This window comes from Curtobacterium sp. MCLR17_051 (assembly GCF_003234395.1).
GTDB classification, from domain to species: domain Bacteria; phylum Actinomycetota; class Actinomycetes; order Actinomycetales; family Microbacteriaceae; genus Curtobacterium; species Curtobacterium flaccumfaciens.
The window spans coordinates 1-56,027 of record NZ_QKTA01000006.1 but is presented as its reverse complement, the minus strand read 5'-3'; the positions used below and the strand labels follow the sequence as shown (position 1 = coordinate 56,027).

The window sequence follows — 56,027 nt, the reverse complement described above, 5'->3', positions numbered from 1 at the left end:
GGGTCCAGACGAGCTCCGGCGTCCGCGCGCGGAACCGCTCCTCGAGCCGGACGCTGCGGACGTGCCGGCGCGATTCGACGCCCCAGCGCTCCCCGAACCAGTCGGCGGCCTGCTTGAACGCCCGGTACTGCAGCAGTCGGGCGAACAGCAGGTCCCGGGCCTCGAGCAGGGCGACGTCCTCGGCGTCCACGAGCTCACCCTGGGGCAGCAGCCCGACGATCTTCAGGTCGAGCAGGGTCGCCGCGACGACGAGGAACTCGCTGGCCTCGTCGAGCTCGTCGGCGGACTCGGCCTGCCGGACGTACTGGATGAACTCCCCCGTCACGGCACCGAGCGACACCTCGGTGATGTCGAGCTCGTGCTTCGTGATGAGCGACAGCAGGAGGTCGAACGGTCCGTCGAAGTTGGCGAGCCGGACCCGGAACCCCGCGTCAGGCGACGGCGCCACGCTGGACGAGCTCTCGTGCGAGCTGCCGGTAGGCGTGGGCGGCAGGGTGGTCCGGCGCGGTCTGCGTGATCGGACGTGCGGACACCGTGGCGTCCGGGAACTTCACGGTGCGGCCGATGACGGTGTCGAGCACGCGGTCGTCGAAGGTGTCGACGACCCGCTCCATGACCTCGCGCGAGTGCAGCGTGCGCGAGTCGTACATGGTCGCCAGGATGCCGTCGAGCTTGAGCGCCGGGTTGAGGCGGTCGCGCACCTTGTCGATCGTCTCGATGAGCAGCGCGACACCGCGGAGCGCGAAGAACTCGCACTCGAGCGGGATGAGGACGCCGTGCGCCGCCGTCAGGGCGTTCACGGTGAGCAGGCCGAGCGACGGCTGGCAGTCGACCAGGATCACGTCGTAGTCGTTCGCGACCTTGCGCAGCACGCTCGCCAGGATCTGCTCGCGGGCGACCTCGTTGACCAGGTGCACCTCGGCCGCGGACAGGTCGATGTTCGCCGGGATGACGTCGAGGCCGGGGGTGTTCGTCGGCTGGATGACCTGGTTCGGGTCCTTCACGGCACCCATGAGCAGGTCGTAGACGGTGTGGATGTCGTGCGTCCGGACGCCGAGGCCCGCGGACAGCGCACCCTGCGGGTCGAAGTCGACGGCCAGGACCTTGCGGCCGTACTCGGCGAGCGCAGCGCCCAGGTTGATGGCGGTCGTGGTCTTGCCGACGCCGCCCTTCTGGTTGCAGAGCGCGATGATGCGGGCGGGTCCGGTGCTGTCGAGTTCCTCGGGCACGGGGAAGTCCCGGACGGGACGCCCCGTCGGACCGTGGGTGGTCGCGCCGGTGGGGTTGGTCGTCGGGTTCGGGCTCACCCCGTCATCGTACCGGCGACCTCGGGCTGGGCCGGGTCGCACCGCCGCGGGACCGCCGCGCTGCTGCTCGTCAGGCAGCGCGCAGGGCGACGCGCATGCTGTCGACCCGCTCCGCGATCACGGGGTCGGTCGACCACCGCTGCTGCAGCCGACCGACGAGCTCGCCGACCTGCTCGCGGTCGAGCCCCGGGTGCAGCGCCAGTCCCACCGTCAGCTCCGGCCCGGCGAACCGGCCGACCGGGTCGCCCGGCGCGAGTTCGACACGGGCGACGCTGACCTCCCCCTCGACCGAGGCCGCGAAGGCCCGGGCCACCTCGGGGTCTTCGAAGCACGGGGTCCACGGCAGGTCCTGCCCGAGCGCCCACACCGCCGGACGACGCAGCACGAACTCGGTCGGCGACTTCGGGTCGAGCACGACGAGCTGGGTGTCCTCGCTCGCCGCGGCCATCGCCACGCGGCGGGACTCCACCGGCACCGGGCGCGCGTCCGGGTCCCACGCGTGCATGGCGTCCACCGAGGTGAACGCCGGCATCACGCTGCGACCGTCCGGACCGGCGACCGTCACGATCGAGAGTTCCTGGGTCTTGTCGACGAGCTTGCCCTGATCGGTCTCCCCCACGTCACCGGCCTCGGCGATGAGCGGGATGAGCAGCCGGGCGGTCCGGAGCGACTCGACGATCGCCGCCTGGGAGGCACCGTCGGCGATCGCACCGATGGCCGCGACCACCGCGGGATCGGCGAGTCCGTCGTCGTCGGCGAACGCGGTGTCGTGGTGGTCGAACGTGCGGCCTTCCCACGAGAAGCCCGCCGAGTCCGCCGCCCCGCCGGGAGTGTGCGCGTCGTCGGCGTCCGGCCCGGTGCCGCGGCCGTTCGAGATGCCCGCCACGGGGTTACTCGGAGGCGATGTCGAGTGCGGCCGGCAGCGTGAACGCCCCGGAGTACAGCGCCTTGCCGATGATCGCGCCCTCGAGCCCGTACGGCACGAGTTCGCGGAGCGCTCGGAGGTCGTCGAGCGTCGAGATCCCGCCGGAGGCCACCACGGGCTGGTCGGTCCGGTCGCACACCTGGCGGAGCAGTTCGACGTTCGGCCCCTGCAGCGTGCCGTCCTTCGTGACGTCGGTCACCACGTAGCGGGCGCACCCGGCGGCTTCCAGCCGGTCGAGCACCTCCCACAGGTCACCGGCGTCCTCGGTCCAGCCGCGGCTCGACAGCGTGGTGCCGCGGACGTCCAGCCCGACGGCGATCTGCTCGCCGTACTCACCGATCACCCGCGCGGCCCAGTCGGGGTTCTCGAGCGCCGCGGTGCCGAGGTTCACGCGCGCCGCACCGGTCGCCAGTGCCGCTTCGAGCGAGGCGTCGTCGCGGATCCCGCCGGACAGCTCGACGGAGACGCCCTCGACCTCGCGGACGGCGTGCGCGATCACCCGGCGGTTGTCGCCACGACCGAAGGCTGCGTCGAGGTCGACGAGGTGGATCCACTCGGCACCCTGGTCACGCCAGGTCCGGGCAGCGGCGACGGGGTCGCCGTAGCCGGTCTCGCTCCCCGCCTCGCCCTGGGTGAGTCGCACGGCCTGTCCGTCGACGACGTCGACAGCCGGCAGCAGGACGAGGGGCGGGGTGTCGGTGAGGTCGGTCATGGTCCTGTCGGTTTCGTTGCGGTGGAGAAGGGGCTGCGGACAGCCGGGAGGCCCGGTGCGCGTCCGGCACGGCCGTCGCGCCCGGCACCGACCGGGTTCAGAGCGAACGCACCCAGTTGGAGAGCAGGCGGATGCCCGGCTCGCCGGACTTCTCGGGGTGGAACTGCGTGGCGGTGAGCGGCCCGTTCTCGACCGCGGCGATGAACGGCTGCCCGTGCTCGGCCCAGGTCAGACGCGGCGCGCGGAACGGCCCGTACGCCTCGAGCGGGAAGTCGGTCACCCCGTAGGAGTGCACGAAGTAGAAGCGCTCGTCGTGCAGCCCGTCGAACAGCACGGAGTCCTCGGGCGCCTGCACGGTGTTCCAGCCCATGTGCGGCAGCACCTCGGCCTGGATCTCCTGCACGGTGCCGGGCCACTGGCCGAGCCCTTCGACGTCGGCACCACGCTCGATGCCCCGCGAGAACAGGACCTGCATGCCGACGCAGATGCCGAGCACGGGTCGCCCGCCGGCCAGACGGTGGTCGACGATCTCGCCGCCCTGCACGCCCTCGAGCTGATCGATCACGGCGGCGAACGCCCCGACGCCGGGGACGAGCAGGCCGTCGGCCTTGAGCGCCGCCTGCTTGTCCGAGGTGAGGGTGACCTCGGCGCCGGCGCGCTCGAGTGCCTTGGCGGCGGAGTGGACGTTCCCCGACCCGTAGTCGAGGACGACGACGTTCGGCTTGGCGGTTGTCACAGGGCGCCCTTCGTGGAGGGGATGCCGTCGACGCGCGGGTCCAGCTCGACCGCCTTGCGCATGGCTCGGGCGAACGCCTTGAACTCGGCTTCGGCGATGTGGTGGGGGTCGCGGCCCTCGAGCACGCGGACGTGGACGGTGATGCCGGCGTTGAACGTGATCGCCTCGAACACGTGGCGGACCATCGAACCGGTGAAGTGGCCACCGATGCGGTGGAACTCGAAGCCCGCGGGCTCGCCGGAGTGCACCAGGAACGGACGCCCGGAGACGTCGACGACGGCCTGGGCCAGCGCTTCGTCCAGCGGGACCAGGGCGTCGCCGTACCGGCCGATGCCGGAGCGGTCGCCGAGGGCCTGCTTGATCGCCTGACCGAGCACGATGCCGGTGTCCTCGACGGTGTGGTGCACGTCGATGTCGGTGTCACCCGTCGAGCGCACCCGCAGGTCGATCAGGGAGTGCTTGCTGAACGCGGTCAGCATGTGGTCGAAGAACGGCACGGAGGTCGAGATCGACGAGGTCCCGGTGCCGTCCAGGTCGAGCTCGAGTTCGACACTCGATTCGCTCGTCGAACGGCTGATCGAGGCGGTGCGGGCGGTCATGCCTCAACCCTAACCGGCGGCTGCTCGGCGGCGACCTGCCGCATGGCGTCGAGGAACGCGGTCGTCTCGGCTTCGGTCCCCGCACTCACCCGCAGGTGGTTCGGGATCCCGAGGTCGCGCACGATCACGTCGCGCTCGAGCAGCGCCTCGAACGCGGCGTTCGGGTCGGCGACACCACCGAACAGGACGAAGTTCGACCAGGTCTCGTAGGTGCGGTACCCCATGGCCCGCAGCTCGGTGACCATGCGGTCGCGCTGCCCCTTGATGTCGTCGACCATCGCCAGCATCTCGGGGGCGTGCCGGAGTGCCGCGATCGCCGCCGCCTGGGTGAGCGCGGACAGGTGGTACGGCAACCGGACCAACCGGACGGCGTCGACGACGGCGGGGTGCGCGGCCATGTACCCGACCCGGGCACCGGCGAACGCGAACGCCTTGCTCATCGTGCGGGAGACCACCAGGCGCTCACGACCGGGCAGCAGCGTGAGGGCGCTCGGGGCGTCGGACGGCATGAACTCGGCGTACGCCTCGTCCACCATCACGATGCCGTCGGTCGCGTCGTAGGCGGCCGCGATCGTCTCGATGTCGAGCGGGGTGCCGGTCGGGTTGTTCGGCCCGCAGAGGAACACGATGTCCGGCTGGTGCTCTCGGATCGCCGCCACGACGGTCTCGGGCGAGATGCGGAACCCGTCGTCGCGCTGGGCAGGGATCCACCTGGTGCCGGTGCCCGACGCGAGGATCGAGTGCATCGAGTAGGTGGGCGGGAACCCGAGCACCGAGCGACCGGGTCCGCCGAACGCCTGGAGGAGCTGCTGCAACACCTCGTTCGACCCGTTCGCCGCCCAGAGTTGCTCGGCGGTCAGGTCGTGTCCGAGGTAGTCGGCGAGCGACTGCCGGAGCTCGGTGAACTCGCGGTCCGGGTAGCGGTTGACCGTCAGCAGGGCCTGCCGGATCGACTCGACGATGTCGGCAGCGACGTCGTCCGGAACGGGATGCGTGTTCTCGTTGACGTTGAGCTGCACGCGGACGTGCTTCTGCGGGGCGCCGTACGGGCTCTGCCCGCGCAGGTCGTCTCGGATCGGGAGGTCTTCGAGCGTGAATGCCACCGATCCATCGTAGGCCGCTGTCACCGTGCGACGACCAGCCGTCTGGACGGCGCTGCCCGAGTGGCTACTCGCCGTCGGTGTACTTGGTGGGGATGGCGATCTCTTCGCCGGCCTGCAGCGCGGAGCCGTCGAGCGCGTTGAGGCTCACGACGTCCTGCACGAAGTCACGCGGGTCCGAGTTCGGCGCGGTCTGCTCGGCGAGCTGCCAGAGCGTCTCGCCCGGCTGGATCGTCACGGTCTCGAACTGGGTGCGGGCGCCGCCGGCGGTGGCGTCTCCGGCGGAGGCCTGCCCGCCGTTCAGCACGCCGAGGGCGACGACGATGAGGAGCGGGAGCGCGGCGAGCGTCGTGAAGACGATGCGGCCGCGACGCGTCAGACGCAGGCGGGTACGCACGGCGGGCGCCGCGGTGCGCTGGATGTCAGCGATGGCGATGGTGCTCATGTCGTTCTTGCCTTCCCGTTCGGTGGAACCGAAGTCGTGTACCGAACATAGTTTCGAATCTGACGACGCACAAGTCCTGGGAGTGGATTTCTGCGGGGTTTTCTTGCGACACGCTCGAACAGGTGTTTGTCCGGCCCTGGCTGGTCGGATACTGTTTCGATCGACTGGGACAAGCCTGACGGGGACCACCGACATTCCCGCCGCGGCCGGACCGGCACCGACGAAAGCGAGACGACGTGGTGGACGAACTGCGGGGCCAGAAGCCGCTGACGCCGAAGCAGCAGGCGATCTTCGACGCGATCCGTGCGTCGATCGCCTCACGGGGCTACCCGCCGAGCATGCGCGAGATCGGCGACGCCGCCGGGCTCTCCTCGCTCTCCAGCGTCTCCCACCAGCTCGGCCAGCTCGAGCTCGGTGGCTGGATCCGACGCGACCCGAACCGCCCCCGCGCGCTCGAGGTCCTGGTCGACGAACCGTCGTCCGACGTCGGCGGACCGGACATCGACGCCACCACGCTCGTGCCGCTCGTCGGCCGGATCGCCGCCGGTGTCCCGATCACCGCCGAGCAGCACGTCGACGAGATCATCCCGCTCCCCCGACAGCTCGTCGGCACCGGCGAGCTCTTCATGCTCAAGGTCGTCGGTGAGTCGATGATCGACGCCGCGATCTGCGACGGCGACTGGGTCGTCGTCCGGTCGCAGCAGACCGCCGAGAACGGTGACATCGTCGCGGCCATGCTCGACGAAGAGGCGACGGTCAAGGTCTTCCGACAGCGCGACGGTCACACGTGGCTGCTGCCGCGCAACTCCGCCTTCGAGCCGATCCTCGGCGACGCCGCTTCGGTGCTCGGCAAGGTCGTCGCGGTCCTCCGCTCCCTCTGACCGCGGCTCGCGCTGCACCAGCGCGAGACGCCGTACGACGCCCCTACACGACGAAACGCCGCCGGATCCGGCGGCGTTCCGTGTGTTCCGGGGCGTCTCGGTGACGCGACGGCGTCCGGCGGATCCGTGACGGGCCTCCAGGCCGAGCGGCAGCGCTTCCCAGCGCCAGCGCCCGCCGGAGCCGGTCGTCAGACGGTCGGAACCGGCGTGACCACGTAGGGCTCGAGCTCGGAGACCTGCCGCTGGAAGACGCGCACCCGCAGGCGCGTGCCGTCCTCGACGTAGTCGACGGACTCGACCGAGCCGGTGTCGTGCAGCGACGACACCAGGTCGCCGCGGTCGTACGGCACGACGATCGTCAGGTCGACGTCGGGCTCGGGAAGGCGGTCCTCGATGACGCCGAGGAGCTCCGGGATGCCCTCGCCCGTGCGCGCCGACACGAACACCGCGTCCGGCACGAGTCCGATGAGCACGAGGCGCTGCGCGTCGTCGATCAGATCGGCCTTGTTGAAGACGACGATCTCCGGGATGTCACCCGCACCGACGTCGCCGATGACCTCGCGCACGGTGGACAGCTGCGCACCGGGGTCGGGGTGCGAGCCGTCGACCACGTGCACGATGACGTCGGCGTCGCCGACCTCTTCGAGGGTGGAGCGGAAGGCCTCGACCAGCTGGTGCGGCAGGTTTCGCACGAAGCCGACCGTGTCGACGAACGTGAACTCCCGGCCCTTGGCGCTCTCGGTCCGACGGACGGTGGCGTCCAGCGTCGCGAACAGCTGGTTCTGCACCAGCACGCCCGCGCTCGTCAGCCGGTTGAGGAGCGACGACTTGCCGGCGTTGGTGTAGCCCGCGATCGCGACGCTCGGCACCTCGTTGCGGTTGCGCTCGGCACGCTTGGCCTCACGGGCCGGGGTGAACCCGGCGATCTGCCGGCGGAGCTTCGCCATCCGCGTGTGGATCTTGCGGCGGTCGAGCTCCATCTTCGTCTCACCGGGGCCACGAGAGCCCATGCCAGCGCCTCCGGAGACCTGGCCACCGGCCTGCCGGGACATCGAGTCACCCCAACCGCGCAGTCGAGGCAGCAGGTACTGCAGCTGGGCGAGTTCGACCTGCGCCTTCCCCTCGCGGGTCTTCGCGTGCTGGCTGAAGATGTCGAGGATCACGGCCGTGCGGTCGATGACCTTCACCTTCACGACGTCCTCGAGCGCACGACGCTGCGAGGGTGCCAGTTCGGTGTCGGCGATGACCGTGTCGGCGCCGGTGGCCTTGACGACCATCGCGAGCTCCTGGGCTTTGCCCTTGCCCAGGTAGGTGGCCGGGTCCGGGTTCGGCCGACGCTGGAGGAGCCCGTCGAGCACCACGGCGCCCGCGGTCTCGGCGAGTGCCGCGAGCTCGCGGAGGGAGTTCTCGGCATCCGAGGCGTCGCCCTGGGGGTAGACGCCGATGAGGACGACCTGCTCGAGCCGCAGCTGGCGGTACTCGACCTCGGTGACGTCCTCGAGTTCGGTGGAGAGGCCGGCGACACGGCGCAGCGCCGCACGGTCCTCACGGTCGTACTGGTCGCCGTCGCCGGTCCAGCTGCGGTCGTCGACCGACTGCGTCTGGATGGCCTGGGCGGGTGCGAAGATGGACGATGCTGCGCGGTGGTCTGCGTTGCGCAACACCCTCTCGACGACACCGTCTGCGCTGTCGTCGTTGGTCTGGTGGTTCTGCTGATGGGTATCCGTCATCCTGTGCACAGGCTACCTCCGCAGGCCCTCCGACACACTCGGTTGCCGGTACGGTTCATCCATGGCGAACGACCACTACTTCTCGGCCAGCCCCGAGAGCGAACTCCGGCCGCGCCAGGTGCACGTCACGCTCGCCGGTCAGCCCCTCACCCTGTCGACCGCGGCGGGGGTCTTCAGCCCCGACGGCGTCGACCGCGGCACGAAGGTCCTGCTCGGTTCGGTGCCCGCACCCGCTGCCGACGGAGCGCTGCTCGACATCGGCTGCGGCTGGGGCCCGATCGCGATCACGATGGCCCTGCAGTCCCCCGACGCCCACGTGTGGGGCGTCGACGTCAACGAGCGGGTGCTCGGGCTCGCGCGCGCCAACGCTGCTGCTGCGGGTGCGTCGAACGTCACGATCGCGCTGCCCGACGACGTGCCGGCCGACCTGCGCTTCCGCACGATCTGGTCGAACCCGCCGATCCGTGTCGGCAAGGACGAGCTGCACCAGATCCTGCTGACGTGGCTGCCCCGGCTCGAGGTCGGGGGCGACGCCTGGCTCGTCGTGTCGAAGGACCTCGGGGGTGACTCGTTGCAGAAGTGGCTCGTCGGGGCGCTCGGCGCGGGTTTTGCCGTCACGCGGGAGTCGACGGCGAAGGGGTTCCGCGTGATCCGGGTGCAGCGCAGCGCGTAGGGCGCGTGCGCGAGCGCGGGCGCTCACATCGTGAGCACAAATGGTCGGGTCGCCGCTGGGCACCCGACCATTTCTGCTCACGAAACGGCAACGAGGCTCCGCGTCAGACCGTCAGACCGTCAGACCGTCAGGTCGCCGGAGAACACGAGCTCGGCGGGACCGGACAGCGACACGTGCTCGCCGTCCTCGGTCGCCGTCATCCGCACCGTCAGCAGCCCGCCCGGCACCCGCACGCGCCAGGTGTCCGGCGCCCCTGCACCGACCCAGTAGCGCGTGGCGAGGGCCGCAGCGACGGCCCCGGTGCCGCACGAGAGCGTCTCACCGCTCCCCCGCTCGTGCACCCGCATCGTGATCTCGCCGACGCCGTCCTTGATGAGGGGGTCGCCGGGCAGCACGAACTCGACGTTCGCACCGTGCTCCGGCGCCGGATCGAGCACCGGCAGGAACGTCAGGTCGAGGTCGGCCAGTTCGTCCTCGGTCTCGACGGCGACGACCACGTGCGGGTTGCCCACGTCGATGCCGATGCCGGGCCGCGCCCCGTCGAGGTTCTTCGCCCGGACGAGCACGTCGTCGGAACCACCGCCCTCGATGCCCAGGCCCCAGCGGCCGAGGTCGGCGGCGAAACCGTTCGTGGTGCGCTGGATGTCGACCAGCCCCTTGCGACTGCCGACGGTGAGCGTCTCGCCGGGAGCGAGCTCGACCAGGCCGGACTCGGTCAGGTACCGGGCGAACACGCGGATGCCGTTGCCGCACATCTCCGCGACCGTGCCGTCGGCGTTGTGGTAGTCCATGAACCAGGTCGCCTCGGGCTCGACGGCCACGAGCGCACGACCCTCCGGGATGGCCTCGGACCGCACGGCGCGGATCACGCCGTCGCCGCCCACGCCGAAGCGCCGGTCCGCGATGGCGCGGATCCGCTCGGGGGTCAGGTCGACGGTGGCGTCGGGGTCGGCGAACAGGACGAAGTCGTTGCCGGTCCCCTGGCCCTTGGTGAAGTGCAGCTCGGTCACGGCACGATCCTACGGGCCAGTTCCGACAGGTCGCCGCGGTCCGCCCCCGTGACGTCGAGCGTCTCGGCCGCGGCGTACCGGCGGAACCACGACACCTGCCGCCGGGCGTACTTCCGGGTCGCGATGCCGGTCGCCTCGACCGCCTGTTCGCGGGTCGCCGTACCGGCGAGCACCTCGAGCGCCTGCGAGTACCCGATGGCGCCCCGCGCGGTCTTGCCCTGCTCGAGTCCCTGCTCGCGGAGGGCCGCGACCTCGTCGACGAGTCCGGCCTCGAACATCCGCGCGGCCCGCTCGTGCAGCGCCGACACCAGCTGCTCGCGGTCACGCCGCAGGTGCAGGATCCGGGACGGTCGCCAGGCGCGGGGCGCGGCCGGGAGGCTCGGGGTCACGACCTCGGATCGGCTCGCGATCTCGAGTGCACGGATCAACCGCCGTGGGTTGCGCGCGTCGATCGTCGCGGCGGCCGCCGGGTCGAGGGCGCGGAGTCGCTCGAGCAGGATGCCCGGGCCGAGCTCCTCGTGCTCGCGCTCGAGCTGCGCGCGGAGCGCGGGATCGGTGCCCGGGAACGCCAGGTCGAACAGCACCGCGGAGACGTACAGGCCGCTGCCGCCGACGAGGACGGCCACGCCACCGTCGGCCTGGATCCGGTCGACGTCGGCGCGGGCGGCGACCTGGTACGCGGCGACGCTCGCCTCGTCGGTGACGTCGAGCACGTCGAGCTGGTGGTGCGGGATGCCGTGCCGCTCGGCCGGCGGGAGCTTCGCGGTGCCGATGTCCATGCCCCGGTACAGCTGCATGGCGTCCGCGTTGATGATCTCGGCGTTCCGGCCCGCAGCACGCAACCGTTCCGCGATCGCGATGCCGAGGTCGGACTTCCCGGTGCCCGTCGCCCCGACGACTGCGATCAGGCCCGCGGCGTCACCGGGTGCGGGCGACGCGTCGCTCGTCGGCGCAGCCCCGGGGAGCTCAGCGCCCGACACGGAGCGTGGGCAGCCCGAGCGAGACCGGACGGGGTCCGTCGCCCGTGGCGGCAGCGGGAGTGGGCACGCCGCAGCTCTCGGCCTGCGCGCGGTCCCAGGCGTCACCGGCCCGGGTGCGTCGGATGCGCAGCGGCGCGTCGTCGTCGGCGAGCAGGAAGTGCGGTGCGGCACGGGTGATGTCGACGGTGACCACGTCGCCCGGACGCGGAACCTCGGACCCGGCGGGCACGGTGAAGTGCACGAGCCGGGAGTCCTCCGCGCGACCGGAGAGCCGGTGGGTGGCGTCGTCCTTGCGGCCTTCGCCCGACGCGACGAGCACCTCGACGCTCCGGCCGACCTGCAGCGCGTTCTCTTCCGCGGTGATGCGTTCCTGCAGGGCGACGAGTCGCTCGTAGCGCTCCTGCACGATGTGCTTCGGCAGCTGGTCGTCCATCGTCGCGGCCGGGGTCCCCGGGCGGATCGAGTACTGGAACGTGAACGCCGAGGCGAACCGTGCCTGCTCGACGACGCGCAGGGTGTCCTCGAAGTCGGCGTCCGTCTCGCCGGGGAACCCGACGATGATGTCGGTGGAGATCGCCGCGTGCGGGATCTTCGCGCGGACGCGGTCGAGGATGCCGAGGAACCGCTCGCTGCGGTAGCTCCGGCGCATGGCCTTGAGCACCCGGTCGGAACCCGACTGCAACGGCATGTGCAGCTGGGGCATCACGTTCGGGGTCTCGGCCATCGCGTCGATGACGTCGTCGGTGAACGCCGCCGGGTGCGGGCTCGTGAAGCGGACGCGCTCGAGGCCCTCGATGGCACCGGTGGCCCGCAGCAGCTTGCCGAACGCCTGTCGGTCGCCGAACTCGACCCCGTAGGAGTTCACGTTCTGCCCGAGCAGCGTGACCTCGATCGCGCCGTCGTCGACGAGCGCTTGGATCTCGGCCAGGACGTCACCGGGACGGCGGTCCTTCTCCTTGCCACGGAGCGAGGGGACGATGCAGAACGTGCAGGTGTTGTTGCAGCCGACGGAGATGGAGACCCAGCCGCTGTGCGTCGAGTCGCGCTTGGTGGGCAGCGTCGACGGGAAGACGTCGAGCGCCTCGAGGATCTCGATCTGCGCCTCGTCGTTGTGCCGCGCCCGCTCGAGCAGGGTCGGCAGCGACCCCATGTTGTGCGTGCCGAAGACGACGTCGACCCACGGCGCCTTCTCGAGGATGACGTTCTTGTCCTTCTGCGCCAGGCACCCGCCGACGGCGATCTGCATGCCGGGGTGCTCGCGCTTGATCCCCGCGAGCTGCCCGAGGTTGCCGTACAGGCGGTTGTCCGCGTTCTCGCGCACCGCGCAGGTGTTGATGACGACGACGTCGGCCTGCGCACCGTCCGCCGCGGTGTAGCCCGCGGCCTGCAGTGACCCGCTCAACCGCTCGGAGTCGTGGACGTTCATCTGGCACCCGTAGGTGCGGACTTCGTAGGTGCGGGGGCGCGCTTCGACGGTGGCCATGGTCGTCCCAGTGTAGGTCGGAGCGGCTACTCGAACCGGACGGTCCCGCGGCCGGAAGGCGGCCGCTTCCCGCCACCGTCGAGGGCACGTGCCACAGCGATCCGGACGACGCCGGAGCTGTAGCCCTTGCGCATCAGGAAGCCGGACAGCCGGCGTTCCGCGGTGGCCCGGTCGAGTCCGCGCATCTGCGGCGCCCGCTTGTCGGCGAGTTCCTGCGCGCGGAGGAACTCGTCGTCCTCGTCGTCGGCGGCTTCGTCGAGTGCGGTGTCGATCGCCACCTGGTCGATCCCCCGGCGACGGAGCTCCGTCACGACACCCTGTCGACCGAGGCCCTTGCGGGCGTGCAGCCGATCCACCAGGTCGGTGGCGAGGGCGACGTCGTCCAGGAGCCCGACACGGGTCAACCGTTCGATCTCGTGCTCGACCACGTCGGGGTCGAGGTCCTGCTGCAGCAGCAGGGTCCGCATCTCGGACTCGCTCACGCCCTTGCGCCCGAGGGCACGCAGGCTGAGCCGTTCGGCGTCCGCGCGCTGTTCGTCGAGCGGACGGGGTGCGTCGGCCGGGTCGATCTCCTCGCCGCCGGCGATGGAGAACACCGACGCCGTGGTGGCGTCAGCCGTCTCGGAGTCGTAGCCGTCCTGCTCCGCACGGCTCGAGCGCCCGCTGCCGTCTCCGATGACGGGCGACACCCACGCCGCCGGCCCGCGGGCACCGTGCAGGGGCACCGGCGAATCAGCGTCGAACGATGCGGGGAACTCGTCCGCACGATCTTCGTCCGACTCGGGCAGTGCCCAGCCGTCGGTGTCGCGCGGTTCGTCCGGTGACACCGGAGGCTCGGGGATCGCCGGCGCCACCGGGGTGACGGGGGCACGGCGACGCGACCTCGCACCGAACAGGTCGGTGACCGGTGCGAGGCCGTCGTCGTCGTGATCGGTGCTCACGCGCCCTTGCGCTCCGCGAGCTTCGGCGCGATCGACTCGACCGGGGCGTCCTCGGCCTTGGCGCCGCCGACGCCGAGCTTGGCGAGGATCTTGCCTTCGATGTCGGCAGCGATCTCGGGGTTCTGGATCAGGAAGGAACGCGAGTTCTCCTTGCCCTGCCCGAGCTGGTCGCCGTCGTAGGTGTACCAGGCACCCGACTTCTTGACGATGCCGTGGTCGACACCGAAGTCGAGCAGCGAGCCTTCGCGCGAGATGCCGACGCCGTACAGGATGTCGAACTCGGCCTGCTTGAAGGGCGGCGCCATCTTGTTCTTGACGACCTTGACGCGCGTGCGGTTGCCCACTGCGTCGGTGCCGCTCTTGAGCGTCTCGATGCGGCGGATGTCGAGGCGCACGGACGCGTAGAACTTCAGCGCCTTACCGCCCGAGGTGGTCTCGGGCGAACCGAAGAACACGCCGATCTTCTCGCGCAGCTGGTTGATGAAGATCATCGTGGTCTGCGTCTGGTTCAGGCCACCGGCGAGCTTTCGCAGCGCCTGGGACATGAGGCGGGCCTGCAGACCGACGTGCGAGTCACCCATCTCGCCCTCGATCTCGGCACGGGGCACGAGGGCCGCGACGGAGTCGATGACGATCAGGTCGATGGAGCCGGAGCGGACCAGCATGTCCGCGATCTCGAGCGCCTGCTCGGCGGTGTCGGGCTGCGACACGAGCAGGGCATCGATGTCGACACCGAGCTTCTTGGCGTACTCGGGGTCGAGCGCGTGCTCGGCGTCGATGAAGGCCGCGATGCCACCGGCGCGCTGGGCGTTGGCGATGGCGTGGATGGTGAGGGTCGTCTTACCCGACGACTCCGGGCCGTAGATCTCGACGATGCGGCCGCGGGGCAGGCCACCGATGCCGAGCGCGACGTCCAGCGCCACCGACCCGGTCTGGATGACGTTGACGGGGGCGCGTTCGTCCGAACCGAGGCGCATGATCGCACCCTTGCCGAACTGCCTGTCGATCTGTGCGAGTGCGGTCTCGAGGGCCTTTTCGCGGTCTGCCGGTGATGGCATGGGGTGCTCCTTCGTGCTCGTGTTCGGCCGCCTGTAGGCTGTCGCGTCCACGCCGGCCGATGGTGCAAGGCCGATGGTTCTGCGACAAGGCTTCGGGCTGTTCCCGATGTCCATCAACCTATGGCGAGCCACCGACATCACTGCCGACGGTCACGCGATCTGTGGATGGAACATCCGGGCAACGCCGCTGTGGAGGAAGCTACCACCGATCGAACACGCGTTCGAGCAACACGCCGAACACAGTTTCGGGTGCGCGGCCCCGCGGGACCCGCTCAGTCCTGGGGTTCGGCGAGGCCCTTGCCGTGCCGCCGGTCCATCGGGACGTCCTGTGAGTCGCACAGTGCGTCCCACACCCGGCGGGCCTCGATGCCAGCCGCGAGGGCGTCCACGGCGGAGCGACCGCCCAGCCCCTCGAGCACGACGTCACGGGTGACCACGGACCCGTAGGCCTCACCGAACACCTGGTCGACGGCTCGCCAGAACTCACTCACGCGCATCCGACCAGCCTAGGCGCGTGGTCGTGGGCCGGAACGCAGAACGCCCCCGCCGGGAAGGACCGGCGAGGGCGTTCGGTGCGGTGCGCTCAGCGAACCGCGAGGTCGTTGTCGAACTCGGCGACGAGGTCGTCCGGGAGCGTGTCGGGGACGGGGGTCAGCCCCTCGACGATCGCGAGGCGGTCACCCACTTCGCGCATGATGGTCGAGATGGGCGTGTCCAGAGCATCCGCGACGGACGCGAGGATCTCCGAGCTGGCTTCCTTCTGCCCGCGCTCGACCTCACTGAGGTACCCGAGCGCGACACTGGCCTTGGACGCGACCTGACGGAGGGTCCGGCCCTTCTGCAAGCGGAAGTCCCGGAGCACATCGCCGATTTCCTGACGAACGAGAACCATGAGAACTCCTCCTCTCTGTCGTCTCCGCGCCCGCTCGGTCCGGTGGATCGAGTTCGGGTTCAGCAACAATAGCGTTGCCGGTTGCAGCATGTTAGCCAGGCTGGCTGCCGTACTGCTGGAGATTTCGTGAGATGTAACCCAGTGGAAACGGGACCTATTCCCGGCCCCGGACCTCGGACGACATCCGTGCAAGGAGTTCGGAGACGGTGGCGTGCCGGATTGCTCCCCGGTCACCGTCGAGGTGCAGCTCGAAGGCCTCAGCCCCCGCGGCGGAGGCGATCCCCACGTAGACGGTGCCGACGGGCTTGCCGTCCTGCGGGTCCGGGCCCGCGACGCCCGTCGTGCTGATCCCCCAGGTCGCGGGTTCTCCGTCGACGGACAGCGCGATCCGGACACCGGCGGCCATCTGCCGAGCGACCTCCGGGTGCACGGCGCCCTCGGCCTCGAGCAGCTCCGCCGAGACCCCGAGCACGGAGTGCTTCACGGGCGTCGCGTAGGCCACGACGCCGCCGCGGACGACGGCACTCGCGCCCGGCACGTCGACGAGGGTCGCGACCACGAGGCCACCGGTCAGCGACTCCGCCACGGCGAGGGTCTCGCCCCGTGCCGTCAGCTCGGCGATGAGTCCCGGTGCGACCGGGACGGGAGGCGCGGCCTGCGTCGAGCGGTCGGGCCCGGTCATGCGGTGGTGCGGTTGTGCTTCCATGCCTGCCAGAGGTAGTCGATCCCGCTCAGGATCGTTGCCAGGAACGCGGCCGTCATCAGGATGCCGTTGACCCAGTGCGCCCAGTCGCCGACCAGGTTCCACCACGGGAACAGCGCGGCCGTCAGCGCGACGGCCTGCAGCACGGTCTTGATCTTGCCGCCGCGACTGGCCGGGATCACCCGGTCGGAGAGCACCGCGAACCGGAAGACCGTGATGCCGATCTCGCGCACCATGATCAGCACGGTGACGTACCAGGGCAGCTCCTGCAGGATCGACAGGGCGACGAGCGCACCACCGATGAGCACCTTGTCGGCGATCGGGTCCACGAGCTTGCCGAAGTCCGTGACCAGGTTCTGCCGACGGGCGATGATGCCGTCGGCGCTGTCCGTGACGATGGCCACGACGAAGACGACCGCCGCCCAGATGCGCAGCGGCCCATCGTTGCCGGCGTCGGTGAGCAGCAGGACGAAGAACAGCGGCGCCATGAGGATGCGCACCACCGTGATGATGTTCGCGACGTTCGCGGTCGACGCGGGGCCGGGGCCCTTGCGCAGCAGCCGCCCGCGCCACGGGAACCGTGCGCCGTGCGTGGTGTTCGTGCTGTCCGAGGCGGTCATCGCCGTCACTCCCTGCCCGTCAATCCCCACGCGTCCTCATCGGGCTCGTCGTGGACTTCATCGTACCCGCGGGTCATGTCCCCGACGGGGTCTGCTCCGTAGCGGTCACCGTCGCCGGACGGCGTCGGGGCCGGCGCTGCCGGAGCGGCCGCGGCGGGCGGCTCCTCGCCACGGAGCTTCGCGAGCACCGCGGGCAGCTGGTCGGCGGTCACCAGGACGTCGCGGGCCTTCGAGCCCTCGGACGGCCCGACGATGTCGCGCGACTCCATCAGGTCCATCAGGCGACCGGCCTTGGCGAAGCCGACGCGGAGCTTGCGCTGCAGCATCGACGTCGAGCCGAACTGGGTCGACACGACCTGCTCGACGGCCGCGAGCAGGAGTTCGAGGTCGTCACCGATGTCGGCGTCGATCTCCTTGCGCTCGACCACGGCCTGGACGTCCTGGCGGTACTCGGGCTGCGCCTGCCGCGTGACGTGCTGGACGACCTCGGCGACTTCGCCCTCCTGCACCCAGGCGCCCTGCACGCGGAGCGACTTGGACGAGCCCATCGGCAGGAAGAGGGCGTCGCCCTGACCGATGAGCTTGTCGGCGCCGGGCTGGTCGAGGATGACGCGGGAGTCCGTGACGCTCGTCACCGCGAAGGCGATGCGCGACGGCACGTTCGCCTTGATCAGGCCGGTGATGACGTCGACCGAGGGGCGCTGCGTCGCGAGCACCAGGTGGATGCCGGCGGCACGGGCGAGCTGGGTGATGCGGACGATCGACTCCTCGACGTCACGCGGCGCCACGAGCATGAGGTCGGCGAGCTCGTCGACGACGACGAGCAGGTACGGGTACGGCTTGAGCTTCCGCTCGCTGCCCGCCGGCAGGACGATCTCGTTGTTCTCGATCGCCTTGTTGAAGTCGTCGACGTGGCGGAACCCGAACGACGCCAGGTCGTCGTACCGCATGTCCATCTCCTTCACGACCCACTGCAGCGCTTCGGCCGCCTTCTTCGGGTTCGTGATGATGGGCGTGATCAGGTGCGGGACACCGGCGTAGATCGAGAGCTCGACGCGCTTCGGGTCGACCAGGACCATGCGGACCTCGGATGGCTTCGCACGCATCAGCAGCGACGTGATCATCGAGTTGATGAACACCGACTTGCCGGAACCGGTGGAGCCGGCGACGAGCAGGTGCGGCATCTTCGCCAGGTTCGCGACGACGAAGCCGCCCTCGACGTCCTTGCCGACGCCGATCGTCATCGGGTGCTTCGACTTGCGGGCGGCGTTCGAGCGCAGCACGTCACCGAGCGAGACGATCTCGCGGTCGGTGTTCGGGATCTCGACGCCGATGGCGCTCTTGCCCGGGATCGGCGACAGGATGCGGACCTCGTTCGAGGCCACCGCGTACGACAGGTTCTTCGACAGGGCCGTGACCCGCTCGACCTTGACGCCCGGGCCGAGCTCGATCTCGTACCGGGTCACCGTCGGCCCGCGGGAGAACCCGGTGACCTTCGCGTCGACCTTGAACTCGGTGAGCACCCCGGTGATGGCGGCGACGATGTCGTCGTTCGCCTGGCTGCGCGCGACCGAGGGCGTTCCGGAACTCAGCGTCGTGGCGGCGGGCAGTCGGTAGGGCTTCGACGGATCGTCGTCGGAACCGGCGGCGGCGGCGCTCAGCTCGGCGGCGGCGTCGATGTCCTCTGGCTCGTCGACGATCTCGGGCTCGGACAGCACCTCGGGCACCGCGGGACGGATGTCGGCGGTCGGCTCCGGCCGCGCGGGGACGTCGGTGCCGAACGCGCGGAGCGCCTGCTCGGCGTCCTGCAGGTCCTGCTCGACGGAGTCGTTGAGGTTGACCGACGCGGGCTCGGCCGGCGTGAGGTCGACGAGCCCGGCGGCGGCACCGGCGTTCGGGCTCACCGCGGGCGCAGCGGGCACGACGGGGGCAGCTGGTGCGACGGCAGCGGCAGCCGGGGCGACCCCGGTGGCCGGGGGCAGGACGGGGCTGTCGTACGCCGGGTCCTCTTCGCGCCCGGACTTGTTCCGGCGCCACCACGGCACGTTGTCGCCACCGGCTTCGGCGTCGGCAGCGGCCTGCTCGTCACCGAACCCGAGGTCGTCGAACAGCTGGAAGTCGGTGTCGCCCTTCTTGCCGCGCTTCGACGTGCGGGCGCGGGCAGCGGGCTCCGCCACGGCGGCGGCGTCGGCCTCGGGTTCTGCTGCGGGGGCCGGGGCGCCGAACAGGTAGGCGTAGAGCTCGTGCAGGCGCCGCCCGAGCTTGTTCGGCGGTGTCTTGGTGATGATGAAGAGCGAGAGCACCAGCAGCACGATCGCCACGGGGACGGCCACCCAGGCCGTCGCGATCGTGACGAGCCAGCCGATGACCACCCAGCCGAGCACCCCACCGGCGGCAGCGAGCGCGGGCATGCCGTCGGCCGCGCTCGGACGGCCGCCGAAGACGTGGCAGAGCGAGGCGATCGACACGATCAGGATGCCCAGGCCGATGCCGATCCGGGTGTTGTCGTGCACCGAGGCCGGGTGCCGGAACAACCACCCGGCGAACACGATCATGATGACGGGCAGGGCGAACGCGAGGCGGCCGAACAGCCCACCGAACGTGTACGCGTCGAGTGCGACGGAGACACTGTTGGTCGGGTTGAGCCACTCGACGACCCCGCCGGCGATGGCCAGCAGGAACAGCAGGAACGGGAACCCGTCGCGCCGCTGGTCCTTCTCGAGGGTCTCCTTGCCGAGCAGCCGGAACATCGCGCCGACGCCGTGCGCCATCGCGAGCCAGAATGTCACGAGCGGGTTCTGCTCGCGGAACACCGGCGTGGGTGCGGCCTGCGGCAGCTTCTTCGTCGTGGCCTGGGTGCGCGACGAACCGCGCGTCCCGTTGCCACGGGACGACGTGGACGCGCGCGAGCGCGTGGTCGACTTGGTGCCTCCGGCCATGGGCAGAACCCTAACGCCCGCTCAGGACAAACGCAGGAAGGCCCGCCGCAGCGTCCGTGACGGACGCTGGACGGGCCTCCCGGGCCGGACGGACGCGAACGCGAACGCGCGCCCACCCGCGAACGGGCCCTACGCCTCGATGACCACCGGGACGATCATCGGACGACGGCGGTGCTTGGTGTTCACCCAGCGACCGACCGTGCGACGGACGACCTGCGCGAAGGCGTGCGAGTCGCGCGTGCCGTTGGCCGCGGCCTCGGAGATCGCCTTGGCGATCTGCGGGCGGACGTCGTCGAACACGGAGTCGTCCTCGGCGAAGCCACGCGACTGGATCTCCGGGCCGATCACGCACTGCCCGGTGGTGAAGTCCACCGCGCAGAAGATCGAGATGAAGCCCTCTTCCGCCAGGACGCGGCGGTCCTTCAGGTCGGCGTCGGTGATCTCGCCGACGGTGGAGCCGTCGACGTAGACGTAGCCGATGTCGAGCTGGCCGGCGACCGTCGCGACGCCGTCCTTCAGGTCGACGACGATGCCGTCCTGCCCGAGGATCACGTTGCGCGGCGGGACACCCGTCTGGATCGCCAGGTCGGCGTTCGCGTACAGGTGGCGGTGCTCGCCGTGGACGGGGAGAACGTTGCGCGGCCGCAGGATGTTGTAGCAGTAGAGCAGCTCGCCGGCGGAGGCGTGTCCGGAGACGTGCACCTTCGCGTTGCCCTTGTGCACGACCTTCGCACCGAGCTTCGTCAGCCCGTCGATGACGCGGTACACGGCGTTCTCGTTGCCCGGGATGAGCGACGACGCGAGGATGACGGTGTCGCCCTCGCCGATCTCGATCTGGTGCTCGAGGTTCGCCATGCGGGCCAGGACGGCCATCGGCTCACCCTGCGACCCGGTCGACATGTAGACGATCTGGTCGTCGGGGACGTTCTTCGCCTTCTTCGTGTCGATGAGCACGTTCTCCGGCACCCGCAGGTACCCGAGGTCGGCGGCGATCGTCATGTTGCGGATCATCGAGCGCCCCATGAACGCGACCTTGCGGTTCGCGGCCGCGGCGGCGTCGAGGACCTGCTGCACGCGGTGCACGTGCGACGAGAAGCTCGCCACGACGACCTTCTTGCGGGCGCGCATGATGATGTTCTCGAGCACCGGGCCGATGTCGCGCTCCGGAGCGGTGAAGCCCGGCACGTCGGCGTTCGTGGAGTCCGGCAGGAACAGGTCCACGCCGGCCTCGCCCAGACGGGCGAACGCACGGAGGTCGGTGATGCGGTCGTCCAGCGGGAGCTGGTCCATCTTGAAGTCACCCGTGTGCAGCACACGACCGGCGGGGGTCGTGATCGCGACGGCGAGGGCGTCCGGGATGGAGTGGTTCACGGCGACGAACTCGAGGTGGAACGGGCCGATCTGCTCGGTCTGGTCCTCGGCCACGACGAGCGTGTACGGCTTGATCCGGTGTTCCTTGAGCTTCGCCTCGACCAGCGCGAGGGTCAGCGTGGAGCCGATCAGCGGGATGTCGTCGCGGAGCTTGAGCAGGTACGGGACGGCGCCGATGTGGTCTTCGTGGCCGTGCGTGAGCACGACACCGAGGACGTCGTCGAGGCGGTCACGGATCGGCGAGAAGTCCGGCAGGATCAGGTCGACACCGGGCTGGTGCTCCTCGGGGAACAGCACGCCGGCGTCGACGATGAGCAGCTTGCCCTCGTACTCGTAGACGGTCATGTTGCGACCGATCTCGCCGAGGCCCCCGATGGGGACGACGCGGAGGGTGCCGGCTTCGAGCGGCTGCGGTTCGGAGATCTGTGTGGGCATTCGGTCCTACGGATTCGGGCGACGCGCGTGCTGCGCGCCGCGGTGTTCGCTAGCGGGTGGTGCCTGGCACCTTCGGTAGTGCACCGCCGGCCGCCGCGTTGCGGTCGGGGCGGAAGTTCGAGAAGTCGGCGCCGGGCACGTCGCGCACGGCTTCGAGGGAGGTCTCGATGGCGTACGCCTCGGAGTCCTCGGGGCCGACGAGCGGCAGTCGGACGCGCGGGCTGCCGATGCGGCCGAGCCCGTGCAGGATGTACTTGGCGGCCACGGTACCGGGAACGTGCGTCATCACGGCGCGGACGAGCGGCTCGAGTCGCTTGTGCTCGGCCGTCGCGGTGGCCAGGTCGCCCCGGTTCACGGCGTCGACGATGGTGCGGTACGGCGCGCTCGTGATGTTCGCGGTCACGCCGATCAGGCCGGTGGCGCCGATCGACAGGTGCGGGAGCACGTTCGTGTCGTCGCCGGAGAAGTACATGAGGTCGGTGTTGTTCAGCACCCGCGAGACCTCGGCGAAGTCGCCCTTGGCGTCCTTCACGGCGAGGATGTTCGGGTGCTTCGACGCACGCAGGATCGTGTCGTACGTGATCGGGATGCCGGTGCGGCCCGGGATGTCGTACAGGATCACCGGCAGGTCGGTGGCGTCCGCGATCATCCGGAAGTGGGTGAGGACACCCGACTGCGTCGGCTTGTTGTAGTACGGCGTGACGATCATCACGCCGTCCGCGCCGGCCTTCTCGCTCTGCTTGTACAGGTGGATCGCGTGCGCGGTCTCGTTCGAGCCACCGCCCGTGATGATCTTCGCGCGGCCAGCGGCGACGGACTTGCCGACCTCGACCAGCCGGAGCTTCTCCGGGTCGGTCAGCGTCGACGTCTCGCCGGTCGTGCCGGTGACGACGATGCCGTCGGCGCCGGCGGTGATGCAGTCGTCGATGTGCTGCTCGACGCCGGGCCAGTCGACCTCGCCGTCGGCCGTGAACGGGGTCACGAGGGCGACGAGGACCTGACCGAAGGGATTCTCACGCGGGGACACGGGCACCAGCGTACCGGGGATGCGCGCGAGGACCGCCGTCCGCGTGGACGGTGGACCGCCTGCGGCGCGGCCGGGAGGCCCGGATCACGTCCGTCCCGCCGGTCACGCCCGGCGCGTGCGGGCGCTCAGGCGCGGCGTTGCCACTCCAGGAACCGGTAGCGGGTGCCCGTGCGGGATTCCTGCCACGGGCCCTCGTCGGCGAGCGTCCAGCCGGCCGCCTCGTCGAGCGTGGGTGCGACGGTGTCGCCGGGCACGTCGACGTCGATCAGCGTCTCGGAGACGTGGTCGGCAGCGTCGAGTGCGGCGGCGTAGACCTGACCGCCGCCGATGACCCACACGGTCTCGTCGGCGCCCTCGGCACGCTCGAGTTCGGCCTGCAGGTCGTGCACGACCTCGGCGCCGTCGGCCGTCCACGTCGTGTCCCGGGTGAGCACGACGTTGCGCCGACCGGGCAGCGGCCGGAAGCGCTCGGGCAGGGACTCCCAGGTGCGCCGGCCCATCAGCACGGTCGCGTCGCCGGTGACCTGCTTGAAGTGCGCCAGGTCCTCGGGCACGTGCCAGGGCATGCCGCCGTCGGCACCGATGACGCCGGTGGTCGAGCGGGCCCAGACCATGCCGATCATCAGACGGCGACCGCGGCCTTGATCGCCGGGTGGTGCTCGTAACCGACGACGGTGAAGTCCTCGTACTCGTAGTCGTCGATCGAGTCGCGCGGAGCGAGTTCGAGCGTCGGCATCGGGTACGCCGTGCGGGACAGCTGCTCCTCGACCTGTTCGACGTGGTTGTCGTAGATGTGGCAGTCGCCGCCGGTCCAGACGAAGTCGCCGACCTCGAGCCCGGTCTGCGCTGCGATCATGTGGGTCAGCAGCGCGTACGAGGCGATGTTGAACGGGACGCCGAGGAACATGTCGGCGCTCCGCTGGTAGAGCTGGCACGAGAGCTTGCCGTCGTTGACGTAAAACTGGAAGAAGGCGTGGCACGGGGCGAGCGCCATGTCCGGAACGTCGGCCACGTTCCACGCCGAGACGATGAGGCGGCGGCTGTCCGGGTTGGTCTTGATCTGGTCGATGACCTGGGCGATCTGGTCGACGTGCTCGCCCGAGGGGGTCGGCCACGAGCGCCACTGCACGCCGTACACCGGGCCGAGGTCGCCGTCGGCGTCCGCCCACTCGTTCCAGATCCGGACACCGTGCTCCTGCAGCCAGGTGGCGTTGCCCTCGCCGCGCAGGAACCAGAGGAGCTCGTACGCGACCGACTTGAAGTGCACGCGCTTGGTGCTGACGAGGGGGAAGCCCTTCGACAGGTCGTAGCGGAGCTGTGCGCCGAACAGGCTCCGGGTGCCGGTGCCGGTGCGGTCACCCTTCGGCGAGCCCTCGGTCAGGACCCGGCGGAGCAGGTCTTCGTAGGGCGTCGGGACGGAGGCGTCGGGCTGTACGGTCTCGCTGTCGGTCACACACAGAAGCCTACGTCGGTGTGAGTAGCGTTGCGGGTATGCCCGACACGACGGAACAACCGCTCTCGATCCTGGTGGCCGGCTCGTCCGGGTTCATCGGGACGCCCCTCGTCCGCGCCCTGCGCGAGGCGGGGCACCACGTGACCACGCTCGTCCGCCGCGAAGCACGCACCGCGACCGAGTTCCGCTGGGCACCGGGGCGGCGTCCGCTCGACCCGGCGATCCTCGACGGCGCCGACGTGGTGATCAACCTGGCCGGCGCGAACATCGGCAAGCTGCCCTGGACGGACGCCTACCGCAAGGAGATCCGCAGCTCGCGCATCGACGCCACCGACACCCTGGTCGAGGCGATGCGGCACGCCGCCACTCCCCCGGCGCTGTTCCTGTCGGGCTCGGCCTCGGGCGTGTACGGCGATCGCCCGGCCGACGTGCTGCAGGACGACGCCGCCGCGGGCACGGGCTTCCTCGCCGACGTCTGCACCGCGTGGGAAGCCGCCGCGAACGCCGCTCCCGCCGGGGTCCGGGTCGTCACGCTCCGCACCGGCATCGTCATCGGCAAGGGCGGCGGTGCGCTCGCGCCGCTCGTCCCGCTGACGAAGCTCGGCGTCGGCAGCCGGCTCGGCACCGGTGGCCAGCACTGGCCCTGGATCGCACTCGAGGACGAGGTCGGCGCGATCGTGCACCTGGCGACCGCGGCACCGGACGTGTCGGGTCCGGTGAACCTGGCGGGCCCCGAGCCCGTCGTGGCCGACCGCATCACGAAGCACGTCGCCGAGGTCCTGCACCGCCCGTACCTCTTCCGGATCCCCGAGTTCGCCCTGCGCCTGGCGCTGCGGGACGCCGCCGACGACATGCTCCTGTCGAGCCAGCGGATGGTCCCCACGAAGCTGCTCGAGTCCGGCTACACGTTCCGGTACACGCAGGCGGCGGACGCGATCGACGCCGTCTTCTGATCCGCCTCCGGCCCCGGGGTCAGCGGTCGGCGGCGCGCGCCAGGGCGGTGCGCATCGCCGACCGTGCGCGCTTGCGGTCACCGGCGGCGTCGTAGACCACACCGAGCCGGTACCAGGCACGCCAGTCGGCCGGGTCCTGCCCGACCGCGTCGCGGTACCGCGGGAACAGCTCATCGGCGGCGTCGCGGATCGGCCGGCCCGACGGCCGCACCGGGACGACGTCGTCCGGGGTGCCGCCCTCGGCCTCGAGCCGCGCGCCGAGCCGGGTGATGCGGATGCCGAAGCGGAACTCCAGCACGAGCAGGAGCGCCCCGATCGCGGCGACGACGAACAGCGCGACGCCGATGCCGATGCCGATCGGGATCCCGGTCGCGATGAAGGCGACGGCGCGCTGCCCGACGAGCACGATGTACAGGGCGAGCAGCACCGCCATCAGCGCTGCACCCCAGAACGGCGAGCGGATCGTGCGTCCGGCCCGCTCCATCCGACCCACGGCGGTCAGCCGATGCCGAGGACGCTGCCGAGGCCCACGGTGAGGCCCCGCGCCGACACCACGTTCGCCAGCGCCGCACGGATGCCCGCGACGTAGGCGACGTCGTCGTTGGTGTCGTGCCGGATCGTCAGCGTCTCGCCGGGTCCGCTCAGCACGACGTCCTGCACGGCCTTCACCCCGGGGAGCCGGAGCGAGTGGATGGGCACGCTGGCGACCTGCTGGCCGCGGGCGCGCTGGTCGACGTGCGGGGCGTCCACGGGACCGACCTCGCGCCGGGCGTCGGCCATCAGCTCGGCGGTGCGCACCGCGGTGCCCGAGGGCGAGTCGATCTTGCCGGCGTGGTGGGTCTCGACGATCTCGGCGGCGGGGAACCACGGTGCCGCGATCGTCGCCAGGTGGGTGCCGAGCACGGAGCCGATCGAGAAGTTCGGGACCACGAGCACCCCCTGGTCCGGGCGTTCCCGCAGCCCGGTGCGGAGCTTCGCGAGCCGGTCGAGCGACCAGCCGGAGGTGCCGACGAGCACGTTCGCGCCGCTCGACAGCGCGTTCTCCACGATCGCCGGGCTGAGCGACGGCACCGTCACGTCGACCACCAGGGTCGCACCGCCGAAGACCGACGGCGGCGCCTCGTGCGCGCCGTCCTTCGACGACAGGCGGGCGACGAGCTCGAACTCCGGGAGTTCCTCGACGACGGACGCCACGAGGCCCCCGAGACGACCGGTGGCGCCGACGACGGCGACGGGAGTGACCATGCGGTCCATCCTAGGATCGACGCATGTCAGTCGAGGTCAGGACCGTGCCGGCCGATCTGCCCGAGGTCGACGCGCTGCTCGACGCGTACCTGGACGAGCGCGAGGCGACGTTCCCGAGCACGCAGGGCACGTACTCGCGGAAGCGCACCCCCGCGGCCGAGTTCACGCCGCCGAACGGGGTGTTCGCGGTGGCGTACGACGACGACGTCGCGGTCGGCTGCGGCGGCATCCGTCGGATCGCGGACGGGGTCGACGCGACCGGTGCCGCCGACGTCCGGTTCGAGGTCAAGCACGTCTTCGTGGCGCCGGCCGGGCGCGGCACTGGCGTGGCGACGGCCGTGATGGACCTGCTCGAGCGGGCCGGGGCGGACCTCGGCGCGACGAGCATCGTCCTCGACACGAACGACTCGCTCGTGGCGGCCGGCGCGATGTACCGCGGCCGCGGGTACCAGCGGGTCGAGCCGTTCAACGACAACCCGAACGCGACCGCCTGGTACCGCAAGCCGATCGCCTGAGCCGCCACGGGCCTCCCGGCCGCGCCACCGCGGACCGGACGGGCAGCCGCTAGACGGGCTGGTCGACGGGCAGACCCGTGCGCAGCTCCACCGGCAGGTGGGCCAGGTCGTTCAGCGTGACGACCTCGGCGGGCTTCGCCGAACGGATCCGGATGATCGTGAGCGCGGTGTGGGCGACGTTCGTGCCCATCCAGCGCCACTCGGGGGCTTGGAACGCCTCGCGCACGAACCAGCCGATCACGGCGTTGTGGGTGATCAGCAGGTCGTGCCGGTCCTCGCGCGCCGGGGTGAACCACTCCGACACGGCGTCGCCCATCTGGGCCTGCCCGGCGACGATCTCCTCTTCGGTGATGCCGCCGTACCAGCCCTGGTAGGCGTGCGGCATGTCCGGGGTCGGGCCCGAGGGGATGCAGTCGAACAGCAGTGTCGAGGGCTCGGGCTGGATCGACGGCAGGCGCTGCGACAGGAACGCGGCGGTCTCGCTCGGGGCCTCGAGCGGCGAGTGGTACACGCCGTCGAAGGGCACGCCGCCGAGACGGTCCGCGATCAGGGTCGCCTGACGCTTGCCGCGTTCGGAGAGCTTGCCGTCCCGCAGGCCGTGTTCGGCGTCCTGGTGTTCGCCGTGCCGGACGAGGTACAGGTAGTGCGACATGTCCGTGCTCAGCTGCCGATCCCGATGGCCGCGGCGAGTTCGTCCTGCTGCACGGCACCGACGACCGAGGTGATCGTCGGCCGGGTGAGCAGGTCGCGCGCGAGTTCGAGCACGCCGTCGGTCGTGACGCCGTCGACACGCTCGAGCGCCGTCGACAGGTCGGTGTACTCGCCGGTGCCGAGCTCGGAGCGGCCGAGGCGGGTCATGCGGGCGTCGGAGTCCTCGAGCGAGAGCGTCAGCGCGCCCTCGATCTGGCCCTTGGCACGTCGGAGCTCGTCGTCGGTGATGCCGTGGTCGACCATCCGGCGGAACTCGGCGTCGACGATGTCGATGACACCGGCGACGTTGTCCGGCGCGCAGCCGGCGTAGACACCGAAGGCACCGTTGTCCAGGTACGCAGGGGCGAACGACGACACCGCGTAGGCCAGACCGCGGCGCTCACGGACCTCTTGGAACAGACGCGAGCTCATGCCGCCACCGAGCACGGCGTTCAGGACGCTGAGCGAGGGACGACGGTCGTCACGCAGGTCGAGGCCCTGCGAGCCGCGGAGCATGCTGACCTGCTCGGTCGGGCGGTGCACCACGGTCAGCTTCGCCTCGGCCGGGTCGGCCACGGTCTCGGGCGTGCGGCGCGGCAGCGGCTCGGCGTCCGGGGCGTCGTGGAAGACGCCGGCGACGAGCTCGCAGAACCGGTCGTGGTCGACGGCACCGGCGGCGGTGACGACGATGCCGTTCGGCGCGTAGTGCTCGCGGTAGTGGGCCAGCACCTCGTCGCGCTGGACCGCACGGATGCTGTCCGGGGTGCCGCCGATCGGACGACCGAGGGGGTGTCCGCCGAACGCCGCGGCGAAGAACGCCTCGCCGGCGAGGTCGGCGGGGTCGTCGGCGGCCATCGCGAGCTCTTCGAGGATGACCCCGCGCTCGACGGCGAAGGCATCCGGTTCGAGCACCGAACCGGTGACCATGTCACCGATGACGTTCACGGCCATCGGGACGTCGGTGTCCCGGACCCGTGCGTAGTAGCAGGTGTACTCCTTGGCGGTCGCAGCGTTGTGCTCACCGCCGACCGAGTCGAACGCGATGGCGATGTCGAGCGCCGACCGGGTCTCGGTGCCCTTGAAGAGCAGGTGTTCGAGGAAGTGCGTCGACCCGAACTGCCCGTCGCGCTCATCACGCGAACCGACGCCGACCCAGAACCCGATGCTCGTCGACGCGGCACCCGGCACCGCCTCGGTCAGCACACGGACACCCGAGGGCAGCACGGTGCGACGGACGAAGGCCCCGCCGGACGTCAGGAACGACGTGTCCGGGGCCCCGAGCGGCAGTGGCACTGGCTGGTTCATCGCAGACGAGCCTAGTGATCCGTCGATGCCTCCCGCCCAGTTTCCCGGTCTCGGTCGCATGCCACTCGAAGTGGGGTACAGAAAATGTGGACAGACCGACTCGTCTGTCTGTCCTCCTTGTGCTACTGTTGGCCACGCCGGATCGAAAGCCCCCCTAAGTTCCGATCCGGCGGCTCGGGACATCAGTCCTGCGCGACCACCGAGTCCCCCCACTCCGGTCGCGGAGCCGATGAGTCCGAGGAGTACACGCTGTGACGGTCGATTCCCCCCAACCGGCCGTCCAGCGTCTCCCCGGCCCGAGCACGAACCTCGCGTCGCCGGACGGGTCGAGCGTCCCCCCGACTCCCCGCTCCGGCGGCGCGAAGGTCCGTGTCCTCGAGACCGCCACGCGACTCTTCTACGAAGAGGGCATCCACAGCGTCGGCGTCGACCGTCTCATCTCCGAGGCGAGCGTCACGAAGGCGACGTTCTACAAGCACTACGGGTCGAAGGACAACCTGATCCTGGCCTACATCCGCACCCAGCACGAGCGCGTGCAGGAGCGGATGGAGCAGCTCATCACCGACGCCGGCTCCCCCGAGCGGGCCGTTCGCGCGTGGGTCGCCGCACTGGCCGACGACGTCAACGACCCGGCGTTCCGCGGCTGTGCGTTCCTGCACGCCGCCGCCGAGTACCACGACCCGCGCGACCCGGTCCGCCAGGTGGTCGCCGTGCACCGCGACTGGTACACCGAGCGACTCGCGACCCTGCTGCAGGAGGCCGGACACCCCCTGCCCGGCGACGGCGCCGACGAGCTCATGCTCGCGCGCGACGGTGCGATGGCCGGCGCGTACGCCGGTGACGCGATCGCCGCCACCGCCGCGCTCAACCGCGTGGTCGACCGGGTGCTCGCGGGCTGACGCTCGGCTCGTCGCCAGCGCTGTCGCTTTCGCGAAAGCGACAGATCACCCCGAACAGTTCGCGGGGTCCTGTCGCCTTCGCGGCACGGACGCACCCGCGCGACGCACATGTGTCGCTTTCGCGGGGCGGTCGAGGCGACCGCGGCCGGACGGGAGGCCCGTGGCGGGCCCGCACCGCGCCTCCAGGCCGTCACGTGCGAACTCCCACAGCCCCGCGCGCGCACCGAGCGCAGCCCGAGCCGGCGGGTGTTGGCTGGGGGCATGGCCAACGACCCCAACTGGAACCTGCCCGACGTCCCGTCCTTCACCCTGACGAGCCCCGACTTCACCGACGGAGGCGAGCTGCCCACCTCGGCACGCGGCTCCGACGTCGGCGGTGAGGACCGCTCCCCCGCACTCGAGTGGTCGGACGCACCCGAGGGCACGAAGAGCTTCGTCCTGACCGTCTACGACCCCGATGCCCCGACCGGCTCCGGCTTCTGGCACTGGAGCCTGACCGACATCCCGGGCTCGGCGACGTCGCTCCCCGCAGGCGCCGGTACCGACGACGCCCTGCTGCCCGCCGAGGCACTCCGCCGCCGCAACGAGTTCGGCACGGACACGTTCCTCGGGGCGGCTCCGCCCGCGGGCCACGGTGTGCACCGCTACTTCTTCACGCTGAGCGCCCTCGACGTCCCCGTGCTCGAGGTCCCCGCCGACGCGACCCCCGCGGTCGTGGGCTTCATGCTCCGTGGGCACCTGCTCGGGCGCGCGCAGCTCATGGGCACGCAGGAGACCCCCGCGGCCTGACCGGCACGCGTGGCACGGTGCCGCGATCGTTCGCGCACAGCGACAGTTCACGCGGCGCCGTGCCCGTGAGGTGTCGCTGACCGCGAAAGCACGCGCGGCCAACGCGTGGCACCTGCCCTGCAACGGCGAACGGCCGCCGCCCCGGAAGGGACGGCGGCCGTTCGTGCGTCAGGACGCGGAGAGGATCAGCCCTCGGCCGGGTCCTCGGCGTGGGCGCGGACCGTCTCGGCCGAGGTGGAGTCACCCTCGGTCTCGTCGGCCACGACCGGCGCGAGCGACAGCTTGCCGCGGTCGTCCACCTTGGTGACCTCGACGAGGACCTTCTGGCCGACGCCGAGCACGTCTTCGACGTTCTCCACACGCTTGCCACCGGCGAGCTTGCGGACCTCGGAGACGTGGAGCAGACCGTCACGGCCCGGGAGCAGCGACACGAAGGCGCCGAAGGTGGCGATCTTCACGACGGTGCCGAGGAACTGGTCCCCGATCTCCGGGTTGGTCGGGTTTGCGATCGCGTTGACCTGGGCACGAGCGGCCTCGGCCGACGGACCGTCGACGGCGCCGATGTAGACGGTGCCGTTGTCCTCGATCGAGATGTCGGCACCCGTGGTGTCCTGGATGCCGTTGATCGTCTTGCCCTTCGGGCCGATCAGCTCGCCGATCTTGTCGACGGGGATCTGCACCGAGATGACGCGAGGAGCGGTGTCCGCCATCTCGTCGGGGGCGTCGATGGCCTCGTTCAGCACACCGAGGATGGCCGAGCGGGCCTCCTTGGCCTGCTTGAGCGCCGCGTCGAGCACCGTCGACGGGATGCCGTCGAGCTTGGTGTCGAGCTGGATCGCGGTGACGAACTCCGAGGTACCGGCGACCTTGAAGTCCATGTCGCCGAGGGCGTCTTCCGCACCGAGGATGTCGGTCAGGGCCGCGTAGCGGGTCTGGCCGTCGACGGTGTCGGACACGAGGCCCATCGCGATGCCGGCGACCGGGGCCTTGAGGGGCACACCGGCGTTGAGCAGCGACAGGGTCGAGGCGCAGACGGAACCCATCGAGGTCGAGCCGTTGGAGCTGAGCGCCTCGGAGACCTGACGGATGGCGTACGGGAACTCGTCACGCGACGGCAGCACCGGCACGAGGGCGCGCTCGGCGAGGAAGCCGTGCCCGATCTCGCGACGCTTCGGCGAACCCACGCGGCCGGTCTCACCGGTCGAGTAGGGCGGGAAGTTGTAGTGGTGCAGGTAGCGCTTCTTCGTGACGGGCGACAGCGAGTCGATCTGCTGCTCCATCTTGAGCATGTTCAGCGTGGTGACGCCGAGGATCTGCGTCTCGCCGCGCTGGAAGATCGCCGAACCGTGGACGCGCGGGATCACGGCGACCTCGGCGTCGAGCGGACGGATGTCGGCGAGGCCGCGGCCGTCCATGCGGATCTGCTCGGTCAGGATGCGGCCGCGGACGACCTTCTTCGTGACCGACTTGTACGCGGCACCGACCTGCGAGTTGGCGACCTCGGGCAGCGAGCCCGCGGTGACCTGCTCGGCGATGGCAGCCTTGACGCGCGACTTGAGCGCGTCGTCGGCGTCCTGACGCTCGGTCTTGGCGGCGATCTTGTAGACGTCACCGAGCTCGGAGAGCGCGAGGGCCTCGACGGCCGAGTAGACCTCGGGCGCGTACGGCGGGAAGACCGGGAAGTCCTGGATCTCCTTGGCCGACTGCGCGGCGAGCTTGGCCTGCGCGTCGACGAGGGACTTGAGGAACGGCTTGGCCGCCTCGAGGCCCTGGGCGACGATGGCCTCGTCGGGCTTGGTGGCGCCGCCCTGGATGAGGTCCCAGGCGTGCTCGGTGGCTTCCGCCTCGACCATCATGATCGCGACGTCCTCGTTGCCGGCCTCGTCCGTGACGACACGACCGGCGACGGTCAGGTCGAACACGGCGTCGGCGAGCTGCGAGGCCTTCGGGAACGCGACCCACTGGTCGCCGATGAGCGCGAGGCGCACACCGGCGATCGGGCCGGAGAACGGCAGACCGGAGATCTGCGTCGACGCGGACGCGGCGTTGATCGCCAGCGCGTCGTAGAACTCGTCCGGAGCGATGCTCAGGACGGTGATGACGATCTGCACCTCGTTGCGGAGGCCGTCGACGAACGACGGACGCAGCGGCCGGTCGATCAGGCGGCAGACGAGGATGGCCTCGGTCGACGGACGGCCTTCACGACGGAAGAACGAACCGGGGATCTTGCCGGCGGCGTAGGAACGCTCCTCGACGTCGACGGTCAGCGGGAAGAAGTCGAAGCCCTCACGCGGGTGCTTGCCGGCACTGGTGGCCGAGAGGAGCATCGTTTCCTCGTCCAGGTACGCGGCGACCGCGCCCTGGGCCTGCTGTGCGAGCCGACCGGTCTCGAACCGGACGGTGCGCTTGCCGTACTTGCCGTTGTCGATGACGGCTTCGGCGAACTTGATCTCGGGACCCTCCAAAAGGGCGCCTCCTTGATGTGTTTCCGGCAGGCCGTGGCGACGGCACTCGATGGTGCGTGCGCGCCGATCGTTCCGGACGCATGTCTGGCCAGCAGTAGAAGCACTCGGGAAACCGTTCCGGCCCGCGAGCCACCACCGATGACCAGCTCCGTGCCCGGCCTGCGCAGTGTTGTGTGTGACGTCCGGGGAATGAGTCCTCGGACACGATGGACTTTACCAGTCCTCAGGCTGTCGGCGGCGCGGCTCGCTGGACTCCTGGTGAACATCGGTAGCCTGCCGACATGCGCCTCACCCCCTCGCGGGGCGTGCTCGTCGCGGCCGCCGTGGTCGTCGGCGCGCTCGTCGCCCCGGCCCTGACCGCTGCCCCCGCGAACGCCACCGAGTACCCCACCTGGCAGGACGTCCAGCGCGCCAAGGGCAACGAGACAGCGAAGCGCGCCGAGGTGCAGAAGGTGCAGGCGGCGCTGCAGTCCGCGCAGGACGAAGCAGCCGCGAAGTCGCAGGCCGCCCTGGTGGCCTCGTCGAAGGCGGACGCGGCCGAGTCGGAGTTGGCGTCGGCCACCCAGGCCGCCACGAGCCTCCAGGCCCAGGCGCAGCACGCGAGCGAGACGGCGGACCGGGCCCAGCAGCGGGCCGGCCAACTGGCCGCGAACCTGTACCGCGACGGCAGCGCGAACCAGATGACCACCCGCATCGCGACCGCGAAGAACCCGGACCAGCTGCTCTACCAGCTCGGCGCCCTCGACCAGCTGTCGGAGACCTGGGCCGGCGTCATGGACGACGCGTCCGTCGCGGCCGGCACGGCGTCGTCGCTGCACGAGCAGGCCGAGCGGGCCGAGACGGAACGCGCGACGCGCGCGCAGGCGGCCGAGGAGCGCTCGGCCGCGGCGAAGTCGGCGGAACAGGCGGCGGACGCCGCCGTCGAGTCGACGGAGCAGCACAGCGACGAGCTGTACGCGCAGCTCGCGTCGCTCAAGGACAGCACCGCGAAGCAGGAGGCCGGGTACGAACTCGGCCAGAGGGTCGCCGCGCAGAAGGCGGAGCAGCAGCGCAAGCGGGCCGCAGCGGCTGCGGCCGAGGCGGCGGCGAACGCGGCCGCGGCGAACGCCGGCAGCAGCGCTTCCAGCGGCGGCGCGACGAGCGGCGGCACCGGCTCGTCCTACCCGAGCACCGGGGGCGTCGCCGTGGACCCCGCGGCCGCACAGGCCTACGCACGGAGCGCGCTCGGGTCGTACGGGTGGGGCTCCGACCAGTTCTCGTGCCTGGTGTCGCTCTGGACGCAGGAGTCCGGGTGGCGGGCGAACGCCCTGAACGCCTCGAGCGGCGCCTACGGCATCCCGCAGTCGCTGCCGGCCGAGAAGATGGCGGTCGCCGGAGCCGACTGGCGCACCAACGCGAACACGCAGATCGACTGGGGGCTCGCGTACATCAAGAGCGCCTACGGATCACCCTGCGGGGCGTGGGGCCACGAGATGAGCGTCAACCCGCACTGGTACTGAGCCAGGGGCCGGCCGGCGGTCAGTGACCGAGGCCGCCGAGCAGGCTCGCGAAGTCCGGCGTCGCGGGGAGCGCGTCGGCTTCCTGCGGGGCCCGCCTGGAGGCCCGGATCGCCCAGGCCAGGTCGGCTCCGGCCCGGCGGATGCGACCGTCCAGGGCGGCGGCGTCACCGTCGGTCCCCCAGTCGTCGGTCGCGGCGAAGACCCCGGTGGGCACGATCGCGGCACGCAGGTACGCGAAGACCGGCCGGAGGGCGTGGTCGATCGCGAGGGAGTGCCGCGAGGTCCCGCCGGTGGCCCCGAGCAGGACGGGCATGTCGGCCATCGAGTCCTTGTCGAGCACGTCCAGGAACGACTTCGCCAGTCCGCTGACGCCCGCGGTGAAGATCGGCGTGACGAACACGACGGCGTCGGCCTCGACCACGGCGGCCATCGCTGCCGAGAGTGCCGGGGCCGCGAAGCCGGTGAGCATCGCGTCGGTGATCTCGTGCGCGAGCGGCCGGAGTTCGACGTGCACGACGTGTGCCGGGGTGCCCTCGGCGACGAGCGACGTGACGGCGGCCTCCCCGAGACGGTCGGCGAGCAGGCGGGTGGAGCTGGGCTCGGAGAGTCCGGCGGAGACGACGGCGATGGTGGTCATGATGCTTCCCGACTTTCGATGCGTTTGCATGAACATAGCATCCAACCGGGTTGCCCTCGCAACCATTCCCGCCATCGAACAGCGTGCCGATCGGTCACGACTCCCCGCGCGCTGACTGCGGAGCGGTCACGAAGTGTCGACTGGGACCGTTGTGGCCGACGAGTCGTGACCGCCGCACGAGCGCGGGCGACGTGTCGTGACCGACCTCGCGACCGACCGAGGACGGAGCGCGGTCGGAGCGGGGCCCCCGCCGAGCGTCGAACGCCCCGGGAACGAAGAACGCCCCGGTCCTCTCGAAGAGGACCGGGGCGTTCGGTCAAGCGTGTTTCGGTCGACTAGCGACGCAGGCCGAGGCGCTCGATGAGCGTACGGTAGCGGGCGATGTCGACGTCGGAGAGGTAGCCGAGGAGACGGCGACGCTGACCGACCATGAGGAGCAGGCCACGACGCGAGTGGTGGTCGTGCTTGTGCTCCTTGAGGTGCTCGTTCAGGTCGTTGATACGACGCGTCAGAACGGCGACCTGGACCTCGGGGGATCCGGTGTCGCCCGGGTGGGTCGCGTACTCTTCGATGATCTCCTGCTTGACCTGTGCGTCAAGTGCCATGGTGATCCCCTTCCTGTCCGTTGCGCGGTGCCCGTACCTGATGCACGAGCGCTCTTTGTCCGCGGCCGTTCGACGGCAACCGCACAAGACTACCAGAGTCCTAGGCGGTCCTGGGGTGCAGACGGCGCCGGCGACGACGCTCCGGCAGCAGGCTGCGGACGAGTCCGACCAGCGTCGCGCCGAGCAGTCCGCCGAGGCCGTTCGACAGCACGTCGCGCGGGTCCGCGACGCGGTACGGCAGGTAGGTGGCCTGCGCGAACTCGATGCCGGTCGACAGCGCGACCGCGACGAGCGCGCCGAGGATCCACCAGCGCCGGGGCAACCACAGCGCCGCGAGCATCCCCACGGGCACGAACATCGCGATGTTGGCGAGGAACTCGGTGCGCTCGTACGTGAACCAGGCACCGTGCGGCAGCTGCTGCACCCAGGCGATCGCGTGCAGCACGAGGGAGTTCTGGGCCGAGGTGAAGACCTGCGGGGTCAGCGTCATCCGCCAGATCACCCAGGCGTAGCCCGCGGTCAGGGCGAGGAGGAGGAGTCGACGGAACATCAGCACAGTGTGCTGCACGGTCCTGCGCGGTCGCTGGAGCGCTCCTGTCAGCCGTCGGTACGACACCTGGGCGATCGCGGATCGGCGCTGGTCAGGACTCCCCCGCACCTGTCAGCATGGGTCCGGGCGCGATCGGTGCCCGCACCACCGACACCGCACGGTCAGATCAGGAGCACCGCAGCATGCCGGAGCACGAGGCACCCAGCACCCCACGCCGCAACCGCACCGGCGGCCTGCGGCAGTGGGGGTGGATCGCCGCTGCGGCCGTCGTCGTCGCCGCGGTCGTCACGACCCTCGTGGTCGTCGGCCCGTGGAACGGCGGCCAGCCGGACGGTGACCGTACCCCGAGCGGCCGCAGCGTCGCCGAGCGGAAGTCCGCGGCCGAGGCGTTCCCGGGCGGGCTCGCGCGCCAGCCGACCGCCGTGAACCAGGCCGGCCTCCGCGAGCGCCAGGCCCGTGCCGACGGTGACACCCAGACCGCCGAGCAGATCGCGGTGATCGCCGACCAGCCGATCGCGACGTGGCTGACGAACACCTCGCGGGCCGAGACCCGCTCCACGATCCGGTCGGTGGTCAGCACGGCCGAGCAACGCGGTGGCACCCCCGTGTTCGTCCTCTACAACATCCCGGACCGTGACTGCGGCAGCTACTCGAAGGGCGGCACCGAGGACGACGCCTACCTGCCGTGGGTCCGGTCCGCCGTCCGGGCGATGGCCGGTTCGCACGCGGTCGTGCTCGTCGAACCCGACTCGATCGCCCAGATCCAGAACTGCGAGCGGCTGCGCGACGAACGCCTGCCCCTGCTGCGGAAGGCCGTCGACGCCCTGACCGGCCACGGGCTCACCGTGTACCTGGACGGCGGCAACGAGAACCGTGTGCCGACCGCCACCATGGCCGACTGGCTGCGGCAGGCCGGCGTCGACGAGGTGCAGGGCTTCTTCACGAACGTGTCGAACTTCTACCGGGTCGACCAGGAGCGCGCGTACGCCGACGAGCTCGCCGACGCGATCGGCGGCGACCCGCACTTCGTCATCGACGTCTCCCGCAACGGGCAGGGGTGGCGGGGCACCTGGTGCAACCCCGAGGGCGCTGGCCTCGGCCAGGAGCCGCACGTCACCGGCGGCAGCACCCGGCTCGACGCCCTGCTCTGGGTGAAGACGCCGGGGCTCAGCGACGGCACCTGCAACGGCGGCCCCGCGGCCGGCCAGTGGTGGGAGTCGTACGCGCTGGCCCTCGTCGAGCACCGCAAGCGCGACTGACGACGCCGCTATACGGCCCGCGCAGGGCCGTGTCGGTGCCCGGTGGTTGCATGTGCACATGACCGCGACCGACCGCATCCGCTCCGTCGTCCCGCCCTACCTGCTCCGCGCCGTCGCCGACGCCGATGCGTTCCCCCGGGCGGCCTCGGCGGCACGCACCGCACTGGCCTCGCTCGACGCCGTGCAGGCGCCGAAGCACGCGCACCTGGTCGCACCGCGCAGCGTCAGCGGCGCCGTCGACCGCTCCCCGCAGCGGACGATCACCGACGCGCACGGCACCACGACGCTGCCCGGCACCGTCGTCCGGCGCGAGGGCGACGCCGACTCCGGTGACGCCGCGGTCGACGAGGCGTACGCGGGCCTCGGCGCCACGCACGCCTTCTGGCTCGAGGTGTTCGACCGGGTGTCGATCGACGGCGCCGGACTCCCCCTCGACGCGACCGTGCACTACGGCCAGGACTACGACAACGCCTACTGGGACGGCAACCGGATGGTGTTCGGCGACGGCGACGACGAGGTGTTCCGCCGCTTCACCGTCGCGCTCGACGTCATCGGCCACGAGCTCGCGCACGGCGTCACGCAGTACACCGCCGACCTGACCTACCAGGGCCAGTCGGGTGCCCTCAACGAGTCGATCAGCGACGTCTTCGGCTCCCTGGTCGCCCAGTACGCGGCGGGGCAGACGGCGGAGCAGGCGAGCTGGCTCATCGGCGAGGGGCTGTTCACCGACGCCGTGCAGGGCGACGCGCTCCGGTCGATGCGGGCCCCCGGCACCGCGTACGACGACCCGGTGCTCGGGAAGGACCCGCAGCCGGCGACCATGGCCGGTTTCGTCGACACCACGGACGACGCCGGCGGGGTCCACACGAACTCCGGCATCCCGAACCACGCGTTCTTCCTGGCGGCCACGGCCATCGGCGGCCCCGCGTGGCTGGGTGCCGGCGCCGTCTGGTGGGACGCCCTGACGTCGGCCGAGGTGACCGCCTCGATCGACTTCGCGGGGTTCGCCGCCGTCACCGTCGACGCGGCCGGGCGGCGGTTCGGGGACGGTTCCGCCGAGCAGACCGCGGTCCGTCAGGCCTGGCAGCAGGTGGGCGTGCTCGACTGAGCAGGCCACCCGGGCGTACCGTCGGGGCCATGCGCATCGAGGTCCGCCGCTCCGGGGGCTTCGCCGGCACCACACGGCGCTGGCGGGTCGACACCGACACGAGCAGCGACCCCACGGCGTGGTCCGACGTCGTGGACGCGCTGCGGCGTACCCCGGCACCGACGGCTGCGCCCGTCCCCGACGACTTCAGCTGGACGATCACCGTCGAGCGCACCACCGTGACGATCCCGGGACGCCGCCTCGACGGTCCGTGGGCCGATCTGGTCGCGCGGGTGCGGTCCGAGGGCGACCCGACCTGATCCGGGAGGCCCGTGGCGGGCCCGCACCGGGCCTCCCGTCCGCCCCGCGGGGACGCCACCGCCCACCGATCGTGCGCCGGAACGGTCGCGTGGGACCGACGGACCCGACCGTTCCTGCGCACGAAGGGCGCGGGGACACACGCACGACCGTCAGTCGACGTCGATGACCGTCAGGCGACGTGTCGGACGCGTCATCGCGACGTACACCGCGGCGGCGGCTCGGGCGGCGTCGGCACCCACGCCGTCCGGGTCGACGAGCAGCACGCCGTCGAACTCCAGACCCTTGGCGTCCGCACCCGTCAGCACCGTGAGCGAGCCGGCGTTCGGCGAGGCGAGGCCCCGGACGTCCGCCTCGGTGCGGGCGAGCCGCTGCCGGACCGTGTCGACCTGGGCCTCGGGGACGATGACGCCGATGGTGCCGGATCCGATCCGGGCACGCTCGGCGTCGGCAACGGCCACGACGGTGTCGAGCAGGTCGGCCCGGGCGACGCGGACGCGCTCGACGGGGTCACCGTCTCGAACGGCCTCGTTGCGGGTGACCGTGAGGCCGGCGCTGTCCGCGAAGGCCCCGGCGGCCTCGACGATGGAGCGCGGGGTGCGGTAGTTCACCGTGAGCTGCTCGATGCGGTGGTCGAGCGGCACCTGCGGCGCACGGCCGCGCCGGCGACGCGCGAGCGCCCCGATGACGTCGTCCCAGGTGCGTGCGGCACCGGGCGAGGAACCCTGCGCCATGTCGCCGACGATCGTGAAGGAGCGCAGCGGGTTGCGGCGGGCGAGCACGCGCCACTGCATCGGCGAGAGCTCCTGCGCCTCGTCGACGACGATGTGCCCGTAGGTCCACTCGCGGTCGTCGGCGGCGCGCTCGGCGGTGGAGCGGGGGTCGCCGCCCTCGGCGAACGAGCCGGCGACCTGCTCGGCGCTGACGATGCCCTCGACGCCCATGTTCTCGATGGCCTGGCGGGCGTTCTCGATGTCACGGTTCCGGCTGGCCTTCGCCGCGCGCTTGGCGGCGCCGCCGGTCGGGTCGAACGGGCCGAGCAGTTCGGCGGCCTCGTCGAGCAGGGGGACGTCCTCGACGGTCCAGGCCGTACCGCGGGCGCGCTGCAGCAGGGCGCGGCGCTCCGGGGTCCAGTCGGGGGTGAGCGAGGCGAGCCAGTTCGGCCGGGCGTAGAGGTCCTCGAGGAACTTCTCGGGCGGCAGCGGCAACCACGCGGTGTTGAGCAGCACACGGGCGTCGTACGAACTCCGGATGTCCTCGCGCAGGACCTTCTCGTCGGCCTCGTCCACCGTGGTACCACGCTCCCGCAGCTGCTCGGCGAGCAGGCGGGTCATCGCGTCGAGGGCGGTCTTGTTGAACGTGACGCGGGCGGCGTTGTGCGGCTTGCCGCGGTCCTGCGCACGCTTCATGGCGTCGGCGACGAGCTGCGGCGGCACGACGAGCCGCTCGCCCTCGATGTCGAGCGTGACCGACTCGGTCGGCACGACCTGGCGCGAGCGCACGGCCCGGCGCAGCAGGGACGCCATCTGCGCGGCGCCCTTCACGGCGGCGACGTCGCGGGTGTCGTGCGTCGTCGCGTGCACGCCCGGGTAGAGCGAGCCGAGCGACGCCATCACGACACCGGTCTCGCCGAGCGACGGGAGCACCTGCTCGATGTAGGTCAGGAACGCCGGGGACGGGCCGACCATGAGCACGCCGGAGCCCCGCAGCCGCTCGCGGTAGGAGTAGAGCAGGTACGCCGCGCGGTGCAGCGCCACGGCGGTCTTGCCGGTACCGGGGCCGCCCTGCACGATGAGCACGCCCTCGAGCGGGGAGCGGATGATGCGGTCCTGCTCGCCCTGGATCGTCGCGACGATGTCGGTCATCCGGCCGGTACGCTCGGCGGTCACCGCGGCGAGCAGCGCCCCTTCGCCCTGCAGGTGGGTGCGCTCGTCGTCGTAGAGCGAGGCGTCGAACACCTCGTCCTCGACGCCGACCACGCGACGGCCCTGCAGCGACAGGTGCCGGCGGGAGCGCATGCCCATTGGGTGCGCTGCGGTGGCCTGGTAGAAGGCGCTCGCACCGGGGACGCGCCAGTCGAGCAGCAGCGGCCGGTGCTCGGCGTCGCGCAGCCCCACACGGCCGATGTACCGGAAGGTGTCGTCTGGGTTGTCGGGCTCGGCGACCTCGAGCCGGCCGAAGACCAGACGGTCCCCCACCCGCTCGAGCGTCGCGACGGTGTCCTCGTAGAGCCGCGCGTACGCGTCGCGCTCGCTGCGGCTCTGGTGGTTCCCGCCGACCGCCTGTCGGCGGGTCTCGGCGAGGCGCTGTTCGGCCTCGGCGGTCAGCTCGTCGAGACGACGGAAGAGGCCGTCGACGTAGCCGCGTTCACGGTCGATCTCGGTCGGTTCGGACACACGCAACCCTTCGGGAAGAGGGGGAACCAGTGTACTGCCCACCGGGAGCCCCGCTGTCCCCGAAGGGTCGCGTCGGAGTCACATCTCTTCGTGCGTGTCCGGGTCGCCGTCCCACAGACGACCGCGCTCGAGCGCGGAGATCGCCTGCACCTCGTCGTCGGTCAGCTCGAAGCCGAAGACGTCGAGGTTCTCCTTCTGGCGGGCGGCGTCGCCCGACTTCGGCACCGGCACGGCACCGAGCTGGACGTGCCAGCGCAGCACGACCTGGCCGGGGGCCACCCCGTGCGCCGCGGCGGCATCGACGATCGGCTGCTCGGTGAGCAGTTCCGACCGCTTCGCGAGCGGGCTCCAGCTCTCGGTCACGATGCCGAGCTCCTGGTGCACCTTCCGCAGTTCCGCCTGGGGGAAGTACGGGTGCAGCTCCACCTGGTTGACGGCCGGGGCGACCCCGGTGGCGTCGACGATCCGGCGCAGGTGCTCGGGCGTGAAGTTCGAGACGCCGATCGAGCGGACCTTGCCGCTGTCGCGGAGGTCGACGAACGCCTTCCAGGTGTCGACGAACTTGTCCACCGACGGGTTCGGCCAGTGGATCAGGTACAGGTCGACGTGGTCGAGCCCCAGGTTGCCGAGGGTCTCGTCGATCGAGCGGTGCGCCTCGTCGTAGCCGTGGTGCCGCCCGGGCAGCTTCGACGTGACGACGAGGTCCTCGCGCGCCACCTCGGACTCACGGACGGCCTTGCCGACGGCGTCCTCGTTGCCGTAGTTCAGCGCCGTGTCGAGCAGCCGGTAGCCGCTCGCGATCGCGGTGCCGACCGCCGCAGCGCCCTCGTCGCCGTTCAGGCCGTAGGTGCCGAGGCCGAGCTCCGGGAACCGGTGGCCGTCGTTCAGCTCGATCGTCGGGGCACCGACCTGCATCAGCGGACCCCGAGCAGGTCGATCACGAAGATGAGGGTCTTGCCGGACAGGAAGTGGCCACCACCGGCGGGGCCGTAGGCGAGCTCCGGCGGGACGACGAGCTTGCGGCGTCCGCCGACCTTCATGCCGGGGATGCCCTCCTGCCAGCCGCGCACCAGGGCCGCGAGCGGGAAGTCGATGGGCTCGCCGCGGTTCCAGGAGCTGTCGAACTCCTCGCCGGTCTCGTACTCGACGCCGGCGTAGTGGACCTTGACGGTGGATCCGGCGGACGCTTCCTCGCCGGAACCCTCGACGATGTCGGTGATGACGAGCTCGGTGGGGGCGGGGCCCTCGGGGGCGTCGAACTCGGGCTTGCTGTTCAGGTCAGTCATGCCGATCAGTCAACCAGAGCGCGCACCGGGCACGCGCAACGAGCGTCCAGCCCGCAGAATGGTTCCACCGTGACACCATCGACTCCCGCACCGCCGCGCCGCCGCCTGCTCGCCGACCTCACCCCGCTCCGCCGCTCCCCCGCCTTCGCCCGGCTCTGGGCCGGCACCGCGATCGCCGGGATCGGCACCCAGATGACCACCGTCGCCGTCGGGCTCGAGGTCTACGAGATCACCCGCTCGACCTTCGCCGTGGCCCTCGTCGGTGTCATCGCGCTCGTGCCGATGATCGTCGCCGGCCTGTACGGCGGGATGCTCGCGGACGCCTTCGACCGACGCCTCGTCGCGCTCGTGTCGTCGATCATCGCGTGGGTCGCCGTCGCCCTGATCGCCACGCACGCCTGGCTCGACCTGCACAGCGTCGCACTGCTCTACGTGCTCGCGACGGTGAACGCCGTGGCGGCGACCGTCAGCAACGCCTCCCGCTCGGCCATCGTCCCCAGGCTCGTCGGCACCGACCTGCTGCCCGCGGCGAGCGCCCTGGGCGGGATCGCGTCCGGGCTCCAGGTCACCGTGGGTCCGGCGATCGCCGGTGTGCTCATCGCGACCGTCGGGTTCGCGCCGACGTACACGATCGACGTCGTGCTGTTCACGTTCGCGTTCCTCGGGGTGTTCACGCTGCCGCGGATGGCCGCCGACCACGACGCACTGCGGCCGGGGCTCGGCTCGCTCATCGAGGGCGCGAAGTTCCTGCGGCGGTCGCGCAACATCACGATGACCTTCGTGCTCGACATCATCGCGATGACCTTCGGGCAGCCGCGTGTGCTGTTCCCCGCGATCGGCGCGCTCGTCATCGGCGGCGGGTCGATCACCGTCGGCACCCTGACCGCCGCGTACGCGATCGGTGCGCTGCTGTCGAGCGTGTTCTCCGGGCCGCTCGGGCACGTCCGACGCCAGGGTGAGGCCGTCGGCTGGGCCATCACGGCGTACGGCGGGGCGATCGCGGCGTTCGGTGTGGTCATCGCGCTGGCACACGTGCTCGGCGGCCGCTCGGGCGAGGCGTTCGGGGTCGAGATCCTGCCGGCGCTCGGGCTCGCGGCGCTGTTCCTGGCGATGGCCGGCGGTGCGGACAACGTCAGCTCGGTGTTCCGGAACACGATCCTGCAGGCGGCATCGCCGGACGGCATGCGCGGTCGGCTGCAGGGCATCTTCATCGTCGTCGTCACGGGCGGCCCACGGCTCGGCGACCTGTACGCCGGCCTGGTCGTCGCGGCCGGCATCGCGTACCCGCCGGTCATCGGCGGCGTGCTGATCATCGGCCTTGTCGCGCTGCTCCTCCGGATGGTCCCCTCGTTCCGCCGCTACGACGCCCTGCACCCGCACGCCAACTGACCGCGGGCCGCGGTCGAGTGCGGGTCCGCAAGACACCGGTGTTCGCACGTCGAACACCCGCGTTCCGCGGTGCGGAGCGTGAACACCGGTGTCTTGCCGGCGCACCAGCGCGACCAACAGGCGGACGGGAGGTGCGGGGCGGGCCCGCCACGCGCCTCCAGGCCGTCACGTGTCGGGTACCGTACGACACATGCCGGACAGCGCATCGCGCGACCTCCAGCGGACGGGAGTCCGCGCCGTCGTCCGGCGCACCTACCACTCGGTGATCCGGCACCGCGTCGTCGACGCGGCCGCGTCGCTGACGTTCTTCGCGCTCCTGACGGTGTTCCCGACCGCGTTGGCGGTCGTGTCAGCGCTGTCCATCGTCGACCGCAAGGGCGACAGCCTGACCGACATCGTCGAGGTCCTCGGGTTCATCGTCCGGCCGGAGACCGCCCAGCACCTCGAGGGGCCGCTCCGGCAGCTGCTGACCCTGGACAACCCGTGGCTCGGGTTCACGATCGGCGTCGTGCTGACGCTCTGGTCGCTGTCCGGCTACGCGACGGCGTTCGGGCGGGCGATGAACACCGCCTACGAGGTCGAGGAGGGCCGGCGGATCTGGAAGTTCCGCAGCATGATGCTCCTCGTCACGCTGCTCGTCATGGTCGGCGGCGCCGTCGCCATCGTCATCCTGCTCGGGACGCCGACGATCTCCGAGGCCGTCATCCGACAGCTCGGGTGGGCGCCCTGGATCGACGACGTGTGGAACGTGGTGAAGTGGCCGGTGCTCGCGGCCGACCTCGTCGTGATGGTGGCGGTGCTCTACTACGCGACGCCGAACGTGAAGACCCCGCAGCTGCGGTGGGTGTCGGCCGGTGCCGCGTTCGCGATCGTGACCTGGGCCATCGCCACGGTGGGGTTCGCGCTCTACGTGGAGACCCTCGGTGGCGGGAACCGCGCCTACGGGTGGCTCGGTGGCGCGATCCTGCTGCTCGTGTACCTGTACATCTCGAACTTCGTGCTCGTGGTCGGCGGGGAGCTCGACTCCGAGGTGATCCGGATGCGGCAGCTGCTCGCCGGCATCGAGGCGGACGAGTCGATCCGGCTGCCACTGCGGGACGTCACGCGGAACTTCACGCTCGCGCGGTGGCGGGACCAGGACATCGCGGCCGCGCAGCACGTGCGGGCCGAGGCCGCGCGGGTGGCGGAGGAAGAGGACGCCGAGCTGACCCCGGGCGAGGAACACCTGCGGGCGATGGCGCAGCAGGTGCGGGTGGGCGAGCGGCCGCTGCCCTGACGGGTGTGCGCGGACGCCCCGCGTCAGCGCTTGCGCGCCTCGGCGTCCAGCATCTCCTCGGTGACGATCGGGATCGCGCCCGTCGCCAGCTCGATCCCCGACAGCCGCGCCGGGCTGAGCACCCGCATGACCTGGTCCTCGTCCATCAGCCCAGCGGCCACGACGAGCGTCGAGATCGGCGTCGAGGTGGTCAGCGCCGTGTGCGCGATCGACGCCGCGGCCGCGTACCCGATGTACGGCGTGAGTGCTGTGACGACGCCGACGTTGGTGTCGACCTGGGCCGCGAGCTTCGCCTCGTTCGCCTCGATGCCGACGACGCAGTGCTCGCGCAGGGTCGCGCAGCCGCGGGACATCCACTGCAGCGACTGCAGGATCGAGTGGGCGATGATCGGCTCGAAGGCGTTGAGCTGCAGCTGCCCGCTCTCCGCCGCCATCGTCACGGTGGTGTCGGCCCCGGCGACCGCGTAGGCGATCTGGTTCACGACCTCGGGGATCACCGGGTTGACCTTGCCCGGCATGATCGACGAACCGGCCTGGCGAGCCGGCAACGTGATCTCGCCGAGACCCGCCTGCGGGCCGGACGACAGCAGCCGCAGGTCGTTGCAGATCTTCGAGAGCTTCGCGGCGCTGCGCTTCACCGTGCCGGACAGGGTCATGAACGCACCGGCGTCACTCGTCGCCTCGATGAGGTCGGGGGCGGTGACGACGTCGATGCCGCTCGCCTCCTGCAGCTGCCGACGGACCTCGTCGCGGTAGAGCGGGTCCGCGGTGATCCCGGTGCCGATCGCCGTCGCGCCGAGGTTCATCTCGGCGAGCAGCGGCATCACCTTGCGGAGCAGGTCGGCGTCCTCCTGGATCGTGTGCGAGAACCCGGTGAACTCCTGCCCGAGGGTCATCGGCACGGCGTCCTGCAGCTGCGTCCGGCCCACCTTCAGCACGTCGGCGAAGGCGCGGCCCCGCTCGGCGAACGCCGCGGAGAGCTCCTCGAGCTGCACGATCAGACGTCGGACCCCGAAGATCATCGCGATCTTGATGCTCGTCGGGTACGTGTCGTTCGTGGACTGGCTGCGGTTCACGTGGTCGATCGGGTGCAGGTACGCGTAGTCGCCCCGCTCACGCCCGAGGAGTTCGAGAGCCCGGTTCGCGAGCACCTCGTTCGTGTTCATGTTCGTGCTCGTCCCCGCGCCGCCCTGCACGACGTCGACGACGAACTGCTCGCGGAGTGCTCCGTCGCGGACTTCCTGCGCCGCACGGTCGATCGCGTCGGCGCGCTCTTCGTCGAGGACACCGATCGCCCGGTTCGCCCGCGCCGCCGCCTGCTTCACCGTGACGAGCGCCTCGATGAGGTCCGGGTACACGGCGATCGGCACGGAGGTGATCGGGAAGTTCTCGAGTGCCCGCAACGTGTTGATGCCCCAGTACGCGTCGTTCGGGACCTCCCGTGATCCCAGCGAGTCGCTCTCGGTCCGCGTCGTCGTCGTCACAGGTGCCTCCTCGTTGCCGGTCACACGTCGAGGCTAGTCCCGTCCGTCCGGCCGGTCCGGGAACGCGCCGGGGCTGGGCGGAGCGGGCGGCGTGCCGCCCACGGGCCTCCCGTCGCTTCGTGAGCAGAAGATGTCGGCTCACGCTGCGGGACTCGACATCTTCTGCTCACCAAGCGCGCCGCCCGCGCGAGCGGGCGAAATGGCGTGGTCGCCTTCGCGACGCACGGCGGCATTTCGCCCGCTCGCCCGCGACGGCCTGGAGGCCCGGTGCCAGGCCGCCACGGGCCTCCCGTCCGTCCGCCCGCGCGCTCCGTGAGCAGAAGAGGTCGGGTCCCACACGGCGACTCGACATCTTCTGCTCACCAAGCGCGCCGCCCGCGTGAGCGGGCGAAATGGCGTGGTCGCCTTCGCAACGCACGGCGGCATTTCGCCCACTCGACCGGGGACGGCCTGGAGGCCCGGTGCCAGGCCGCCACGGGCCTCCCGTCCGTCCGTCCGCCCGCGAACTTCGTGAGCAGAAGTGGTCGGATCACGGACGGGGACCCGACATCTTCTACTCACCAAGCGCGCCGCCCGCGCGAGCGGGCGAAATGGCGTGGTCGCCTTCGCAACGCACGGCGGCATTTCGCCCGCTCGCCCGCGACGGCCTGGAGGCCCGGTGCCAGGCCGCCACGGGCCTCCCGTCCGACCCGCGGTCACGCCCCGGACGCGAGCGGGCGAAATGGCGGGGTAGGCGCGAGCGCGGACGCGAGCATTTCGCCCGCTCGCGCCGCGGGCGCCCGCCCGCGCGGGCGCGACGAGTGAGCAGAAGACGCCGGGTCGCGAGGGGCGACCCGGCGTCTTCTGCTCACACGGTGAGCGTGCCCGTCAGTGGAACTGCGGGACGATGAGGTAGATGCCGTAGAGCACGACGGCGCCGCACACGACGAAGCACGCGATGGCCGCGGCGCGGAGTGCGCGTGCTGCCGCCGAGGCTCCGGCGGGGTTCGGGAAGCCGGCGGTGGCCGGGCCGATCGTGCCGTCGTCCTTCACGGTGAACTTGCCTTCGCGGGTGTCGGCGGCGCTCCAGAGACGGAGGCCGACCGAGTACACGGCGACGACGAAGCACGACGAGACCACGGCGACGAGCGCCACGGTGAGGAATGCGAACCAGTCGATGCCCATCAGCGACGGCCTCCCTTGCGGGCCGCCATGCGACGGAGCGTGCGCTCGCGGCTCAGTTCTGCGCGACGCTGGGCGACCGCGTCGGCACGCTTCTTCCGCTGCATGTCACGCAGCTCCTTGCGGGTCAGCACCGCGTTCGCGGCGACGTCGACCTCGATCGCGGAGGCCTGCTCGTGCGGCTTGCGGAGCGACCACAGGTACAGGCCGAGGATCACGACGGCACCGATCACGGCGTCGAGCACGAGCCCGATGACGCCGAGGCGGGCGATGCCCGAGGCGACCGCACCGACCGCGGCGGCCGCGGGCAGGGTGATGAACCAGGCGATGACGATCTTGCCGGCGGTCGACCACTGGATCTTCGAGCCGCGGCGGCCGAGCCCAGCGCCGATGATCGAGCCCGAGGACACCTGCGTGGTCGACAGCGCGAAGCCGAGGTGGCTGGAGGCGAGGATCGTCGCAGCGGTCGAGGCCTCGGCGGCGAAGCCCTGCGTCGCACGGATCTCGGTGATGCCCGAGCCGAGGGTGCGGATGATGCGCCAGCCGCCCGTGTAGGTACCGAGGGCGATCGCGAGGGCACAGGCGACGACGACCCAGAACTGCACGCCCTGGTTCGACGACTGCGCGCCCGAGGCGATGAGGGTCAGCGTGATGACACCCATCGTCTTCTGCGCGTCGTTCGTGCCGTGCGCCAGGGACACCATCGAGCTGGTGAAGACCTGCCCGATGCGGAACCCGCCGCGCTCGTTCGGGAACACCGGACGCTTCGTGATCCGGTACGCGATGCGCGTCGACAGGAACGACACGAGCGCGGCGATCACGGGCGAGGCGAACGCCGGGATGATCACCACGGTCAGCAGCGCGACGTAGTTGACCGACTGGAATCCGGCGCCGACGATCGCGGCACCGATGAGCCCGCCGAACAGCGCGTGCGACGACGATGACGGCAGCCCGCGGAGCCACGTGATCATGTTCCAGACGACTGCCCCGATCAGGCCCGCGAAGATCATCTCGGGGCTGATGGCGACGCCACCGGGCCCCTCGTTGATCAACCCGTGTGAGATCGACGTCGCCACGGCGGTGCTGAGGAACGCACCGACCAGGTTGAGCACCGCAGCGACGGTGACCGCCACCTTGGGCTTCATGGCGCCGGTCGCGATCGGGGTCGCCATCGCGTTGGCGGTGTCGTGAAAACCGTTTGTGAAGTCGAAGAAGAGGGCCAACGCGATGACCAGGACGACTATGAGTGTGATGTCCACCGCGGGCAAGTGTCCCAGGCGTCGGCCCTTCGAGCAAACCTGATCGGCAACCTGTTGTTCACCGCAGCTTCACACTCGTTCAGCTTCGGAACCATGCCGATGGGAGAATGCGTCCATGGACACCGCTGAGCTCCTCATCCTGCTGATCGGATCGCTCGCGGTGACGGGGTTCGCCCGGGCCAAGGGACTCCCCGCTCCACTGCTCGTCACGGCGGTCGCCCTGGCCGCCTCGTTCCTGCCCGGGCTGCCGCCCATGGAGATCGACTCCGAGGTCATCCTCACGGTGATCCTGCCGCCGCTGCTCTACTCGGCGGCCCTCGACGTGTCGTGGCAGAGCTTCCGCGGTTCGATCAAGCAGATCCGACGGCTCGGCATCTTCCTGGTGATCGTCACCGCGCTGGTCGTCGGCGGGGTGGCGTACCTGCTCATCCCGGACATGACGCTGCCCGCGGCGATCCTGCTCGGCGCGATCGTCGCCCCGCCGGACGCGGTGTCCGCGGCCGCGATCGGCCGGAAGCTCGGACTCCCCCGCCGTGTCATGACCGTGCTGTCGGGCGAGAGCCTGATCAACGACGCGGCCTCGCTGACCCTGGTGCGGGTGTTCACGCTCATCATCGCGGGCACGTCGCTGACGATCTGGCAGGACCTCGGCATCTTCGGCCTGGCGATCGGCGTCGGTCTGGTCGTCGGCATCGTGCTCGGCGTCGTCGTGCACTGGATCCGGATGCGCATCAACGACCCCGTGGTCGAGACGATCATGAGCATCCTGCTGCCCTTCGTCGCCTACATCCTCGCCGAGGACCTGTCCGGCTCCGGGGTCATCGCGGTCGTCACGGCGGGCCTGTACATCGGCTACAACTCGCCGAAGGAGGGCTACGCCACCCGCCTGCAGGAGCGCCCGCTCTGGACGAGCATCGATGTCATCCTCGAGGGCTTCGTGTTCGCGCTCATCGGCCTGCAGCTCAACACCGTCGTGCAGGACCTGGTCGAGAGCGAGCGGAGCCTCGGGCAGACGCTCACCGCTGCGGCCGTCGTGCTCGCGGTGGTGATCCTGGTGCGGCCGCTGTTCGTGTTCGAGTCCTACGCGCGCAACCGCATCAACGGGAAGTGGCTCCGGCCACTGCGGATCAAGCTGTCCCGCGGGCACCCCTCGCTGCGGTGGATGCGGGGTTCCGCGGAGCCGAAGCTCAACTGGCGGGAGCTCACCGTCATCTCGTGGACGGGCATGCGCGGTGTGGTGACCCTGGCGGCCGCGGTGTCGGTCGTGGCCAGCCCGACACAGATCCCGGCACAGGACACGATCTTCATCATCGCCTTCTTCGTGACCGTCGGCACCCTGCTGCTGCAGGGACTCACCCTGCCGTTCGTCATCCGCGCGCTCAAGGTGCAGGACCCGGCCGAGGGCGAAGAGGACGTGCGCAGTGAGATGCGACTCAACCAGCGCACCACCGAGGCCGCGATCGAGCTGCTCGAGAAGCGGCGTCCGGCGTGGGCGAAGCAGTACGGCTCGGAAGCCGTCGACTCGGTGGTGAACCGGCTGAAGGCGCGACTCGAGCGTCAGGCCGAGACGTTCCGTCAGGACGCCGAGGAAGAAGAGGACGAGGGGCGGAACGTCGCACTGCGCCTGCGTGGCTCGCAGATCCAGGACATCCGCCGCGAGCTCCTCGACCGGCGCCGCGAGATCGTGCTCGAGGAGCGGGAGAAGGGGAACCTCGACGAGGAGGTCATGCGCCGCATGCTCGTGACCCTCGACGCCGAGGAGCTCGCGATGGACTCGGCGCAGGCGTCGCGCAGTCGCTCCTGAGCACCCCGGGCGTATCCTGGCGCTCCGATCGAGAGCAGGAGCAGAGCGCCGAGTGAGCACGCCGCGGAACGACGTCCCCAGGAACGACGACGGACCGGAGCGCCCCGGTGGTTCCCGTCCCACGCCGCCGAAGCCGCGCGGGACCCGGCCCTCCGCACGCGGGACCAAGCCGCGTCGTGGTGGCAAGGTCGCCGGGCACACGCGTTCGGGACCCCGGCGACAGGCTCCGGTACCCGCGCCCCAGCAGCACGGCGCCTACCGCCGGTGGTACTCGACCCTGCACCCGTCGCTGCAGCTGATCGGCCTGCAGCTCTGGATGCCGCTGTTCTTCATCGTCGGGTTCTGCCTGTGCTACGTCTTCGCGTTCCACGCCCCGCACCCGCACGACGTCCCGATCGCCCTGATCGGCAGCGATCCGGCGTTCGTGCAGGCGGTGCAGCAGGCGTTGCCCGGCGAGTTCGTGTTCCACACGTACGACTCGCTCGCGCAGGCGAAGCGCGACGTGGTCGGCGGCTCGATGGCGGTCGCGTACGACCCCGCTGCGAACGAGTTCTTCAAGGCGAGCGCGCACCAGTTCCAGGTCGCGAGCCTCGTCCCGGCCACCCTCACCGCGGTGCTGACCGGCCTGGGCGTCGCGACCCCGAAGGTCACCGAGCTCGCACCGCTGCCGGCGTGGGACGAGTACGGCACCGTCGCGATGTACGTCATGCTCGCGTGGTGCATCGGCGGCTACATGGTCGCGATGTTCATCGGCATCATGGGCGGCCCGCTCCGGCACCGCACCCGGATGACGGTCATCGTGGTCGGCGGCCTCGTCATCTCGCTCATCACGAACACGCTCGCCGGGCCCGTGCTCGGCGCCATCCACGGGCACTGGATCCAGCTCGTGCTCATCGCCTGGGGCTGGATCGTGGCGATCGGCCTGGCGGTCAACGGCCTGAGCTACTTCGTCGGCCGGTTCATCGCCGCACCCGCGATGATCTGCTTCGTCTTCCTGTCCATGCCGTCGTCCGGCGGCGCCTACCCGAAGTGGTTCATGCCCGAGCCCTTCGCCTGGCTGAACAACGTCGTCGTCGGCTCGAGCATGGTCGACATGATCAAGCACCAGGTCTACGGCGTCGGCCCCGGCCCGGCCCGCGGCCTGATCACGATGGCCTGCTACGCCACGGCCGGCCTGGTGCTGATGTACTTCGGCAAGAAGTGGTGGGAGCGCCGACGGATCCGCGCGATCGTCACCGGCCGGACCACGATGTTCCAGGACGCCAACACCGCCAACCGCGAGTTCCTCGGCGGGCAGCGCGACGCCGAGCTCGAGCGCCACGGCCTGACCTCCACCGAGACCGGCACCCTGAGCGTGCTGCGGGACGACGACTGGGAGGACGACCGCACCGGCGGTGACGTCTTCACCGGCGGTCGCGACGGCCTCGAGCCGGACGCGACGCCGACCGGGCGCATCGCCGTGCAGCGCCCCGCGAACCGGAAGGAACCGCGACCAGCGGCGGCTCCGCACGGCAAGCACGCCGACCGCTGACGCGTATCCTGATCGGATGAACCCCCGCATCACCTGGCACCGCGTCCTCATCACCGTCGTCGTCGTGTTCCTCGTGATGACGGTCGGCTTCTACGCCGCGAGCGTCCTGCTCGCGCCCGCCGACGGCCGCGGCACCGCCGGGCTGTTCGTCGGGTGGGCGATGTTCTCGATGATCGGCGCGATCGTCGTCGGCATCATCGACTTCTTCGTGCGGCCCCTGGGTGGCCGGAGCGGCGACGCCGACGTCATGGCCGCCGCCGAGGAAGCGCGCACCGGCAGCACCCGCACCCAGCAGCCGCGCTAGCAGCAAGCAGCAAGCAGCAAGCAGCTACTCGCCCACGCCCACGCCGACGCCCGTCCCGGTGAACCCGGCGACCGTCGCGTCGTCCTCGGCGAACGTGAACCGCGCACGGACGCTGCCCCCGGCGAGCACCCCCGGCAGCCAGTAGCGGGCGTCGTCCCACATCGCGTCGTAGGGCACGGTGTCGACCGGGATCCACCGCGGCTCCAGTTCGTCGGAGCCCGACGGGTCTCCCTGCCAGCGGCGGCAGACGAAGACGTCCGAGACCTGGGACCAGGACGGTCGGTACGGGAACCGGTAGTCCAACGTGCCACGGGCCTCCAGGTCGACAGTGTCGAGCCGCAGGCCGACCTCTTCACGCACCTCGCGCACGGCGGTCTCGACCGCCGACTCACCGGGCTCGCGCTTGCCGCCTGGGCCGACCAGACGGCCCGTGCCGAGACCGCGGCGCTTCTCCCCCAGCAGCACCTCGGGGCCTGCCTCGCCGTCGCGCAGCAGGTACACGACCACCACCCGGGGATGCTGGGACTTGCTCTCGTCGCGAAGGGTCACGCGTCCAGTGTGACCGATGGAGTGTCGTACGCTTTTCCCATGGCAGGCGTGCTGCGGGGGCACCATGGCTGAGCCCCGCAGGACCGGGCGCAGCCTCGAAGTGCTGCGCGCCGAGGCCGCCGAGGAGATCTCGATGCTCGTCGAGCACCGGAGCCGTCAGGGTGAGGACCCGTGGGAGTTCATGCCGACGCTCCCCACCGTCGACGAGCAGGTCGTGCTGATCCTGCGCGCGGACGCCGTCGACCTGGACGAGGCGATCGGCAAGCGGCACGCACAGTGGTCGAGCCACCCGGCGTCCGGGCAGGGCACCAAGCTGGGCGAGGAGTACCACCGGCTGCGCCGGATCGCGCTGCAGCACCCCGAGCTGACGCCCGCCGTGTGGAAGCTGCTGGGCGCGCTGCCCGAAGCCGGCTGAGCTGCGGTTGGATGGACGCATGACCGAAACCGTGCTCGCCGTCCTCAACCAGCCCTCCCGCGACGCCGCGCCGCACGACCCCGCGGCCGACGCCTTCACCTGGGCGAAGCCGCTCGAGGAGCACGTGCAGGTGCAGGACCTCGGCGTCACGCGTGGCGACGGCGTGTTCGAGACGATCACGGTGATCGACGGTCGGCCCCAGGCCCTCGAGGCGCACCTCGCCCGCTTCGGCCGCTCCGCCGCGATGCTCGACCTGCCCGCGCCCGACCCGGAGGCCTGGCGCCAGGCCATCGAGGCCGTCTGCGCCCGCCTCGACCCGGTGCGCGAGGCCTTCGCCAAGACCGTCCTGACCCGCGGGGTCGAGGGCACCGACCGTCCGACCGGGTGGGTCTACGCCGCGCCGTCGGGTGACTCCACGGCCGCCCGCACCGAGGGCATCTCCGTCGTCGTCCTGGACCGCGGGTACCGGCACGACGTCGAGCGCACCTCGCCGTGGTTGCTGCAGGGCGCGAAGACGCTGTCGTACGGCGTCAACATGGCCGCCCTGCGCGAGGCCGTCCGCCGCGGCGCCGACGACGCCCTGTTCGTCTCGAGCGACGGCTACGTGCTCGAGGGCACGCGCGCCAACCTGATCATGAAGGTCGGCGACCGGCTCGTCACGCCCCGCACCGACATCGGGATCCTGGCCGGCACGACGCAGGCCGACGTGTTCCGCTTCGCCGAGCAGGAGGGCATCGAAACCGCCTACGAGCTCGTCACCCTCGCCGACCTAGCGGCGGCGGACGCGCTCTGGCTCGTGTCGAGCGTGCGGCAGGCTGCGCCGATCCGCTCGGTGAACGGCGACGCGCGTCCGATCGACGCCGAGCTCACGACGCGGATCAACGACTTCCTGCTGGCGCGCGAGGTCTGAGCACGCGGCGCCCCCGGCGCAACGGCCTGGAGGCCCGGATCGCGACCCGCAGGCACGTCGCGATCCGGGCCTCCCGGCTGTGCACCCGCTACCAGCGCGGGGTGGTGACGCCGGCCCCGTCGGCCCACGCGAAGACGGGCTTGCCGTCGATCCAGACGCGCGTCGCGCGGCTGGTCGCGTCGAGCGGGTCGCCGTCCCACAGCACGAGGTCGGCGTCGTAGCCCTCGGCCAGCCGACCGACGCGGTCCCCGAACCCGAGGAACTCGGCCGGGTTGACGGTGAGGGCCTCGAGTGCGGTCTGGGCGGGCAGGCCCTCCTTCACGGCAGCGGTCGCCTGGTCGACGAGCATGTTGATCGGCACGACCGGCGCGTCCGTCGTGATCGCGACCCGGACCCCGGCCGCCGCGATCGTGGCGAGGTTCGGGATGCCGCGGTCGCGGAGCTCGACCTTCGAGCGGCTGGTGAAGAGCGGGCCGTAGATGACCGGGATGTCCTTGGCGGCCAGCACGTCGGCGATCTTGTGCGCCTCGGTGCCGTGGTTCACGACGAGGCGGTAGCCGAACTCCTCGGACAGGCGGATCGCGGTGGCGATGTCGTCGTGGCGGTGGGTGTGCTGGTCCCAGACGAGCTCGCCGTCGAGCACCCGGACGAGCGTCTCCTTCGTCAGGTCGCGGGCGAACGGCTCGTCCTTCGCGGCTGCGGCGTCGCGGGCGGCCTTGTAGTTCTGCGCCTCGACGAAGGCGTCGCGGATGATCTTCGCGACACCGAGCCGGGTCGAGGGTGTCTGGCCCTTGCCGCCGTAGACGCGCTTCGGGTTCTCGCCGAGGGCGCTCTTCACGCTCACCGAGTCGGAGATGAGCTGCTCGTCGATCGTCCGGCCGCCCCAGGTCTTGATGGCGACGCTCTGCCCGCCGATCGGGTTGCCGGAGCCGGGCTTGACGACGATGCTCGTGATCCCACCGGCCAGGGCGTCCCGGAAGCCCTCGTCGTCGATGTCGATCGCGTCGATCGCGCGGACGCCGGCCATGTTCGGGGCGGTCATCTCGTTCGTGTCGTTGCCGGCCTCGCCGTTGGCCTCCTCGTGGATGCCGACATGGCCGTGCGCCTCGACGAACCCGGGCACCAGCCACGAACCGGTGGCGTCGATGACCGTCATCCCCTCGGGCGGGGAGACGTCCGGACCGATCGCGGTGATCCGGCCCTCCTCGACGACGACCGCGCCGCCGTCGAAGGCTGGAGCGGAGACGGGGACGACGTGGGCACCGGTGATCGCGAAGGAGTTGCTCATGGCACCAACGGTACGCGGGGGCGTGGTGCGCGGGCGGGCGCCGTCGCACGGGCGCGCGCGGCGGGGCCGGGGGGTCGGGCGGCGGCGCCGCGCCCCGCCGCGCCGTGTACGTGCCACCACCTGTCACTTATACACCTGT

Annotated in this window: 56 protein-coding genes (1 of these 56 running past the window's edge); 17 read left to right on the top strand and 39 right to left on the bottom strand. The window is 71.1% G+C overall.

Annotated features, from left to right (window positions below):
- The 8 genes from DEJ06_RS07315 to DEJ06_RS07280 form a co-directional block, all read right to left on the bottom strand.
- Positions 1-448, bottom strand: partial view of a ScpA family protein gene (locus tag DEJ06_RS07315; RefSeq protein ID WP_181436791.1) — the 5' portion only. Its footprint begins 356 nt before the window's first position; 448 of the gene's 804 nt are visible here — the first part of the coding sequence; it begins with the start codon at positions 446-448; the stop codon falls past the left edge of the window.
- Entirely contained in the window at positions 432-1,307 is an 876-nt protein-coding gene (locus DEJ06_RS07310; protein ID WP_017885900.1) for a ParA family protein, read from the bottom strand. The genes DEJ06_RS07315 and DEJ06_RS07310 overlap by 17 nt, the downstream gene beginning before the upstream one ends.
- A gap of 70 nt (positions 1,308-1,377) precedes the next feature.
- Positions 1,378-2,193: an SseB family protein gene (locus DEJ06_RS07305; RefSeq protein WP_111038878.1), complete on the bottom strand. Its 816-nt coding sequence runs from the start codon at positions 2,191-2,193 to the stop codon at positions 1,378-1,380.
- Positions 2,194-2,197: 4 nt separating this feature from the next.
- Positions 2,198-2,944, bottom strand: a complete 747-nt coding sequence (gene priA, locus DEJ06_RS07300) for a bifunctional 1-(5-phosphoribosyl)-5-((5-phosphoribosylamino)methylideneamino)imidazole-4-carboxamide isomerase/phosphoribosylanthranilate isomerase PriA (protein WP_017885902.1) — start codon at positions 2,942-2,944, stop codon at positions 2,198-2,200.
- Positions 2,945-3,041: 97 nt separating this feature from the next.
- Entirely contained in the window at positions 3,042-3,680 is a 639-nt protein-coding gene (gene hisH / locus DEJ06_RS07295) for an imidazole glycerol phosphate synthase subunit HisH (RefSeq protein ID WP_111030465.1), read from the bottom strand.
- Complete coding sequence (hisB, locus tag DEJ06_RS07290; RefSeq protein ID WP_027464776.1) at positions 3,677-4,279, bottom strand: imidazoleglycerol-phosphate dehydratase HisB; 603 nt, start codon at positions 4,277-4,279, stop codon at positions 3,677-3,679. Before hisB ends, hisH begins: the two co-directional genes overlap by 4 nt.
- Positions 4,276-5,382, bottom strand: a complete 1,107-nt coding sequence (locus DEJ06_RS07285) for a histidinol-phosphate transaminase (RefSeq protein ID WP_111038877.1) — start codon at positions 5,380-5,382, stop codon at positions 4,276-4,278. The genes hisB and DEJ06_RS07285 overlap by 4 nt, the downstream gene beginning before the upstream one ends.
- A 64-nt stretch (positions 5,383-5,446) precedes the next feature.
- Complete coding sequence (locus DEJ06_RS07280) at positions 5,447-5,824, bottom strand: LysM peptidoglycan-binding domain-containing protein (protein WP_027464774.1); 378 nt, start codon at positions 5,822-5,824, stop codon at positions 5,447-5,449.
- Between the two features lie 236 nt (positions 5,825-6,060).
- Between DEJ06_RS07280 and lexA the strand changes: the two genes are divergently transcribed.
- Positions 6,061-6,705: a transcriptional repressor LexA gene (gene lexA / locus DEJ06_RS07275; protein WP_027464773.1), complete on the top strand. Its 645-nt coding sequence runs from the start codon at positions 6,061-6,063 to the stop codon at positions 6,703-6,705.
- 188 nt (positions 6,706-6,893) lie between these two features.
- Here lexA and hflX read toward each other — a convergent pair whose 3' ends face one another.
- Positions 6,894-8,435 carry a GTPase HflX gene (gene hflX, locus DEJ06_RS07270; protein WP_071405607.1) on the bottom strand — a complete coding sequence of 514 codons (1,542 nt, stop codon included), beginning with the start codon at positions 8,433-8,435 and terminating at the stop codon, positions 6,894-6,896.
- A gap of 61 nt (positions 8,436-8,496) precedes the next feature.
- Between hflX and DEJ06_RS07265 the strand changes: the two genes are divergently transcribed.
- A complete protein-coding gene (locus tag DEJ06_RS07265) occupies positions 8,497-9,108 on the top strand; it encodes a class I SAM-dependent methyltransferase (protein WP_111038876.1) in 612 nt (203 codons plus the stop codon).
- Positions 9,109-9,227: 119 nt separating this feature from the next.
- Here the strand turns inward: DEJ06_RS07265 and dapF are convergent, their stop codons facing one another.
- The 14 genes from dapF to DEJ06_RS07195 all read right to left on the bottom strand — a co-directional run bounded on the left by dapF (position 9,228) and on the right by DEJ06_RS07195 (position 24,020).
- On the bottom strand, positions 9,228-10,118 hold the full coding sequence (gene dapF / locus DEJ06_RS07260) for a diaminopimelate epimerase (RefSeq protein WP_027464770.1): 891 nt from the start codon (positions 10,116-10,118) through the stop codon (positions 9,228-9,230).
- The gene (miaA, locus tag DEJ06_RS07255) at positions 10,115-11,026 is read right to left on the bottom strand and encodes a tRNA (adenosine(37)-N6)-dimethylallyltransferase MiaA (protein WP_111038955.1); all 912 of its coding nucleotides are present in this window, start codon (positions 11,024-11,026) and stop codon (positions 10,115-10,117) included. The genes dapF and miaA overlap by 4 nt, the downstream gene beginning before the upstream one ends.
- 58 nt (positions 11,027-11,084) lie before the next feature.
- Entirely contained in the window at positions 11,085-12,581 is a 1,497-nt protein-coding gene (gene miaB / locus DEJ06_RS07250; RefSeq protein WP_111038875.1) for a tRNA (N6-isopentenyl adenosine(37)-C2)-methylthiotransferase MiaB, read from the bottom strand.
- A 26-nt stretch (positions 12,582-12,607) separates the two neighbouring features.
- The gene (locus DEJ06_RS07245; protein ID WP_111038874.1) at positions 12,608-13,522 is read right to left on the bottom strand and encodes a regulatory protein RecX; all 915 of its coding nucleotides are present in this window, start codon (positions 13,520-13,522) and stop codon (positions 12,608-12,610) included.
- Positions 13,519-14,580, bottom strand: a complete 1,062-nt coding sequence (recA, locus tag DEJ06_RS07240; protein WP_027464767.1) for a recombinase RecA — start codon at positions 14,578-14,580, stop codon at positions 13,519-13,521. Before recA ends, DEJ06_RS07245 begins: the two co-directional genes overlap by 4 nt.
- A gap of 272 nt (positions 14,581-14,852) precedes the next feature.
- A complete protein-coding gene (locus DEJ06_RS07235) occupies positions 14,853-15,077 on the bottom strand; it encodes a DUF3046 domain-containing protein (protein WP_071405602.1) in 225 nt (74 codons plus the stop codon).
- 86 nt (positions 15,078-15,163) lie between these two features.
- The gene (locus tag DEJ06_RS07230; RefSeq protein WP_027464765.1) at positions 15,164-15,472 is read right to left on the bottom strand and encodes a helix-turn-helix domain-containing protein; all 309 of its coding nucleotides are present in this window, start codon (positions 15,470-15,472) and stop codon (positions 15,164-15,166) included.
- Between the two features lie 154 nt (positions 15,473-15,626).
- Complete coding sequence (locus DEJ06_RS07225; protein WP_110864739.1) at positions 15,627-16,154, bottom strand: CinA family protein; 528 nt, start codon at positions 16,152-16,154, stop codon at positions 15,627-15,629.
- The gene (gene pgsA, locus DEJ06_RS07220) at positions 16,151-16,795 is read right to left on the bottom strand and encodes a CDP-diacylglycerol--glycerol-3-phosphate 3-phosphatidyltransferase (protein ID WP_071405653.1); all 645 of its coding nucleotides are present in this window, start codon (positions 16,793-16,795) and stop codon (positions 16,151-16,153) included. The genes DEJ06_RS07225 and pgsA overlap by 4 nt, the downstream gene beginning before the upstream one ends.
- A 5-nt stretch (positions 16,796-16,800) precedes the next feature.
- A complete protein-coding gene (locus tag DEJ06_RS07215) occupies positions 16,801-19,734 on the bottom strand; it encodes a DNA translocase FtsK (RefSeq protein ID WP_111038873.1) in 2,934 nt (977 codons plus the stop codon).
- A gap of 129 nt (positions 19,735-19,863) precedes the next feature.
- Positions 19,864-21,540, bottom strand: coding sequence for a ribonuclease J (locus DEJ06_RS07210; RefSeq protein ID WP_027464761.1), 1,677 nt, complete (start codon positions 21,538-21,540; stop codon positions 19,864-19,866).
- 49 nt (positions 21,541-21,589) lie between these two features.
- Positions 21,590-22,567 (bottom strand): 4-hydroxy-tetrahydrodipicolinate synthase, encoded by a 978-nt coding sequence (dapA, locus tag DEJ06_RS07205; RefSeq protein WP_017885921.1) that lies wholly within the window; start codon positions 22,565-22,567, stop codon positions 21,590-21,592.
- A gap of 125 nt (positions 22,568-22,692) precedes the next feature.
- Complete coding sequence (locus DEJ06_RS07200; protein ID WP_110864737.1) at positions 22,693-23,190, bottom strand: dihydrofolate reductase; 498 nt, start codon at positions 23,188-23,190, stop codon at positions 22,693-22,695.
- The gene (locus DEJ06_RS07195) at positions 23,190-24,020 is read right to left on the bottom strand and encodes a thymidylate synthase (protein WP_111038872.1); all 831 of its coding nucleotides are present in this window, start codon (positions 24,018-24,020) and stop codon (positions 23,190-23,192) included. Before DEJ06_RS07195 ends, DEJ06_RS07200 begins: the two co-directional genes overlap by 1 nt.
- Positions 24,021-24,058: 38 nt before the next feature.
- Here DEJ06_RS07195 and DEJ06_RS07190 point away from each other — a divergent pair, with 38 nt between their 5' ends.
- Positions 24,059-24,973, top strand: coding sequence for a TIGR01777 family oxidoreductase (locus DEJ06_RS07190; RefSeq protein ID WP_111038871.1), 915 nt, complete (start codon positions 24,059-24,061; stop codon positions 24,971-24,973).
- Between the two features lie 19 nt (positions 24,974-24,992).
- Here the strand turns inward: DEJ06_RS07190 and DEJ06_RS07185 are convergent, their stop codons facing one another.
- A complete protein-coding gene (locus DEJ06_RS07185) occupies positions 24,993-25,457 on the bottom strand; it encodes a tetratricopeptide repeat protein (RefSeq protein WP_111038870.1) in 465 nt (154 codons plus the stop codon).
- 14 nt (positions 25,458-25,471) lie between these two features.
- Positions 25,472-26,218 (bottom strand): 4-hydroxy-tetrahydrodipicolinate reductase, encoded by a 747-nt coding sequence (locus DEJ06_RS07180; protein WP_258372445.1) that lies wholly within the window; start codon positions 26,216-26,218, stop codon positions 25,472-25,474.
- A 23-nt stretch (positions 26,219-26,241) separates the two neighbouring features.
- Here DEJ06_RS07180 and DEJ06_RS07175 point away from each other — a divergent pair, with 23 nt between their 5' ends.
- On the top strand, positions 26,242-26,733 hold the full coding sequence (locus DEJ06_RS07175; protein WP_111038868.1) for a GNAT family N-acetyltransferase: 492 nt from the start codon (positions 26,242-26,244) through the stop codon (positions 26,731-26,733).
- Between the two features lie 49 nt (positions 26,734-26,782).
- Here the strand turns inward: DEJ06_RS07175 and DEJ06_RS07170 are convergent, their stop codons facing one another.
- Positions 26,783-27,385: a histidine phosphatase family protein gene (locus DEJ06_RS07170; RefSeq protein WP_027464756.1), complete on the bottom strand. Its 603-nt coding sequence runs from the start codon at positions 27,383-27,385 to the stop codon at positions 26,783-26,785.
- 8 nt (positions 27,386-27,393) lie between these two features.
- Positions 27,394-28,728, bottom strand: a complete 1,335-nt coding sequence (locus tag DEJ06_RS07165) for a pitrilysin family protein (protein WP_111038867.1) — start codon at positions 28,726-28,728, stop codon at positions 27,394-27,396.
- Positions 28,729-28,979: 251 nt separating this feature from the next.
- Between DEJ06_RS07165 and DEJ06_RS07160 the strand changes: the two genes are divergently transcribed.
- Both DEJ06_RS07160 and DEJ06_RS07155 read left to right on the top strand, forming a co-directional pair.
- Positions 28,980-29,627 carry a TetR/AcrR family transcriptional regulator gene (locus DEJ06_RS07160; RefSeq protein WP_071405592.1) on the top strand — a complete coding sequence of 216 codons (648 nt, stop codon included), beginning with the start codon at positions 28,980-28,982 and terminating at the stop codon, positions 29,625-29,627.
- 261 nt (positions 29,628-29,888) lie between these two features.
- Positions 29,889-30,416, top strand: a complete 528-nt coding sequence (locus DEJ06_RS07155; protein ID WP_111033188.1) for a YbhB/YbcL family Raf kinase inhibitor-like protein — start codon at positions 29,889-29,891, stop codon at positions 30,414-30,416.
- A 185-nt stretch (positions 30,417-30,601) separates the two neighbouring features.
- Here the strand turns inward: DEJ06_RS07155 and DEJ06_RS07150 are convergent, their stop codons facing one another.
- Positions 30,602-32,881 (bottom strand): polyribonucleotide nucleotidyltransferase, encoded by a 2,280-nt coding sequence (locus DEJ06_RS07150; RefSeq protein ID WP_110864729.1) that lies wholly within the window; start codon positions 32,879-32,881, stop codon positions 30,602-30,604.
- A 281-nt stretch (positions 32,882-33,162) separates the two neighbouring features.
- Here DEJ06_RS07150 and DEJ06_RS07145 point away from each other — a divergent pair, with 281 nt between their 5' ends.
- Positions 33,163-34,380 carry a hypothetical protein gene (locus DEJ06_RS07145; RefSeq protein ID WP_111038866.1) on the top strand — a complete coding sequence of 406 codons (1,218 nt, stop codon included), beginning with the start codon at positions 33,163-33,165 and terminating at the stop codon, positions 34,378-34,380.
- Between the two features lie 19 nt (positions 34,381-34,399).
- Here DEJ06_RS07145 and DEJ06_RS07140 read toward each other — a convergent pair whose 3' ends face one another.
- From DEJ06_RS07140 to DEJ06_RS07130, 3 genes are all read right to left on the bottom strand, one after another.
- Positions 34,400-35,017 carry a CE1759 family FMN reductase gene (locus DEJ06_RS07140; RefSeq protein WP_111038865.1) on the bottom strand — a complete coding sequence of 206 codons (618 nt, stop codon included), beginning with the start codon at positions 35,015-35,017 and terminating at the stop codon, positions 34,400-34,402.
- A 335-nt stretch (positions 35,018-35,352) separates the two neighbouring features.
- Complete coding sequence (rpsO, locus tag DEJ06_RS07135; protein ID WP_017885935.1) at positions 35,353-35,622, bottom strand: 30S ribosomal protein S15; 270 nt, start codon at positions 35,620-35,622, stop codon at positions 35,353-35,355.
- A gap of 100 nt (positions 35,623-35,722) precedes the next feature.
- Positions 35,723-36,172: a VanZ family protein gene (locus DEJ06_RS07130; RefSeq protein WP_084741173.1), complete on the bottom strand. Its 450-nt coding sequence runs from the start codon at positions 36,170-36,172 to the stop codon at positions 35,723-35,725.
- A 182-nt stretch (positions 36,173-36,354) separates the two neighbouring features.
- Between DEJ06_RS07130 and DEJ06_RS07125 the strand changes: the two genes are divergently transcribed.
- Genes DEJ06_RS07125 through DEJ06_RS07115 form a run of 3 tightly spaced genes read left to right on the top strand, consistent with a single transcriptional unit; the run spans position 36,355 to position 38,838 of the window.
- On the top strand, positions 36,355-37,431 hold the full coding sequence (locus DEJ06_RS07125; RefSeq protein WP_146245002.1) for a glycoside hydrolase family 6 protein: 1,077 nt from the start codon (positions 36,355-36,357) through the stop codon (positions 37,429-37,431).
- A gap of 58 nt (positions 37,432-37,489) precedes the next feature.
- Positions 37,490-38,539 carry a M4 family metallopeptidase gene (locus DEJ06_RS07120; RefSeq protein ID WP_111038863.1) on the top strand — a complete coding sequence of 350 codons (1,050 nt, stop codon included), beginning with the start codon at positions 37,490-37,492 and terminating at the stop codon, positions 38,537-38,539.
- Positions 38,540-38,568: 29 nt separating this feature from the next.
- On the top strand, positions 38,569-38,838 hold the full coding sequence (locus DEJ06_RS07115; RefSeq protein ID WP_071405582.1) for a protealysin inhibitor emfourin: 270 nt from the start codon (positions 38,569-38,571) through the stop codon (positions 38,836-38,838).
- 150 nt (positions 38,839-38,988) lie between these two features.
- Here DEJ06_RS07115 and DEJ06_RS07110 read toward each other — a convergent pair whose 3' ends face one another.
- The 3 genes from DEJ06_RS07110 to DEJ06_RS07100 form a co-directional block, all read right to left on the bottom strand.
- Positions 38,989-41,232 carry an ATP-binding domain-containing protein gene (locus DEJ06_RS07110; protein WP_241660464.1) on the bottom strand — a complete coding sequence of 748 codons (2,244 nt, stop codon included), beginning with the start codon at positions 41,230-41,232 and terminating at the stop codon, positions 38,989-38,991.
- A gap of 78 nt (positions 41,233-41,310) precedes the next feature.
- Complete coding sequence (locus DEJ06_RS07105; protein WP_027464743.1) at positions 41,311-42,147, bottom strand: aldo/keto reductase; 837 nt, start codon at positions 42,145-42,147, stop codon at positions 41,311-41,313.
- Complete coding sequence (locus DEJ06_RS07100; RefSeq protein WP_173035534.1) at positions 42,147-42,518, bottom strand: FKBP-type peptidyl-prolyl cis-trans isomerase; 372 nt, start codon at positions 42,516-42,518, stop codon at positions 42,147-42,149. The genes DEJ06_RS07105 and DEJ06_RS07100 overlap by 1 nt, the downstream gene beginning before the upstream one ends.
- A gap of 69 nt (positions 42,519-42,587) precedes the next feature.
- Between DEJ06_RS07100 and DEJ06_RS07095 the strand changes: the two genes are divergently transcribed.
- Both DEJ06_RS07095 and DEJ06_RS07090 read left to right on the top strand, forming a co-directional pair.
- Entirely contained in the window at positions 42,588-43,907 is a 1,320-nt protein-coding gene (locus tag DEJ06_RS07095) for an MFS transporter (RefSeq protein ID WP_111023190.1), read from the top strand.
- A 190-nt stretch (positions 43,908-44,097) separates the two neighbouring features.
- A complete protein-coding gene (locus DEJ06_RS07090) occupies positions 44,098-45,183 on the top strand; it encodes a YihY/virulence factor BrkB family protein (protein WP_111038862.1) in 1,086 nt (361 codons plus the stop codon).
- A gap of 23 nt (positions 45,184-45,206) precedes the next feature.
- Here DEJ06_RS07090 and DEJ06_RS07085 read toward each other — a convergent pair whose 3' ends face one another.
- The 3 genes from DEJ06_RS07085 to DEJ06_RS07075 all read right to left on the bottom strand — a co-directional run bounded on the left by DEJ06_RS07085 (position 45,207) and on the right by DEJ06_RS07075 (position 49,087).
- Positions 45,207-46,667 carry an aspartate ammonia-lyase gene (locus tag DEJ06_RS07085; protein WP_241660463.1) on the bottom strand — a complete coding sequence of 487 codons (1,461 nt, stop codon included), beginning with the start codon at positions 46,665-46,667 and terminating at the stop codon, positions 45,207-45,209.
- An 867-nt stretch (positions 46,668-47,534) separates the two neighbouring features.
- Entirely contained in the window at positions 47,535-47,831 is a 297-nt protein-coding gene (locus DEJ06_RS07080; protein ID WP_027464739.1) for a hypothetical protein, read from the bottom strand.
- The gene (locus DEJ06_RS07075) at positions 47,831-49,087 is read right to left on the bottom strand and encodes an inorganic phosphate transporter (RefSeq protein WP_035807670.1); all 1,257 of its coding nucleotides are present in this window, start codon (positions 49,085-49,087) and stop codon (positions 47,831-47,833) included. The genes DEJ06_RS07080 and DEJ06_RS07075 overlap by 1 nt, the downstream gene beginning before the upstream one ends.
- A 115-nt stretch (positions 49,088-49,202) precedes the next feature.
- Here DEJ06_RS07075 and DEJ06_RS07070 point away from each other — a divergent pair, with 115 nt between their 5' ends.
- From DEJ06_RS07070 to DEJ06_RS07060, 3 genes are read left to right on the top strand one after another with little or no spacing between them, the layout of a single operon-like run.
- On the top strand, positions 49,203-50,891 hold the full coding sequence (locus DEJ06_RS07070; RefSeq protein WP_111038861.1) for a sodium:proton antiporter: 1,689 nt from the start codon (positions 49,203-49,205) through the stop codon (positions 50,889-50,891).
- Positions 50,892-50,943: 52 nt separating this feature from the next.
- Complete coding sequence (locus DEJ06_RS07065; RefSeq protein ID WP_111038860.1) at positions 50,944-52,422, top strand: ABC transporter permease; 1,479 nt, start codon at positions 50,944-50,946, stop codon at positions 52,420-52,422.
- A gap of 16 nt (positions 52,423-52,438) precedes the next feature.
- Positions 52,439-52,726: a hypothetical protein gene (locus DEJ06_RS07060; protein WP_110864711.1), complete on the top strand. Its 288-nt coding sequence runs from the start codon at positions 52,439-52,441 to the stop codon at positions 52,724-52,726.
- 24 nt (positions 52,727-52,750) lie between these two features.
- Here DEJ06_RS07060 and DEJ06_RS07055 read toward each other — a convergent pair whose 3' ends face one another.
- On the bottom strand, positions 52,751-53,275 hold the full coding sequence (locus DEJ06_RS07055) for an 8-oxo-dGTP diphosphatase (protein WP_181436792.1): 525 nt from the start codon (positions 53,273-53,275) through the stop codon (positions 52,751-52,753).
- Between the two features lie 64 nt (positions 53,276-53,339).
- Here DEJ06_RS07055 and DEJ06_RS07050 point away from each other — a divergent pair, with 64 nt between their 5' ends.
- Entirely contained in the window at positions 53,340-53,690 is a 351-nt protein-coding gene (locus tag DEJ06_RS07050) for a tryptophan synthase subunit alpha (protein ID WP_111038858.1), read from the top strand.
- Between the two features lie 19 nt (positions 53,691-53,709).
- On the top strand, positions 53,710-54,600 hold the full coding sequence (locus DEJ06_RS07045) for an aminodeoxychorismate lyase (protein WP_027464735.1): 891 nt from the start codon (positions 53,710-53,712) through the stop codon (positions 54,598-54,600).
- 88 nt (positions 54,601-54,688) lie between these two features.
- On the opposite strand, the gene DEJ06_RS07040 is transcribed toward DEJ06_RS07045, so the two are convergent.
- Entirely contained in the window at positions 54,689-55,888 is a 1,200-nt protein-coding gene (locus tag DEJ06_RS07040) for an amidohydrolase (protein WP_111038857.1), read from the bottom strand.
- Positions 55,889-56,027: the final 139 nt, after the last annotated feature.

Bases quoted from the DNA above. Each gene is read 5' to 3' on its own strand.
- DEJ06_RS07170 (WP_027464756.1), bottom strand. From the start codon at position 27,385: ATGTCGCACTACCTGTACCTCGTCCGGCACGGCGAACACCAGGACGCC.
- DEJ06_RS07165 (WP_111038867.1), bottom strand. From the start codon at position 28,728: ATGAACCAGCCAGTGCCACTGCCGCTCGGGGCCCCGGACACGTCGTTC.
- DEJ06_RS07100 (WP_173035534.1), bottom strand. From the start codon at position 42,518: ATGACTGACCTGAACAGCAAGCCCGAGTTCGACGCCCCCGAGGGCCCC.
- DEJ06_RS07050 (WP_111038858.1), top strand. From the start codon at position 53,340: ATGGCTGAGCCCCGCAGGACCGGGCGCAGCCTCGAAGTGCTGCGCGCC.
- DEJ06_RS07045 (WP_027464735.1), top strand. From the start codon at position 53,710: ATGACCGAAACCGTGCTCGCCGTCCTCAACCAGCCCTCCCGCGACGCC.
- hisB (WP_027464776.1), bottom strand. From the start codon at position 4,279: ATGACCGCCCGCACCGCCTCGATCAGCCGTTCGACGAGCGAATCGAGT.
- DEJ06_RS07265 (WP_111038876.1), top strand. From the start codon at position 8,497: ATGGCGAACGACCACTACTTCTCGGCCAGCCCCGAGAGCGAACTCCGG.
- DEJ06_RS07115 (WP_071405582.1), top strand. From the start codon at position 38,569: ATGCGCATCGAGGTCCGCCGCTCCGGGGGCTTCGCCGGCACCACACGG.
- DEJ06_RS07225 (WP_110864739.1), bottom strand. From the start codon at position 16,154: ATGACCGGGCCCGACCGCTCGACGCAGGCCGCGCCTCCCGTCCCGGTC.
- DEJ06_RS07080 (WP_027464739.1), bottom strand. From the start codon at position 47,831: ATGGGCATCGACTGGTTCGCATTCCTCACCGTGGCGCTCGTCGCCGTG.
- DEJ06_RS07125 (WP_146245002.1), top strand. From the start codon at position 36,355: ATGCCGGAGCACGAGGCACCCAGCACCCCACGCCGCAACCGCACCGGC.
- priA (WP_017885902.1), bottom strand. From the start codon at position 2,944: ATGACCGACCTCACCGACACCCCGCCCCTCGTCCTGCTGCCGGCTGTC.
- DEJ06_RS07090 (WP_111038862.1), top strand. From the start codon at position 44,098: ATGCCGGACAGCGCATCGCGCGACCTCCAGCGGACGGGAGTCCGCGCC.
- miaB (WP_111038875.1), bottom strand. From the start codon at position 12,581: ATGGCCACCGTCGAAGCGCGCCCCCGCACCTACGAAGTCCGCACCTAC.
- DEJ06_RS07210 (WP_027464761.1), bottom strand. From the start codon at position 21,540: ATGCCCACACAGATCTCCGAACCGCAGCCGCTCGAAGCCGGCACCCTC.
- DEJ06_RS07230 (WP_027464765.1), bottom strand. From the start codon at position 15,472: ATGGTTCTCGTTCGTCAGGAAATCGGCGATGTGCTCCGGGACTTCCGC.
- DEJ06_RS07200 (WP_110864737.1), bottom strand. From the start codon at position 23,190: ATGATCGGCATGGTCTGGGCCCGCTCGACCACCGGCGTCATCGGTGCC.
- DEJ06_RS07280 (WP_027464774.1), bottom strand. From the start codon at position 5,824: ATGAGCACCATCGCCATCGCTGACATCCAGCGCACCGCGGCGCCCGCC.
- DEJ06_RS07145 (WP_111038866.1), top strand. From the start codon at position 33,163: ATGCGCCTCACCCCCTCGCGGGGCGTGCTCGTCGCGGCCGCCGTGGTC.
- DEJ06_RS07060 (WP_110864711.1), top strand. From the start codon at position 52,439: ATGAACCCCCGCATCACCTGGCACCGCGTCCTCATCACCGTCGTCGTC.
- pgsA (WP_071405653.1), bottom strand. From the start codon at position 16,795: ATGACCGCCTCGGACAGCACGAACACCACGCACGGCGCACGGTTCCCG.
- recA (WP_027464767.1), bottom strand. From the start codon at position 14,580: ATGCCATCACCGGCAGACCGCGAAAAGGCCCTCGAGACCGCACTCGCA.
- DEJ06_RS07190 (WP_111038871.1), top strand. From the start codon at position 24,059: ATGCCCGACACGACGGAACAACCGCTCTCGATCCTGGTGGCCGGCTCG.
- DEJ06_RS07215 (WP_111038873.1), bottom strand. From the start codon at position 19,734: ATGGCCGGAGGCACCAAGTCGACCACGCGCTCGCGCGCGTCCACGTCG.
- DEJ06_RS07175 (WP_111038868.1), top strand. From the start codon at position 26,242: ATGTCAGTCGAGGTCAGGACCGTGCCGGCCGATCTGCCCGAGGTCGAC.
- DEJ06_RS07120 (WP_111038863.1), top strand. From the start codon at position 37,490: ATGACCGCGACCGACCGCATCCGCTCCGTCGTCCCGCCCTACCTGCTC.
- DEJ06_RS07070 (WP_111038861.1), top strand. From the start codon at position 49,203: ATGGACACCGCTGAGCTCCTCATCCTGCTGATCGGATCGCTCGCGGTG.
- DEJ06_RS07105 (WP_027464743.1), bottom strand. From the start codon at position 42,147: ATGCAGGTCGGTGCCCCGACGATCGAGCTGAACGACGGCCACCGGTTC.
- DEJ06_RS07155 (WP_111033188.1), top strand. From the start codon at position 29,889: ATGGCCAACGACCCCAACTGGAACCTGCCCGACGTCCCGTCCTTCACC.
- rpsO (WP_017885935.1), bottom strand. From the start codon at position 35,622: ATGGCACTTGACGCACAGGTCAAGCAGGAGATCATCGAAGAGTACGCG.
- hflX (WP_071405607.1), bottom strand. From the start codon at position 8,435: ATGACGGATACCCATCAGCAGAACCACCAGACCAACGACGACAGCGCA.
- DEJ06_RS07185 (WP_111038870.1), bottom strand. From the start codon at position 25,457: ATGGAGCGGGCCGGACGCACGATCCGCTCGCCGTTCTGGGGTGCAGCG.
- DEJ06_RS07235 (WP_071405602.1), bottom strand. From the start codon at position 15,077: ATGCGCGTGAGTGAGTTCTGGCGAGCCGTCGACCAGGTGTTCGGTGAG.
- DEJ06_RS07180 (WP_258372445.1), bottom strand. From the start codon at position 26,218: ATGGTCACTCCCGTCGCCGTCGTCGGCGCCACCGGTCGTCTCGGGGGC.
- DEJ06_RS07040 (WP_111038857.1), bottom strand. From the start codon at position 55,888: ATGAGCAACTCCTTCGCGATCACCGGTGCCCACGTCGTCCCCGTCTCC.
- DEJ06_RS07130 (WP_084741173.1), bottom strand. From the start codon at position 36,172: ATGTTCCGTCGACTCCTCCTCCTCGCCCTGACCGCGGGCTACGCCTGG.
- DEJ06_RS07140 (WP_111038865.1), bottom strand. From the start codon at position 35,017: ATGACCACCATCGCCGTCGTCTCCGCCGGACTCTCCGAGCCCAGCTCC.